This window comes from Longibacter sp. (genome assembly GCF_051155795.1).
GTDB lineage: Bacteria > Bacteroidota > Rhodothermia > Rhodothermales > Salinibacteraceae > Longibacter.
In genome coordinates this window covers 1-41,560 of sequence record NZ_DAXETW010000101.1, presented here as the reverse complement: position 1 = coordinate 41,560, position 41,560 = coordinate 1, and the positions used below count along the sequence as shown (strand labels likewise).

Here is a 41,560-nt window from a genome sequence, read left to right as displayed (position 1 = left end):
TCGCCGTCCGGGCGAATGTGGGTGATGATGAAAAAGCGATCGTGCTCGCGAATGAGCGGGAGAATTTCGTTGACCATGCGTCGCCTCCGACACACAAATGAATGGATTGGCAAAGGGGGCGTCCGAAGACACCGCACCATCGTCTGCACGGAGAACCCCGGCAGTGATAGCTTTTTCGTTACGCACCACCTTTGCAGTGGGTTCGCCGCCCTCAACGGACCCCACCGGGTTCAAGGAAACTTGTCCGGGAAAAGAAGTGCGTTCAAGGTTCAACGTTCAATGTTCAGGGAATATGCCTCTGGGTCATAGGTAACACATCACCTCGGCAACATGGCCGACACGCGAAACCGCTTTTGCTCTCCTCCCTGACGGCTTGCGAGCGCCCTGCCGTAAGGGTCCACCGAATCAACGACCCCACGAATCAACGTAAATCCCCAACCCTCACCCCCCATCAAGCCACTCTGCCTCCGCGATGCACTGTCGGATGAGGTCGGGCTGTTCGTTTCCTGGCGAGCCGGGCGTGGAGTAGGTGCCGAGTACCTTGTCCGGCGTCGGCGCCGCCGCGCCGGTCGCATCAACGGCAGCACGGCGGTAGGCGGACCGGAACGGGACCCCGTCCATCACCTGCTCCAGGGCGCGGGACGTGGCGAGCAGGTCGGCCGTGCAGGCGCTCTCGGCCCGCTCCCGAACGAATCGTAAGTCGGAGACGACCGCCGTCACGGCCGACAGCACGTCCTGCGTCCGTTGCAGGCTTTGCATCACCGCACCCTTCGTGCGCTGCAGGTCCCGGTGGTAGCCTCCTGGTAGGTTTGCGGGTTGTACCAAAAGACGCTGCAGTTCACCGACGAGGTCGGCGTACGCAGCCCGGGACAGCTCCAGTACATCCGGGTTCTTTTTCTGCGGCATAATGCTCGAGCCGGTACAGTGCGCCTCCGGCAGGTCCACGAAGCCGAACTCAGACGTCGCGTACAGGACCAGGTCAGAGGCCATCCGATTGACGGTGCTGACGGCCTGCGTAAGCGCATGGACCACGGCGATCTCGTGCTTGCCTCGGCTCAACTGGACGGCGGTCGCGTGCGTCTGCACATCCCGAAATCCGAGCCGATCGGCGACGGCCTCCCGCGGCACGTCCAGGTGCGGCACACCGTATCCCGCTGCGCTGCCGAGAGGCGACACGTTCACCCGCTCGCGGGCCTGTCGCAATCCATTCAGGTCGTCGACCAGCGCCTCCGCGTAGCCGAGTGCCCATAACGCCACGGTCGAGGGCATCGCCCGCTGCAGGTGGGTGTACCCGGGCAGGAGAACGCGGGGATGCCGATCGGCGACCCCACACAGAGCCTCGCAAAGGGCAGCGACCCGCTGCCCCGTGTCCAGCAGAGCATCCTGAAGATAGAGGCGGAGGGCCGCCAGCACCTGGTCGTTGCGCGATCGCCCCGCATGGATTTTCTTTCCGATGTCGCCGAGGCGGCGCGTCAGGGTATTCTCAATCACCGTGTGACTGTCCTCATCGGCCGGCGTAATCGTAAGGTCACCCCGAGCAAACGCTGCGAGCACGTAATCCAGGCCATTCATCACGTCGTCGTACTCGCCATCGGTCAGAATGCCGATCTTCTGGAGCCCCCATGCGTGAGCGCGCGTCGCCCGAACGTCGTATGGCAACAGGCGTCGATCCCAGAGGTGGTCATCGCCGACGGTGAAGCGCAGGACCCAGTCGTCCGTTGCCGGGGCATCATCTATCGTTTTCGTCCAGAGATTCGACATGGTCAGTCGATCGGGAAGGAGGCACCAGTGAAGTCGTTCGTCCCGGAGCGTTTATTCTCCGGTCGCAAAGTAGGTCTGCGCGAGGTCGGTGTAGACCTGCTGCGCCGCGTGGACCTGAGACGCGCGGATACGTTCTTCCGCGGTATGAGACCGCCGGCTCTCACCCGGCCCGAGCTTGACCGCCGGGCGGTCGTGCATGAAAATCCAGTCGGACGCAGTGGGCGAGCCCGTGGGCATCAGCGCCTTACCATGCACGTTCGAGCAGGCAGCGAGAGCCGCCGCCCGGATGGCGGATCCGTCCGGCGTAGCGCAGGGCACGAAGCGATTGCTGTAAACCTCGACCTCGACGCCTGCGAGCGGCGCGAGTACCTCCCGGACGTGCGCGATGATCTCCTCATGGGTGTACGCCGGCGTCGTCCGGATGTCGACCGCAAAGACGCAGTGATCGGGGACCGCATTGCGCGCGGTCCCGCCTTCGATCGTCGTCACCGTGACCGTCGGCGCCCCGAGGAACGGATCGGTGCGATCCAGAGTGAGTCGCTCGATCGCCTGGATTGCCGCGGACGCGCGGGAAATGGCGTTCACGCCAGACTTCGGCCGTCCTGCATGCGCCGCTGTGCCGTGTGCATGGATCTTTAGAATGAGCAGTCCCTTTTGCGCCACGCATGGGACGAGACCCGTCGGCTCTCCAATCACGACGGCGGACGGCTCGGGAAGCTTCGGGCGAATGCTCTCGAGCCCATTGTAGGCGCCTCCGCCCTCCTCGCACGCCGTCAGGGCGACCATCAGACGCCTCCCTGCAGGAATGGCGCCCGACTCCGACATCTGCAGGAATGCTGACACCATGGCCGCACCGCTTGCTTTGGCATCCACGCTGCCCCGTCCGTAGATCCAGCCGTCCTTCATGACGGGATCGAACGCGTCGTAAGGGTGGCCGGCCGAAGGAGGGACCACGTCGAGGTGCGAATTCCAAAGCAGCGTGTTCTCCCCGCTGCCGGCAGACAACACAACGTTATCGTCGTGCCGCCAGACATCGACGCCGGCCGCGCGTGCCTTTCCTTCGATATAATCCGCCGCGGGCCCCTCCTCCCCCGTAAGCGACGGAATGGCAATCAGGGAGCGGAGGAGCGAAACGGGGTCGGTCCGCGTGGCGGACGCTGCAGAAAGAACGGGAGATGGCATGATGGCGGTGACGTTACGGTCGATAACTATTGATCAACATGAATCCATGCAAAGGTACGGCGTGCTGCCTATCGGGTGACGCGTGTGGCGGACGATCGATTGAGGAGGTCATTCGCGGCACAGATGAATGCTTCTCCGACACCGTCGTCCAGCGCCGCGAGCGCGGTTTCCACCTTGACACGCATCCCGCCCTCGATCCAGCCGTCCTCGATCCCCTCCGCGACCGTCTCCCGGTCACACGTGTCGAGTCGCGTCCGCGCCGAGCCGGCCTCACGACGCACGCCCCCGGTTGCCGTGACGAGTAGAAGGTGCGACGCCCCGAGGGCGACGGCGACATTCTGGGCGACTGTGTCGGCGTTCACGTTGTAAACCTGCCCGTCGTCGTCAATGCCGAGCGGGGCAATGATCGGCACCCGTTCGGTAGACAGGAGGTGGAGCACCACATCGGGCTGCACGCCCGTCACATCGCCGACCCATCCGAAATCCACCGTTTCGCCGTCCACCGTCCATGCCGGCCGCTTCCGCACCTGAAGGAGTGCGTCATCGGCCCCGGACAGGCCGACGCCCCGCATCCCGTGACGCCGAGCCGCGGCGACCAGCTGCGTATTGATTTTTCCGCAGAGGGCCCACTGGACGATGTCGAGGTCGAGGTCCGTCGTCACGCGGCGCCCCTGGACGACCCGGGGCGTGTGTCCGAGGCGTTCGGCCAGCTCCGTGGCCTGTTGACCGCCCCCGTGAACCAGGACCACCGGACCCTCCGAGGCGAGGTTCGCGACGGACTGCCAGAAGGCGCGCATGTCATCGGCCCGGCCGAGCAACGTGCCGCTCACTTTCACGACGGTGATTCCGTCAGGCGGAGGGGCCGCAACAGATTGATTGTTGGATACGGTCATGATGTCCTTTCACCATAAAATGAGGAGCACCGCGGGTCTGTGGGATCACGGGTACTTCAGCAGTCAAACACGTACTCCAGGAGGGCCTGCTGCGCATGCAGCCGGTATTCGGCCTGATCGAGGTGCATCGCCTGCGGACCGTCGAGCACTGCGTCGTCGACTACAACGTTTCGACGGACCGGCAGGCAGTGCATGAACCGACCGTTCCGGGTTGTCGACATCTGCTGCCGGGTCACGCGCCAGTCCGTTAGGGAGCCGCGTATTGCCTTCTCGCGCTCGGGAGCAGTGTACCGCATCGGCCCCCCCCAGGCCTTCGCGTACACGATGTCCGACCCGTCGATGGCCGCGTCCATGTCGGTGCTGGTCGACACGCTTCCGCCGTGGGCGCTGGCGATCTCGCCGGCCTCTTTCATGACGTCCGCCTCCAGCGCGTGGGAGGCCGGTCGGGCCACGGTCACATGCATTCCCGATCGCGCCGCCGCCAGGAGCGCGGAGTTGGGAACGGCCATGGGCAGGGCGCGGGGATGGTGCGTCCATGTCAGGACGAACCGCTTGCCGGCCGTCTCCCCGTCGAAGTGGTCCGAGAGAACCGCCGCGTCGGCCAGGGCCTGACACGGGTGGTGCCGGGCCGACTCCAGGTTAACGACCGGCACCGTTGCCGACGCAGCGATTTCGTTGATCATCGCATCAGCCGCATCCCGTTCGCGGTCCGTGCCGGAGGCGAACACGCGAACCCCGAGGGCGTCCACGTACCGGGACAGCACGCCGAAGGCATCCCGGACGTGCTCCGCCTCGGCGCCGTCCATGACCACACCGTCGCCGAAGGCAAGCGCCCAGGCATCCTGCCCGGGGCTGAGCGTCGTGACGTGGGCGCCGAGGCGCTGCGCGGCAAGCTCCATCGACGTTCGGGTCCGGAGCGACGGATTCAGAAACACGAGGCCGAGGCTCTTCCCCGTGGCGATCGGCTTGCTCGCCATCCCCGCCTTTTTATAGATGACGGCAGAATCGATGACGTGGCGCCACGTCGCGTCGTCGAGATCCGAGATGCGGAGAACGTGTCGCGGGCTCGGCGTCCCGTTCAGAGAATGGATCGTCGCCGATTCGTCGCGGGACGTAACAGTTGAAGCGGCAGATGCAGCACCGGGAAGGGTCATCGGTTCGTTCGGTTGAAGAAAAAACAGGAGCGTAGATAGAGGCTGGCGACGTGCATCAGCCCACGCCGGCCGTCTGGACGGCGTCGAGGGATGCCTCGAGTGCCAGCGCGAAGCTATCGATCTCCGCATCGGTGGTCGTCAGCGGCGGCATCAGGCGCATGACGTGTGGGTCGGCCGATCCACCGACGAGCACGCCTCGTTCGCGGAGCGCGTCGATCACCGGTGCGACGGGCCGATCCAGCGCGAGTCCGATCAGACACCCTTTGCCCCGGACCTCGGCAACCAGCGGGTTGACATGGTCGGCGAGGTGCGAATGGATCGCCTCCGCACGCGCCATCAACTGCTGATCGACGATCTGGTCGACCGTTGCTTTCACCGCTGCCATAGCGAGCATCCCCCCGCCGAACGTGGAGCCCTGGTCGCCGGACTCGACGGTCGCGGCGATGTCGTCATGAACAAGGACGGCGCTCACGGGCACGCCGGCGCCGAGGCTCTTTGCCATTGTGATCAGGTCCGGCGTGACGCCGTAGTGCTCGCTCATGGAGAACGTCCCGGTGCGCCCGACCCCGGTCTGCACCTCGTCTAAGATGAGAACGGTGCCATGTGTCGTGCAGAGATCACGCAACTGCCGGAGGTAGTCGACCGGTGCCATCCGCATGCCGGCGATGCTCTGAATCGCTTCGAGGATCACAGCCGCGACGTCACCCGAAGCAAGCAGATCGGCTACCTTCGTCAGGTCTCCGTGCGGGGCAAAGTGCGTCTGCGGCAACACGTCGAGGTACGGCTGCCGGTAGGCCGGTTTGTGCGTCGTGGCAAGCGCGCCCAGTGTCCGACCGTGAAAGCCACCGCTGAGAGCGACGACCTCCGAGCGACCGGTGTACGTGCGGGCGAGCTTGAGGGCGGTCTCATTCGCCTCCGAGCCCGAGTTCGCGAAGAACACGTTCCCGAGCGCGTCCGGGGCGAGGTTGACGACGGCCTGCGCGGCTGCCGCTCGAACGGGACTGTGCGCAACGTTCGAGTAGAACATCAACTCCCCGGCCTGACGCTGAACGGCGCGGACGACCTTCGGCGGGCAGTGACCGAGAATACACACGCAGTGGCCGCCGTAGAAGTCGAGATACGCGGCGCCGTCAGCGTCGTACACGTATCGCCCCTCGCCGCGGACAAGCGCCATCGGCATTTTGTTGTAGGTCGGAATCTCGAGGGCGTGCTCCAGTGCGATGGTTTCGTCGGTAGTCATCATGGGAGGTCGGAGTCGAAAGCGAGGAAGACGGGCACCAGCGAACGAGGTCAGGCGATCACCGCGGGGGACCGGCGGGAGGACGCGAGCAGGCCGGTGGTGTCGGGCAGCCCGAGCAGGAGGTTCAGGTTCTGCACGGCCTGGCTCGCCGCTCCCTTCATGAGATTGTCGAGCGCAAACCCGATCACGACGCGGCGCCCCGACACGTGCCAGCCGAGATCGACGAACGGGGTGTCGACCACCGGTCGGAGCTCCGGCAATGCACCGGGCGACAGCCGGACGAACGCAGATGTCTCGTAGGACGCAGTGAACCACTCCGTCAGATCTTCTTCCTTCAGACCGTTGGGCCACGTCATCTGCACCGTTCCCCAGATGCCCCGTGTCCACGGCCCGCTGACCGGCACGAACGAAAGGTCGATGTGCGTGCCGACGGTCTGCTGGACCTCGGCGGTGTGCCGATGCGAGAGCACCTGGTAGGCCCGAACATTGCCATCCCGGTCCGGAAAGTGCGTCGCGGCGGACGGGGAGGCGCCGGACCCGGACGCGCCGGTGCAAGCGGTAATGTGCGCCGACAACGGCACCTGCTGTGCGGCGACGGGCGCGAGGGCGAGAGACAGGCCCGTAGCGTAGCATCCGGGATTGGCGATCAGGCGCGCGTCCGGCGGGTACGGCGCGGAAAGCTCCGGCAGACCGTAGAGGGCGTCCGACAACACGTCCTGCGCAGAGTGGGATGCTCCGTACCAGTCCGCATACGTATCCGCATCGGACAGCCGAAAGTCTGCGCTCAGATCGACGATCGGCCCGGTGAAGCCCTGACGGCGAAGGGCCGGCACGACAATCATGCCGCGGCCGTGTTCAGCGGCCACAACGACGGCATCGATACCGGACAGGTCCAGATCGTCGGGCGCGATGAAATCAAGGCTCACCTGCGAGCGAAGTGCCGGGTGCGCTGCAGAGAGCGGCTCGCCGGCATACGTCCGGCTCGTTACCGCTTCGAGGGATACGTGCGGATGCCGGTGAAGAAGCTTGACGAGTTCGCCGCCGACGTAGCCGGCACCGTGAAGGAGTGCAATGGAGGACATCATGAATCGAGCGGGCGGGGAGAAAAAGAAACGGGGAGCGGGATGGGTCGTCACGCGGCACTGCCGGCCACCTCGGGCGCAGCATTCGGAGTGACCGACCCGGGCGACGGAACGGAGCCGGCCGCGTCTTCGCCGTGCACGGCCGCCTTTACGATGGCCGTCAGATGTTGTGACTGCTGCAGGGCATTCACCGCCGGGATACCAAGCTGTGTCCGGATGTATCGGCGGCCCACGGCGTTGTCCGTCACCGGTCCCGTGATCGCGGTGATGGCGGCGCGGTATCGTTCGAAAAAGACGCGCTCCGCCGCCCACGCGCCGGCGAGGTCGGTTGCTGCCACGACATGAGCCTGCGTTAGCTGCTGGAGCTCCCGGTCGACGAGCAGGTCGTCCACACCGTAGTAGCCGATGAACCCGTCCCCGAGCTCGAGCACGATGACGTCCGGTGCGGACGCGTTCAGATGGTCAATGATGCCTTTCGCGACGGGCGCCATGTCTCCCTGCGTGGAGCACACCACGCCGGCGTCGGTGAACGTGGACACGGCCCGGGCACCGTGCGACATCATTTTTCGCACATCGCGCTTGAGGGACGCACCGGTCAGCTTGGCTGCCGCCACATCGTATCCGGCGTCGGCGAGCCCCTTTACGAGCCCACAGGCAGCCATGGTTTTGCCGGTGTTCATCGCGGTTCCGCTCACCATGACCAGCGGCGCAGATGTCGACAGCGTGTCCTGCGGCTCGATCGCGCCGTCCTGTATCCGGGCGTGAACCGGCCGACCGTTCCGCTCGACCACGACGGAGCCAAGCACCTCGACCCGAAGCGCAGGGCCGAGATCGGGCAACGCCGACGCGCACCGCCCGATGATCCCGCCGAGGTTGAGCACGTGAAGCGTGTCCCCAACCTGAACCTGGCGCGGAACGGTGCCGCTATACCCCTTCAAGGCCTGCCGTTCCCCGAGGACGCCGACGATGACGTCGCCCTCCCGGATGGTCTGGAAGGTCCCGTCGAGGCATTCGATCTCGTTGTAGTGCGGCTTTTCCTCCAGGGCCCGCACGGCAACGGCGTAGCCTGCCTGCGCGACGATGTAGGACGACACCGCCACGTCCGGCGACAGACCACATCGGGCGGTCGTGGACGCGATCAGGTTGGCATGCACGGAGGTCGTGGACGTGTGCGCGGTACCGTTCATGGAATGGAGAGGCATGGCAGGGGCGGTGGTTCGACGGGCGGGACGGCGACGAGGCATCAAACGGACTCACGACTTACCCGGAGATCGGGGTCACGGAGGGACCGGAGATGGATGAGCGGTGCGTCGATGCGGGAGCGGCGCCCGTACTGGACTCTGCAGCGAGAAGTGACGGGATCCCGACGAGACGCGTGAAGCCTTCGGCGTCTCGCCCATTCCAGAGCGCATTTTCCTCCCCGTAGGTGGCAAGGTCGGCGTTGAACAGGGAGTTCGGGCTGTCGGCGCCGAGGACGGAGACGCCGCCCTTGTAAAGCTCGACGGTGACGGATCCGCTGACGGCGGACTGTGATGAGAGGAGATGCGCTTCAACGTCCCGCATCACCGGGTCGAAGTACTGCCCCTCGTGGAGAAGCATCCCGTAGAACTGGGCGGTTTCGTCTTTTTTGACCTGCTGCCACTTCGTGAGCACCAGTTTCTCAAGCTCCCGGTGCGCGGTCAGCAGGATCTCGGGTGCCGGGGCTTCGAATCCCACCCGCCCCTTGATGCCGAGGATCGTGTCACCGACGTGAATGTCACGCCCGATGCCATGGGCGCCACCGACGTCATTCAGCTGCTGGACGAGCACGACGCCGTCCATCCCCTGCCCGTCGAGGGCAACAGGCAGGCCCTCCTCGAACGTGAACTCCAGTTCAACCGCTTCGTCCGGTGCCTCTTTCGGGGAAACGGTATCCGGGTAGGCGTCCTCCGGCAGGGGCGTCTGGGTCGTGAGCGTTTCCTCCCCGCCGATGGTCGTCCCCCACAGGCCACGGTTGATCGAGTAGGCCGTCGTTTCTGAGGGAACGTCGAAGCCCCGCTCCAACAGGTAATCGGTGGATGCCGCACGGGTGAGCCCGAGCGAACGGATCGGTGCAACGACGTCGATCTCGTGACCGAGCATCGACCGGCTCAGAACCTGGATCGCGACGTCAAAACGAACCTGGTCGTTGCCCGCGCCCGTGGAGCCATGGGCAATCGCCGTACTCCCGTGCTCAGCCGCCGCCTGCACCATGGCCCGCGCCTGCACGATACGCTCCGGACCGACGCAGAGCGGGTAGACGCCGCCCCGCCGGATATTCCCGCGGATGAGATATGACAGGTGGTCGTCGTACAGGTCCTTCTTGCCGTCGACCAGCGTGTGACTGGCCGCCCCGAGATCGGCTGCCCGTTCGGCAATCGCCTCCGCATCTCCCGGGCGCAGTCCGCCCGTATCCACGGTGACGGTGTGAACGGGAATGTCGTACGTTTCCCGGAGGTAGGGGACGCAGAAGGACGTGTCAAGTCCTCCGCTGAACGCGAGAATGATAGACATGGGTGCGAGCGGTCGTGTGGCGAGCGGCGATTGCAATCCTTTCGGCGAAAACCTACAGGAGCCACACAAACGCAAAATGGCGTCGGCTCCTGTCGGAACCAACGCCTGTTTCGAAGAGGGAAGGGCCTTCCCCGGTCTGATTACGTCTTGATGACGTTAAGCCATGGTGCCCTCTGCGTCGATTCCGTCCATACGGGTGCGAGTACGTCGCTCGCGTCGAGCGCGTCGTCGGGCACGGGTGGTATGGACGGTCTGGGTCGTCATGGTGCTTCTAACGGTACGGAGAAGGCGGGCGGTTTGTCAAGTGCGGGCCTGATAAAACCGCCGAATTCGCTGTTTCGGCCGCGCAAGACCGCCGAAAGGACATTTTCTTCACTTAATCTATGCGAAGCTTCGTGGCGATCCATTGCCCGGTCATGCGAATGGAGTGGCTATCTTCCGGAACGCCCTCGCGCGATCCTTCCATCGTCAGATCGAGATTCCCGCCGATCTCACCCTCCCCGGTGTACGTCACACTGACGGTCCCGTCCCGGGCTTCAAATGCGGCATTGGGGGTTTCGATAAAAGCCATCGTGCCCGGCGCTCCTCCGGGACGTTCCACCTGCATCAACTCCCATTCGACGACCTGAAACGTCGTACGTTCGATTGGGCTGTGCTCGACGTCGATGGAAATACCGCTCGTGGAGTCGATCACGAGTTCAAAGCCGGCGAGTTGACCGTCGACGAGTCGGTAGCGCGCCTCTCCCGTATACGAGGCCTCCATCGCTCCTTCCACGCTCACGTCGAACCGTCCGACATCGACATTCGGCGGTGCGTCGCCCTCCTCCGAACATCCGGTGCCGGTGATTGACAGGAGGACGAGCGCGAGGCTCAAGTGCAAGAAGGAGAGACGGGCAGGCATCGGCGGCGCGAAACCGGCGGCGAAGGTGGCGGCGTTCTTTTATCACGAACCGACGCAGATGTCGATCCCTCCGCAGGCGGCGTTCGCGATTGCTTCTCCGGCAGCCGGAAGGTGCCGGCGCGTCAGGCAGTGACCTCTTTCAGTTGCTCTCGGATCTTCTGGTCGACCTCCTCCACCTCGAGGGGGATGTCGTCGTCGATGGGTACGATGTCCAATATGAGACGCGCCGAACGGCTGTAGGTGAAGTAGTTGTAGCCCCAGTTTACGAAGGCGCTCAACCGGTTTCGGAAGCCGACGATTTTCGCAATGTGGATAAAGACCCAGAGCACCCACGCGAAGAACCCCTTGAAGGCAATGCCTCCCGGCAGCTCGGCCACGGCGGCGTTGCGGCCAATCGTTGCCATCTGCCCGAGGTCCGTGTAGGAGAATCGGCCCGTCTCTCGCTCCCGCATGCGGTTCAGGATCTGCTTGGCCGCGTGCCGACCCGACTGCATGGCAACCTGCGCCAGTTGCGGGTGAAAGCCGTCGCCGTTTTCAACCCGCATCGCCGCCATGTCGCCCACGGCAAACACATTGGCGTGGTCGGCCACGCTCAGATCGTCGTTGACGACGAGCCGTCCGTCCCGGGCCTGCTCGGAATGTACGTAGTTTGCGACCGGACTTGCCTGTACACCGGCGGCCCAGATCAGCGTCTGCGTCGGGATCCGGGTGCCGTCTTTTAGCATCACGTCGCGCTCGCTGACGCGATCCACGACCGTGCCGGTCTGAACCTCGACCCCCCGCCGCTCGAGTACGTTCCGTGTGTACTTCTGAAGGGACGACCGATACGGCGGAAGCAGGTCTTCCTGCATTTCCAGAAGGATGCATCGGCCTACCTTACGCGTGTCGAACGCCTGGAAGTCCTCGTTCAGCGTATCGAACAGCTCCACGAGCGCTCCCGCCATCTCCACGCCGGTCGGGCCTCCACCGACGATCACGAAGTTGAGCGCGCCCATCTCGGCCCCGCCCGGGTTGCGGTCGTATCGCTCGAATTGCCGGAGGACGTGATTCCGAAGATTCACCGCATCCGGGACGTTCTTCAGCGGAAAGCCGTGCTCCTTGACGCCGGGAATACCGAAGTCGTTGCTGACAGCACCCGCGGCCATCACAAGGTAGTCATACGGGATCGGATCGGAGCCGCGCACTTCGACGCGTTGCGCATCCGTGTCGATACCCGAAACCGTGCCAAGCCGGAAGGTGACGTTCTCGCTGTCCTGAAAGATGTGTCGGACATTGTGAGCGATGTCGTCCGGCTCCAGTCCAGCCATCGCCACCTCATAGAGCAGCGGCTGAAACTTGTGGTAGTTGTTGCGATCAACCAGCGTCACGTCGCACTCCGTATCCGTCAGTTCTTTCGCGACGTCAAGGCCGGCGAACCCCGCCCCGATGACGACGACGTGCGGACGACCCGTCTCGCGAGTGTTCGGGCTCGTGTCGGACCGCAATCGGCCGTGGCGGGCCGGACGATCACCGTTGCTGGACTGGGTCATATCGGTAGTGCAAGTTCAGGAAATCGAGCATGGCAAACGAGCCGCAGTGGCATACACCACGACATCATCCAATGCAACCGCTGGCTGGGACAATTACCTCACCGCAAAGTGCACGGAATCGTAATGTTCGCCCGTCCGCGGCCGGCGATGCGTCATCTTCACATCTAACCCGCCGGAGACAAGACCTCCCTTGCTTGTACTGGCCGCTTTGGCTGCCGCGCTCCACTGTCCTCCTTTTGTGACGAGGCGCCCGTCGCCTTTCTACCGACACGATTTCTTCGTAGGTTTTTGCCGTTTCGGAATCATATCGACCCGACCCCGCGGCGCATGTCCAACTGGTGGAAGCACGGCATCGTATATCAGGTTTATCCGCGCAGCTTCCAGGATGCAGACGGGGACGGCGTCGGCGACCTGGCCGGTATCACCGATCGCCTCCCGTACCTCGCCGACCTCGGCGTGGATGCCGTGTGGATCTCTCCGATCTATCCGTCCCCGATGGCGGATTTCGGCTACGACGTGGCCGACTACACCGGCGTCCACGAGCTATTCGGCACGATGGACGACGCGGATCACCTGATCGAGTCGGCCCACGATCTGGGACTGAAGGTCATCCTGGATTATGTGGTCAATCACAGCTCGCATCAGCATCCGTGGTTCAAGGAGTCGAGAAGCTCGCGCGACAGCCCGAAGCGCGACTGGTATTTCTGGAAAGACCCCGGCGCGGACGGTGGCCCTCCGACCAACTGGGTCAGCCGCTTCGGAGGGGGCTCGGCGTGGGAGTTCGACGAGCAGACCGGACAGTACTACCTGCACACGTACCTGGCCGAGCAACCCGACCTGAACTGGGGCAATGCGGACCTGCGCCGCGCCATGCTGGACGTGCTCCGCTTCTGGATGGATCGCGGGGTCGACGGTTTCCGGGTGGACGTCGCCTACCGGGCGATGGTGGCCCCTCAGTGGCGCGATAATCCGCCGAACCCAGACTGGAAGGAGGGGATGGACCCGTACCGCAAACTCCAGGAAACGTATACGAAGAACCTGCCGGACGCGCACGTCGTCGGGCGGATGCTCCGCGACGTCGTGGATGAATACGACGACCGCGTTTTGATCGGTGAGGTGACCTTGCCCGTCGACCGGCTGATGGCCTTTTACGGGAAAAACGCCGACGAATACCACTTGCCCTTCAACTTCAACCTCATCCATTCAGACTGGACCGCGGAAAGCGTTCGCGCGCACGTCGACGCCTACGAACACCACGTGCCAACCACCGGCTGGCCGAACTACGTCCTCGGCAATCACGACCAGCACCGCTTCGCCTCACGCGTCGGACCGGCGCAGGCCCGCGTCGGACACATGCTTCTGCTCACCCTCCGGGGCACGCCGACGATCTACTACGGCGATGAACTCGGGATGCCGGATGGCCGCATCCCACCGGAGATGGTGCAGGACCCGTGGGAGCTCAAAACGCCTGGACTCGGCCTCGGGCGCGATCCGGCCCGCACTCCGATGCAGTGGTCGACGGCAACGCACGCCGGCTTCTGCCCACCCGACGCCGAGCCGTGGCTGCCCGTCGGTCCGGGTGCCGACGTGATCAACGTCGAAGTTCAGCAGCAAGAGACGTCGTCGATGCTTTCGCTGACGAAACGCCTGATCGCACTTCGACGAGAGAATCCCGCGCTTCACGCCGGTTCCTACCGATCCTTCGACACTCCAGAGGGTGTTTTTGCGTACGCCCGGCAATCGCCCGAGGACGCCACGGACCGCTTTCTTATCACGCTGAATTTCACGGCCGAGACGCAAACCTGGACGCTCCCGGACGGGCTGTACGGCACCGTTGAGGCAAGTGCTCGCTACGGCCGCCGCGACGATACGGTACAGGGCATTCTGGCGCTCCGTCCGAACGACGGCCTGCTGATCCGGATCGAACACTCGCCGTAACGCGCACCCTCGCCGTTCCTCTCTCCCGTGCCCGCCTGCACATGTACGCCGTTGTTGCCATTCCCCTCAACCGACCCGACGTTCGGGACTTCCTGAGCGCCGTGACGGAACGGACGGAGCCACAGGGTGCCCGCGTCGAAATCATCGGACAGCGGCCCACCCCGGAGGCCGTCGGAGCCTGGTGCCAGACCCTGGACGCCATCCCGCCGGGCGTCGACACTAACGACGTCGTTCAGCACCTCCTCGCGATCGACACGCCGCACGCCCACCTTCAACGCGTTGCCACGGATCGTCTCATCCCCGTACAGTTTCTGACGGACCCCGGCTTTCTAACCCGAACCATGGGCGGATGGGCACCCATCTACTTCGCCGTGATTGGGGTTGACGGGCCCGAGGCCGTCGGACGTGAAAGCGACGACGTGTTGCTCCGCCACGCGGAAACCCTCAGAATCTACGGCGACCGGATCGACACCCACGGTGCCGACCCGGAGCAGGTCGCCGAGCACCTGGAGAAGGAAATGGACGCGCCGGTGGACGAGGTGGTTCGCGGGATCGTGCGTCTCCAACGGCTGGACGAAGAAACCGACGGCGCCCCGGAGCAGCAGGTCCCCCTGCTCGTCGCAGCCATCGACGGGAGCCAGGCGCTGCAGACGTCCACCGGTCGCCCCGTCCCAACTCCGATCCTGTGCGATGCGCTGCTAGACCGGCTCGTTCGGTTCGAGCGCACACGACGCATTGCCGATGCTCGAGGGGACGCCGACGCCGTCGCCCGTCACGCCTTTCATCAGCGCACATGGGCCGAAGACCTCAACGTTCAGCTCATCCTGAAAGGGGAATACATCGCCGGACGACATCGACGCAGCACCATCTGCCTTGCCCCTTCTCTGGGCCTCGTGATCAAGCAGCCCGGCCCCGAACCCTTCCATGACATCGAACTCAGCGCCCGGTCGTACGACGGGAATACGGAGAACTGGCCGGTGCTCGAGAACAACGGTGCCGTCGTAACGTCACGCGGCCGCGTTCGCATCGTACTCGAAGAAAACGTCGTACCTCCCCTCCACGCCGCCTTCGAGCACGGCGTTAGCTTCTCCCCCCTGCTCGGCCTCATCATAGAGGACCACGTGCCGGGACCCACGCTGCAGTCCTTTGTCGCGGACGACCCGCGCCGGCTGACGGCCGACGTATACGCCCAGGTGCTGATCACGCAACAGGTCTGTGAAGCCCTCGGCGTAAATAATCCGGACTGGCATTCGGCCAACTTCATCGTCGAGGATGAAACGGATGATCTGATCCACATCGACTGGGGGGCGGCGCGGCCCCTGACGGCCGACGAGCAAACGCCCGACGGACGCCGAGGCCGCATCGAGCAGGTCCGCAATTTCGCCTACTCGTTCCAGGACGACGACATCGCCGAACGGGCAGGACGCCTGCACGACCAGATCACGGGCAACCCCGATCAGATGGCCTCCATCCGGGACACCGCACGCCATCTCGCCAACACATCCTGAATCCACCCCTCCCCAATTGACGCTTCCCCCTTCCCCATTCCACATTCACCATTCCACATCCCCTCATTCTCCCTTCGCGCCTTTGAGCCCGGACAGGCTGCGTTCCGCGAGCAGATTGACATCGTAGGTTCGCACCCGGCCGTTTTTCTTTCGATGTCGGCGCCGGGCGATTTCGATCATCCGGTGCATGAGTTCATCGAACGGCACGTCGGACGGCTCCCACAGGTAGAAGGAAAACGACCCGGGGATGGTATTGATTTCGTTGAAGAACAGGTCGCCAGTGGCTTCATCGATCATGAAATCAATCCGTGCCACGCCGGCGCACTCGAAGAGCCGGAAGATGTGAATCGCCAGGTCCTGAATCTCGTCGGTGCGCTCATCGGACAGGTTCGCCGGGATAACGCGATCGAGCGACGCCATCCCCTCCGGTCCCGGATCGTGCGTCTTGGCCCCGTTTTCGGCCGACCCTCCGTTCTCGTCGCGCATATACTTGTCCTGAAACGTGAGGACGTCATCATCCTCCGAGGCCACCGGCTCCTCGAGCACACTCGCTTCGACGTCGGTTTCATCCCCGAGCAGGGAGCAATTGATTTCCCGTAACTCCTGCACGGCCCGCTCGACCACGACCTTGTCGTCATATCGAAAGGCATCCTCGATTGCTGCATCGAGTTCCCCGCGATCCTCCGCCCGCATGATGCCGATCGAGGACCCGCCGCGGGCGGGCTTCACGATCAGCGGATACCCGATTCGATCCTCGCACCGATCGAGTCCGTCCTCTTCGCGTCCCGCCCACTCGCTTTCGGTGAACGCGACGAAGTCGACCACCGGGATGCCGGCCTCCCGGCACAGGTGCTTCGACAGCACCTTGTCCATTCCGATGGCCGAGCCGAAGATGGAGCTGCCGGTATAGGGAACGTTGAACGCCTCGCAGAGGCCCTGGACCCCGCCGTTTTCCCCCGGTCCGCCGTGGAGTCCGGGCAGGACGACGTCGATCGAAAAGCGGCGCGGGGGGCGAGTCAAGTGTGACAGCGCCCCACCCTCGCGGACCTCTACGCACTCGAGCGTACCGTAAGCGCCGGGAAACAGGGCCAGTCGCGCGGCCGACTCCCGGAGGGCGTCAATGTCGCGATACGCCTCGACCTCGAGCAGGTGCTCGCCGGTGTACCATGTGCCGTCCTTGGCGATGTACAGCGGGACCGGGCGGTAGCGGGATCGATCCAGTGCGGCTGCAGCCTGCAGTGCGGAGATGATGGACACCTCGTGCTCGGGCGCGACGCCGCCGAGAACGACGCCGACCGTGAGGGGAGAATCGGACATACGAAAAGCAAAGGGGGTCGATACAGCGATGAGATCGGGCAGACGGCGGTCCGTGCCGGAGGAAAACTCGCGATTCGCGCTCCAGCCGGTCGGCTACCGTCTGCCGCACAGTATACATCAGGGGATCGAGAAAACGCGAACGTGCAGCGCGCGACCCTTCAGGCGCGGGAGCCCCTTCGTCGCGCAATCCCCTTGAATCCTGCGCATCACAGGGCCAGACGCTGGTTTTCGCGGGTGAACTCCTGTAGATTGCGCGCACGTGCCCACTGTTCGACCCTTCCGCCTCTCCGCCCCTGCCTGTGCGCCTCGCCATCATTTCCGACATCCATTCGAACCTGGAAGCCCTGCAGACCGCGCTTCGCGCGATCGAGCGGGTCGGGGTCGATCGGATGTATTGTCTCGGGGACGTGGTCGGCTACAACGCCAATCCCGTCGAATGCATGCACCTCGTCCAGAAGCACTGTGACGGCGTCGTGGTCGGGAATCACGACCTGGCGGTCGCGACCGGCGACGGGCTCGGACAGTTACCCCCCGATGCGCAGAAAGCAGCCCTCCACAATCGGAAGCTTCTGAACGAGTCGCTGCGAAAGGAAATCATCTCCTGGCCCGAGCGCATCGATGCGCATGACTGCACATTCGTCCACGCGACGCCGGATGCTCCGCTCGCCTGGAAACGCATCAACTCGTTCCCGGCCGCAAAAGAGCAGTTCGACTACTTCGACACATCCGTCTGCTTCGTCGGCCATACGCACGTCCCGAGCGTCGTGTCCGATCGCCTCGGCGTCCTGAAGGTGCGCCCGGGCCATCGGTTCATGATCAATCCCGGCAGCATCGGCCAGCCGCGCGACAACAACCCGAAGCTCAGCTTCGCGCTCTACGACAGCAACTCGATGCAATACCGCAACGTGCGGCTGGACTACGACACGGAGACGACCGCCCGCAAGCTGAAGGCCGCCGGCCTCCCGGACCGTCTCGCCAAGCGCCTGCTGGAAGGGGCGTGACGGCCCGCTACCGCCTTACGCGGTGTGGTCAACCCATTGCCCTTTGCTGTACACGCCGTGCGCGCGTCCGACCATTTCCTCACCGACGAACGGTGTGTTGCGGCTCTTGGACCGGATGTCCGACGCCTCAAAGGTCCACCGGGTCGTGGCGTCGAACACCGTCAGTTCAGCAACGGCCCCTTCCTGGATGGCCGGAACAGGCAGGTTTAGAATGCGACGGGGCGCAACCGTCAGTTTGCGGACCACCTCGTCCACGGACAGGTGCCCGGGCTCGACCAACTCGCGAACCGACAGCCCCCAGGCCGTTTCGAGGCCCAGAATGCCGAACGGCGCCGCGTTGAACTCGACGTCTTTCTCGTGCGGTGCGTGAGGGGCGTGATCAGTGCAGATGGCATCGATCGTTCCGTCGATGAGCCCTTCGATGACGGCTTCGACGTCGGCCGCCGAACGGAGCGGCGGGTGCATTTTCGTGTGCGTCGAAAAACCGGTGGTCTCGACCGCCTCGTCCGTCATGGTGAAATGATGCGGGCATACCTCGGCGGTGACGTTCACGCCTCGCGCTTTCGCTTCTCGAACAAGCGCCACACCCCGCGCAGTGGAGATATGCGCAACGTGCACGTGTCCACCCGTCACGGCGGCGATTTCTACGTCCCGCGCAATCATCACGTCCTCGCTCAGTGCCGGGATCCCGCCGACGCCGAGCCGGGCCGACACGTCTCCCTCGTGCATGTGTCCGTGGGGGTTCAGTGTCAGATCTTCCATGTGGTTGATGATGGGCGCATCCAGCATCGAGCTGTACTCGAGTGCGCGGCGCATCAGCCCTGCATGCTGAACCGGCGACCCGTCGTCGCTAAACGCCACGGCGCCCCCCTCCTGCAAATCTGCCATTTCTGCAAGCTCGACGCCTTCCCGTTCCTTGGACACCGTGGCGATCGGGTGCACGTGGACAGGCGTTTCCTCCGCTCGCTCGAGGATGAACTCCACGACATCGCGTGTGTGGATGGGCGGATTCGTGTTCGGCATGCACGCGACCGACGTGAACCCGCCGGCGACCGCCGCCCGAGCGCCTGTCGCAATCGTCTCTTTGTGCTCGTATCCCGGTTCGCGGAAGTGTACGTGCATGTCCATCCAGCCGGGCGAGATCATTTTCCCGGACACATCCACTTCGGGAACGCCCCCGTCCACGTCGATCTCCGGAGCGACCTGTGCGATGCGACCGTCTCGAATAAGCAGATCCGCCTCACGCGTGTCCCGCGTCTCCGGGTTCAGGATCGTACCGTGGCGTATCAGGAGGTCGTCGGGCATGCTCGGATCGGGAGCCGGTGAGCGGGGTGTCGAAGGGGAATCGCGGGGAGTAACGTAGAGAGTTTCCGGCGGACGGTCAATGCTCGCATCCACGAAGACCTGTCGGATTCCTTCCATGCACGGGATGGCGTAACGCCGGCGACGTGGATCCCACACAGCCATCGCGCGGGGCGGACACCGCCTCGTTGTTGATTTCTTCTCCTATCGTATTCTTCTCCTACGCACACGACCAAGCATTCCATGAGCACGACAACGGACGCTGCACCCATCGACGCTTCGACGGTGCGGGAAACGGCCCGTGAGACCTTCGGCATGGTGCCCAATCTGATTACAGAAATCAGCGAGCACAGTCCGGCGGTTGCGAAGGCGTATCTCGATGCCGGCGCCACCCTCGGTGAAGGCGTACTGTCTGACGCCGAAGAGCAGGTTGTCATTCTGGCGATCTCGTCGTACAACGATTGCCACTACTGCACGAAAGCGCATGCCGCGGCCGGACGCGCCGCCGGTCTTACCGGAGATGTCGTCGAGACGATCGTCGCCGGCGGCCTGCCGGACGATCCCCGCTATCGTCGGCTCGTTCAGGCCACGCGGCGCATTCTTGGTAAACGCGGGTGGCTCTCGACGGTAGATCAAGAGGCACTTGCGGACGAGGGACTCGAGCGGGACGTCTTGTACGAGATCGTCGGGTTAATCGGTGTCAAGACGATCAGCAATTACATAAACCACATCGCCGGTACAGAGGTCGACGACGCGTTTCTCGGGTGACTCGCGGATTCGGCAATATCCGTTCAGCCAATGACGAAACGGCTCCGCCCTGGTCAAGAGGACGGAGCCGTTCGTTTTGGCCCGGGGTGGAAAGGCGAAACGACCGAACTTGCCGTGTCAGTCCGTTGCACCAATCATGGGTTCTTCCTCGACCAGGCTTTCCTCGATGAAGTCAGTCAGCATCGTGAACAGGTGCAGCCGGGTGTTTCCACCGTAAATGCCGTGGTTTCGTCCCGGGTACATCATGAACTTGAACTGCTTGTTCTCCTCCTGAAGCGCGTCCACCATCTGAACACTGTTCTGGAAATGGACGTTGTCGTCGTAGTCGCCGTGCACGATGATGAGGTCCTGCGTGTCGGTCATCTGGTCGGCGTAATTCAGCGGCGCGCCGCGCTCGTAACCCGCCTCGTTGTTCTGCGGCGTGGACATGTATCGCTCCGTGTAGATGGTGTCGTAGAAGCGCCAGTCTGTGACCGGCGCGACGGAGAGCCCCGATGTGAACGTAGACGGCCCGTCGCCGGTCAGCATGGACATGAGCGTCATGTAGCCCCCGTAGCTCCAACCCCAGATGCCGATACGGTCGGCGTCGACCCAGGAAGAGTCGGCCAGGCTCTGTGCCGCAGCGATCTGGTCGGCCGCCTCGGGCGTTCCAAGATCGCGGTAGGGAATGTCTTGGAAGGCTTTGCCCCGCCCGCCGGTACCGCGATTGTCGACGCTCACGACGACCACATTGTACGTTTCGGCCAGGTACTGGAACCAGAGCATCCGGCGCCCGCCCCACTGGTCGGTGACCGTCTGCGAGCCGGGCCCACCGTATACGTACATGAGCACGGCGTGGGGCCGGTCGGCGTCGAAGTCGTTGGGCTTCACCGTATACGTATTAAGGGGAGTGTCGTCCGCCCCCGGCATCGTTGTGAAGGATGGTGCGGGCAAATCCAGCGCATCGATCGTATTTCGAAGCGAGTCATTATTCTGCAGCGTCGTCACCAGCGTGCCGTCCGCTTGGTGGAGCGTCCACGACGGAGGCGTCGTAGCGTTCGAGTACTGGTCGATGTAATATTGAAGGTCGTTGGACATGTTGACCGAGTGCCAGCCCGGCTCTTGGCTCACGCGCTCCGGCTCCATCGCGGCCTCGTGCTTGCCCATGGACACACCCACCCGGTAGAGTTGCCGCTCAATCGAGCTCGCCTTCGTGGACGTGAAGTATGCCTGCAGGCTCTCTTCGTCGATCCCGTGGAAGCTCGTCACCTCCCACTCCCCATCCGTCACCGGGCCGATGTAGGTGCCGTCATTCCGGTAAAGATGGATGTGGTTGTGGCCGGTCCGCTCGGACAGGTAGACGAAGTGCTCGCCGTCGTTCAGGAACTGCAGCTTGCCGTCCTCGACGTCGATGTAGGTGTCGAGGTTTTCCTGGAGGATCGTCTGGGTCGAAGCGTCCGACGGATTCCCGTAAAGAACATCCAGCCGGTTCTGCCCGCGGTTCATCCGAAACATCCAGACGTGGTGGCGCCCGTCGATCTTGGGCGTCCAGCCCATGCGAGAGATGTATTCCGTCGGATCGGAGGCTTCCGTCTCTTTGTCCAGCTCCGGATCCCAGGTCTCCGTTTCAAAATATTGAATGGCCTCCGGCTGCCCGGCGCTCGTTGTGTCTACGGCCGACATGTCCACCACGCCGACCTTGATTTCGCTATTCACTTCGCCTGCCTTCGGATAGCGGAACCGCTCGTATTCTGGATACCGCGTACGGAAATTCGTCATCGCAAACTCGCGCGTGTCCGTTTCATCCAGCTTGTAGAAAGCGATGTGCGCCCCGTCCGGGCTCCAGGAGAACCCGTCACGGAGACCAAACTCCTCCTCGTAGACCCAGTCAAACGTGCCGTTGATGATGGAGCCGTCCGTTCCGTCCGTCGTTAAGGCCGTCTCATTGCCCGTTTCGAGGTCGACCACGTAAAGGTCTCGGTCTCGCACGAATGCCACCTTTGTGGCATCCGGGTTGAACTTGGCGAACATCTGGTACCCGTCGTCGCGGTCCGCGATCGGGCTGAGCGCTTGCGTCTCCGTATCGTAGACGTAGTAAAAGCCCTTCGTATTGCGCCGCCAGACCCGCTTCGAGTCGGTGTACAGCAAGACCTTTGAGCCGTCGCGGCTGTACTCGTACCCCTCGATCTGAATCAGGCGGTCGACGTCGTCTGCCCGGAGCGTTGTGCCGTCGATGATCTGTGTGCGTTCGTCCGTTTCGAGGTTGAACCGCATGAGGTGCGTGGCATCGCTACCGGAGACCGGCTCGATGTAGGTTACCACCGGCCCTTCATCCGTCCACCGTCCGCCCTCGAAGGTCTTCGGAGACAACTCGTTGCCGGCGTGGATCGTGCGGAGCGTGAGGTCGGGCGGGGACTCGGCAGCCTGCTGCGCCGGACTGACGGACGGACCCGCCGCCCAGAGACATAGCAACGCGAGGGTGGCGAGGAAGCGAGATCGTAGCATAGAAGGGACGGGGGAGAGCGGAACGATGAACAGGGTGCGGGTACGGACTCCTCTCGAGAATGTATCCCCCATATGCTCTTTTCTCAAGAACACAGCCATGCACGCCGTAGGCCGAAGGTAGCGAGAGGCCTGACCCGCGCCAAGCGGCATTTAAATGAAATTGATGTTCAGGGTGTCCGGTAACGTCGGGCTTTCTCGGTTAGGTAAATGAAGCAGGTTCCGACTTTCGAGTCGAACCTCCTTCCCTCCTCGGCCGGGACGCCGACGAGGTCATTTCTTTCCGATGAACGCACTTCTTTTCATCGACCCTGTGGGGAAGAGCGCCCGGCGGAGAAATCCGTCCGGGCGCTCTGACTTTTTGCCCCCTGTGCTCCCCGACCGCATGTAAACGTGTGGTTGGATTCGTGTGCAGTTTGCGTTTCCATCTTCACAGAGTCTCGCCTCAGCGGCCAGGATCGGGCGGAACCATCGGCGGATGGTATTCCTATACGGAGTCTGCAACCGCAAAATGAAAGTCTCGCATTCGTTATCTCCGCCTCACCGCCCCACATCGATCCACAAGCCGGACCCTCGTCTGCCGGGGCTGCACCGCGTACGTCGAATAAGGACGAAAGCGGTTGCTCCGTCTACGCGGAGGTTGACCTGTCCGCTATTCGCCACAACGTGTTGGCCCTGCAGAAACGCGTGGCTCCGGCCGGGCTGATGGCCGTCGTCAAAGCGGATGCATACGGCCACGGCGCTGCACGCGTGGCTCCAGTTCTGCAAGACGAAGGGATAGAGGCGTTTGCCGTCGCGCGGCCGAGGGAGGGTGTCGAATTGCGAGAGGCCGGCATCACCGGGCGGATCCTGGTGCTGGGAGCGCCCCTCCCCGGCGACCTCTCTATCTGCGACTCCTACGACCTGGACATTACGGTGTCCTCTGCGGACGTCGCCAGCCGGATCGCTGATTCCGCTCGCGGTGCGCGCCTGCACGTCCATCTAAAGGTAGACACCGGCATGAGCCGCCTTGGGCTCGCCCCGGGCGAGGTGGCGGAGGCGGTCGACCGGCTTCGCAGGGCGCCCGGCGTCACGATCGAGGGCCTCTGGACCCATTTCGCGACGGCAGACGAACCTGGTCATGCGCTCACCGAAACGCAGCGTACGCGATTCGAGGCTCTTCGCCGAGACCTCGGCCTGTCGCTGTCGTTTCACACCGACAATACGGGCGCCCTACTCACGGACAGTGGGACGCTCGCACACCGTGCTGCGTCCGACGCCCCTGCATACATACGTACCGGCATTGCCCTGTACGGCCTCGCGCCGACCCATGCATTGAGCGAGGCCGATGCCTCCATGACGCTCCGTCCCGCCCTCGCGTTGCACGCCCGCGTGACCCACGTCCGCACGGTCGATGCCGGTACCTCAGTTTCGTACGGTGCAACCTGGACTGCCGACCGCCCGACCCGGCTGGCCACGCTCGGCGCCGGGTACGGGGATGGGTACCCGCGGCTTGTCAGCGGTCGCGCGCACGTTCGAATCGGCGGCGAGCTCCGCCCCGTCGTCGGCACCATTTGCATGGACATGTGCATGGTCGACCTCGGCCCGCCGGATGGCCCTCTGGCGCGGCGGATCGAGGTCGGTGATGCAGCCACCCTCTTCGGCCCCGGCGGCCCGACAGCATACGACATCGCCCGTTGGGCAGACACGATCCCGTACGAGATTTGCTGTAACCTCTCGCGGCGGGTCCCACGAGCGTATGTCGATGCCGAGACACCCAACGAGACCGCTATGGGCCGATCGTGAAGCCCGCGCTGCACCCGATCCCACGCACTCCGCATTATCGCTCTGAAAACGACAACGTAACGCATATCAGGTCCGCGGCCGAGGCCGTCATGGACCTCTGCGCAATGAATCCAGTGTAACGACAAGATGAATCCTCGCGGGGTCTTCCGGCCCGTGCGTTGCCCCCAGGCGATCGTCCCCGTGTCCGGCGCCGTCGACGTCCGACGTCCGATGCGCCCCGGGCCGTGCCCGACCGCCCGTCTTGCCTCGTCAACACGATTCGGTATCTCCCACCACTGAATCCGTATCCACCCATGCCGATTACTGCAGATCCCGCCGATATCAATATCCTCGTCGTCGACGATGAAAAGGACGTCGTCGAAGTCGTGGGCCACTTCCTTCAGGAAGAGGGCTACAACGTCGAGACCGCCTTCGACGGTGAGGAAGCGCTTGAGAAAGCCGACAGCGACATCAACCTCATCGTTCTCGACATCATGCTGCCGGGGCTGGATGGGTACGAAGTCTGCCGTCGCCTCCGCTCGCGCGTCGAGACGGAAATGATTCCGATCGTCTTCCTCAGTGCAAAGACAGAGGAAGAAGACCAGATCGAAGGTCTCATGCTCGGCGGTGACGACTACCTCACCAAGCCGGTCTCCCCGCAGGTCCTGGTGGCTCACGTGAAAGCCGTGCTTCGCCGCTCCGGCGTCGAGGAAAGCAACATTCTCGAGGTCGACAACCTCACGATCTACGAGGACGAGTACCGCGCCGAACTGAACGGCGAGGACCTCGGACTGACGCTCACCGAGTTTGAGCTTCTCCGCTACCTCGTGCGTCACCCGCGCAAGGCCTTCACGCGCCAGCAGCTTCTGGAGACGATCTGGAAGGACGCGATGATGGTGACCGAGCGAACGGTCGATGCCCACATCAAGAACCTTCGGGAGAAGCTCGGCGAGTTCGCCAAGCACATCCAGACGGTGCGCGGCGTCGGGTACCGCTTCGTTCGCGAGGAAGAATCCGCCGAAGCGTAGTGCTCGGACTGGAAGGGCCGTTCTCCCGGCGGGCCGACGACGCCTCCGGGAGGCGCGTATGCCTTCTGATTTCCCGATCCCTCGTCCGTAGATTGGGTCACGCACCCGCAGATATCCGGGTGCGAGTGACATCGTCTACGTGCGAAGACACACGGCCCGTAGCCCCTTGATTGGCGCTACGGGCTTTCGTTTGTATCATGCGCATGCTCATCGTTTCGAACGCCCTCCCGCCCCCAGTTTATGCCGTCCCCTTTCAATCGACTCGGCGAGTGGTTCCTGCCGGATCGCGCCTCCACGCAGACCTGGATGGTGCTCACGTTCGCCCTGTTCGTTGGTACCGCCGTCGTCGTGGTTGCCCTCTACGTGGTCCTCGTGTTGACGGCGGAGATGCGCTCGGCCATGGAGCAAACTCTCCGTGATCAGGCCGAACGGGTTGCCGTCCAGATTGAGAACGAACCGGACCCGCAGGCGCGCCTGAGAATCGTCCAAGAGCTCAGCCGACTGACCGACCTTCACATCTCCGTCGCTACGCCCGACACGGTCTACTACGATCCGAACGGCGAACAGCAGGCCTCCGACTCTACGCTCATCGACCCCGACCGCCTCGCGGCGATCGACGCCCCGGAATCGCGCTACACCGAGCACATCGGCCCGGACGGCGAAACCGTATTCTACGCTGCGCTCTACCGGCCCGCGGCGAATCTAATCATCCAGGTCGGCCAGCCCACGCCTCCGCTGTACGAGCTCGCGCAGCGGACGCAGATCGTTCTGATCCTTGGAATGGTTCTCGCCCTCATTCTCTCCATCATCGGAAGCTGGATCGCTGCCTATCAGGTCACCACGCCTTTGAAACGAATCCGCGATACAGCGAGCGAGGTCGCAGAAGGACGCATCACGGGCCGGATTCGCATCGACTCCCGTGCGGCTGAATTCCAGGATGTGGCAGAAAGCCTGAACCGGGCCTCCGATGCCTTCCGGGAGAAGATCGAGGAACTGGAACGCCTTACCGCCCTCCAGAAAGAGTTCATCGGGAACGTCTCGCACGAGGTCCGCAACCCGATTTTTGCCATCAGCGGGTACCTCGAAGCGCTCGGCACTCCGCGCCTGTCGGACGACATGCGAAAACGATACGCCGAAAAGGCCCTGACGAATCTGGAACGTCTGCAGAACCTGTTCAACGACCTGATCGAGATTGCCCGGCTCGAGTATCGGGAGGATCTGATCAATCGCAGCGAGTTCGACCTCAAAGACCTCGTCAATGAGGTCAGCGAGATGCTCCGACCGAAAGCCGAGAAGAAAGGGCTGGACTTGAACGTCGACATTCCACGGTACCTGGTCAGCGCGGACCGTAATCGCATCCGGCAGGTGCTGGTCAACTTCATCGACAACGCGATCGCCTACACCGATGACGGGTCGGTTCGCTGCCGGGTGCAGCGACGCCTCGACAAGGTCCGCATCGAGGTCATCGATACCGGCAAGGGAATCGACGAGGAGCACCTGTCCCGGATCTTCGACCGCTTCTACCGCGTCGACCCCGACCGTTCCCGCGACAGCGGCGGCACAGGCCTCGGCCTCAGCATCGTCAAGCAGATCCTTCAGGCCCACGGAGAGAACCCACACGTCGAAAGCACCAAAGGCCGCGGCACACGCTTCTGGTTCGAACTCCCTTACGCCGGCGTGCCGGATGAGGTGGGGGTTGAGGATTGAGGATTGGGGGTTCTGGGGTGTGGGGTCTGTGGTGTGGGTCGTGGGGTACCGTCCTGAAGTAGGTTTCAAGAACCGAGACCTTGAACCCTGAACCTTGAACATACAGCCAGTCCCCCCTCCCGTGAAAACTCCGCGTGACCGCGGGGGCTGCCTTTTTCTTCCGGACGTCCACCTCTATATTTGATCTTGGTTTCGGGTCGTATACCGACCTGGCACCGATGCGCATGCTGCGTATCTGACGCACTGGATGGAAGCGCTTCGCCCCCGAAGACGCCTCCTTTCGCCCCGGTCCGTGCGCCGTCGATGCCGTCCGAGTTCCGGACGGATCCGGCCCCGTGTCGTCGACCGCGTCGTGCCGCTGGCCGCCCCCGGTGGCTGCGGGTCGATCGATCGCGCCGGACTCGGGATCCCGCTCTGTATGGACGCAATTTGGCCCGATAGGTATGGAGATGATGAGCAATTCGCCGGAGTCGAAGCCGGAGTCGCCCGACGTGCACGAAGAGACGCCGAGCACCGCGGAAGCCAACTCGGGCTCTGCGCCCGACGGTCTCGCCGCGCCGGATGCACACGCCGAGGGCGAGGCCCCGAACGATGCGTCGAACGGCCACGCCTTCCCGGCGGCGCCTACATACGAAGGCGATCTGGAGGTCCAAACCCTCACGCCGGACGACTTCGACGCCGACGATCTTCGTGCCCGCCTGCGGACGATGATGCTGTCGCGCCGGCTCGACGAGAAGATGATGACGCTCCTCAAACAGGGCAAAGGCCACTTCCACATCGGCTGCGCCGGACACGAGGCAGCACAATCCGCCATCGGCATGCACTCTCGGCCGGGACAAGGGGCCGGACACGACTGGTTCTGCTTCTACTACCGGGACCTGTGCATGGCCCTCACCCTCGGCATGAGCCCCGAAGATGCCCTTCTGGCTCACCTCGCCAAGGCAGACGACCCGAACTCCGGCGGCCGCCAGATGCCGGAGCACTTCGGCCTGAAAGACCTGAACGTCATGACAACCTCGTCATCGGTCGGTGCTCAGTTCCTGCCGGCCCTCGGGTTCGCTATGGGGATTCAGCAGCGCGGCGAAGACAACTATGTATACGCCTCCTGCGGTGACGGCGCAACGTCGCAAGGCGACTTCCACGAAGCCCTCAACTGGGCCACCCGGCGGCAGGCACCGGTCCTCTTCTTCGTGCAGGACAACAAGTATGCTATTAGCGTCCCGGTCGAAGACCAGACGGCCGGCGGCACCGCCTACAAGCTGGCCCGTGGCTACGACGGCCTAACGCGAATGCGCGTCGACGGCACCGACTTCTTCGCTGCAGCCTCCGCGGCCGAAGCGGCGATGAACCACATCCGCAGCGGCAAGGGCCCTGTCTGCCTCGTCGCGGACGTGGTGCGCCTGTACCCGCACTCGTCCTCCGACGATCACTCGAAGTACCGCACCCCGGACGAACTCGAGGCCGATCGGGACATCGACCCGATCGATCGCCTGCAGCATACCCTCACCGACGCCGGTCTCCTGACCGACGGCGAAGCCGACGAGATGCGAGACGACGTCCGCAAACAGGTCGACGAAGCGGCCGACTGGGCGAAGCAACAGGCCGACCCGTCGCCCGACACAGCCACGAAGTACGTCTACTTCGAAGACGACGACGATATCGAGTACAGCTCGGAGGCAGACCTCGACCCCGACGCCGATCCGATGGTTCTGGTGGACGCGGTCAACCGCACGCTGAAGGAAGAGATGGCGCGCGATGAGAGCATCCTGGTCTACGGCGAAGACGTTGCCGGCGAAAAGGGCGGTGTGTTCACGGCGACGAAAGACCTCACGGCCATGTTCGGCGAGGATCGCTGCTTCAACTCTCCCCTCGCCGAGGCGTCCATCATCGGCACAGCGGTTGGACTCGCAGCCAGCGGCTTCAAGCCGGTCGTGGAGATTCAGTTTGCGGATTACATCTGGCCGGCTATGCAGCAGATTCGCAACCAGGTCGCTCCGTTCCGCTACCGATCGAATGACGACTGGGCTTGTCCGATGGTCATTCGCGTCCCCTGCGGCGGCTACATTCACGGCGGACTCTGCCACTCGCAGAACGTGGAGTCCATCTTTGGCCACATGCCGGGGCTCAAGGTGGTGATGCCGGCAACCGCGGCTGACGCCAAGGGCCTTCTCACAACGGCCATCCGCTCCCAGGATCCCGTGCTCTTCCTCGAGCACAAAGCACTTTACCGGGACGCAGCCGCTCGCACCCCCACGCCACCCGAGAACTATGCCTTGCCCTTCGGGAAAGCTCGAACTGTGCGCGAAGGCGAGGACATGACGATCATCACATACGGCAAAATGGTCCCCTTCTCGGAGAAGGCTGCGAAGGAGCTTGAGAAAGACGGCTTCGACGTTGAAATCATCGACCTTCGGAGCATCACACCGCTCGACTCAGACGCTGTCATCGAGTCGGTGAAAAAGACGAACCGTGCACTCGTCGTGTACGAGGATCACGAGTTTATCGGCTTCGGCGCAGAAATCAGCGCGCAGATCGCGGACATCGCGTTCACGTATCTCGACGCACCGGTTCGCCGCGTCGCCGGCGACTTCTCCCCGATTCCGTTTGCACATTCCCTCGAACGAGAGGTCCTGCCAAGCGATAGCAGCATCCTTGAAGCCGCGCGCGACCTGCTGGCATTCTAACCAGCACCTGCATACGGAAACCCACCGCTCGGAAGCCATGGCATCAAGCGGCGTCGTTTTCATACGGCGCCGCTTTTTTGCATGCGCATCCTGCGCGGAATGAATCCCTTGCCCCGAACCGAAGTTAGGTATACACCCGGTCCGGTCGATCGATGCACCTGGTCCCCGGCTTTCCGAGGCCTCTTAACCGGCATTGCCTCTCCCCCGGCGCTTCCGTCATGTTTTTTCTCCCCACCCGCATTCCGATCCCGCCGGCATTTTATTCAACGGAGACGGACGCGCCCATCGAAACGTGTCTCGTCTGCGACCGGTCTCTTCTGGATAGGAACACGGAATACCTCGTCGAAAAGGCAGTACGGCAACACCCGGAGTACGACGTACGTGAGGTGATTTTCGAGTACGCACTCTGCCTCCGCTGCCATGCCGATCTCCAGGACGAGATCTCCGACGCGTCGAAGCGGGCTCTGGAGACGTATTTCCTGGAAAGAGCCAACCTCTACCAGCGGGCGGCGCTTCTGATGTCGGAAAACGCTCCGGGACCGTTTCCCGAGACCGGCGCAAACGGCGGCGCGGGCACCAGCGGTCCGGACCCCGAACGCTGGATGGACCGCTGCATCGTGAGCGGCACGCCCATTGAGGCCCTCGAAGAATACCAGTTGATCGGCCACTGCGTCGGGCGCGAAATGCTCATGACGCATCTCCCGCTCGTGATCGGCCATGAGGCGATGAACGAAATCATGCAGCGACTGTCGAGGGAGACGCGGGACCGGCTCGGCGGCTTTCAGGAGGAGCACTTCGGCCCACCCGAGATGCCCCACGAGCTCCCGGTCCCAATTTTCGCCTGAACCCGCACGTGGCGTAGCGTTTGAACGGGTACGGTCTGCGCAGGTACCGTCTGCGCACGTCAGGGCCGCAACATCCCCTCCTGGTTCAGGTAAAGGATTCCTGTTACAGGCGTCGTGCAACGCCTCTTTTTTCACAGAACGTCCCTCACCTCCGCCCACCATGACGAAGGTACGACTTCTCGCCCTCCTGCTCATTATCGCCGTGTTGTCAGGATGTAGCTCCTCGCAACCGGCTGCATCCGGTCAGCAGGCCGGCGACGCCCCGGCCTCGTCGCCGGACACTGAGCAGCCGTCGGACGCTGCGGCCGCACGGACGGAAGCATCCAAAGCCGATACGTCGCAGACGGACGCCTCCCGTCGGGCGACATCGGAGTCGGCCAGCGATCGCGGGACGTCAGAGCAGCCGCCCCCGGACACGCCGAATGAGACGGAGCCGACCCTCGCAGACGTGGCGGAGTCTGCGCCGGAAGACTGGCAGCACCGCAGCCCGGGCGAGAGCACGTCCCCCGGCATCGGCACGGACGAGGCGTATGCGACCGTCCTAGAGGGGCGCGAACCAAAGCAAACCGTCATCGTCGCGGTCATCGATTCCGGCATCGACATCCATCACGAGGATCTCGACGGCAACATTTGGACGAACGAAGACGAGATTCCCGGCAACAACGTGGATGACGATAACAACGGCTACGTCGACGACATCCACGGCTGGAATTTCCTCGGCGGGCCCGACGGCGAGAACGTAGACCACGCGCCGATGGAGCTCACGCGCATCGTCCGAGATCTGAGTAAAACGTTCGCCGATGTTGATTCGGCTTCCGTTCGACCCGAGTACCGGGCGGACTACGAGCGCTACCAGCGCCTAAAGGCCAAGCTTGACGAGATGCGTGCGAGCAAGCGGCAGGAATACAATAACGTGCGCAATGCATATGAGGCCATGCAGTACGCGACGCAGATGCTGAAGCAGGCCCTCGGGAGCGACTCGCTCTCCCTGTCCGCTGTGCGCGGCCTCTCCTCTCCCCGTCGCGACCTGCAGCAGGCCCGCGACATCTTCGTCCATTTCGCGCAGAACGACCTCCGCCTGGAGGACATCAAGGAATACAAGACGGACATTGAAGAACAGCTGCGCTACGGGTACGATCTCGAATTCGACCCGCGACCAATCGTAGGTGACAACCCCGACGACCTGACGGAGCGGTTCTACGGCAACAACGACGTGACCGGGCCGGATGCGTCGCACGGAACCCACGTTGCCGGCATCATTGCTGCGGAGCGCAACAACGGGACCGGCATCGACGGCATCGCCGAGAGCACCCGGATCATGGCCGTTCGTGCCGTCCCGAATGGAGATGAACGCGATAAAGACGTCGCCAACGCGATCCGGTACGCCGCCGACAACGGAGCCGACATCATTAACATGAGCTTTGGCAAGGACTACTCTCCGGAGAAGCAGGTCGTGGATGCTGCCGTTCGGTATGCGGATTCGCTGGGTGTTCTGATGATTCACGCGGCGGGGAATGACGGAGCCAACGTGGACTCAACGGACAACTTCCCCTCCGAGGTGTACCTGGACGGGACGTCGCCGGAGGGATGGATCACGGTCGGGGCGTCGTCCTGGAAGGGAGAAACGTCGCTTGCAGCCTCCTTTAGCAATTATGGACCGGCGCGGGTGGACGTGTTCGCGCCCGGGGTCGACATTTACTCGACCACGCCAGATAATCAGTACGAGCGGTATCCCGGGACCAGCATGGCGGCTCCGATGGTCTCCGGTGTGGCTGCTCTGCTCATGGCGCATTACCCTGCGCTTTCGGCCACGGAGGTTCGTCGCATCGTGCTCGAGTCGACGACCCAGTTTCCGGATCAGATGGTCGTGACGCCGGGGGGTGACCGTCAGGTGCCGTTTGCCTCTTTGTCTTCCAGCGGCGGCATCGTCAACGTCGTTCAGGCACTCCGTGCGGCGGAAGCCCGAACCGCCGCCGCAACGCCGTGATGGGTGCCTCCCCCGTCCCGGCTGCTTGCAGATAATAAAACGAGCCGCAGGCCCCTGATTCCCCCGCCGACTTCCACGCCGACTGCTGTCCTGGCCGCTATGCCTTCGCCTGACTTTTCCGAATCCCTCGTCGACCTTGCAGACCGCGCTAAGGTACTGTCCCACCCGGCGCGTCTGGCGATCATTCGCCACCTCGCCCAGCACGACGAGTGCATCTGCGGGGACATCGTCGCCTCCCTTCCCCTCGCCCAGTCCACTGTCTCCCGGCACCTCCGGGTGCTGCAGGACGCGGGCGTGGTCCGGGTGACGCCAGACGGTCCGCGGTCCTGCTACTGCCTTGACCGTGGCACCCTGCGCGACATGCGCGTATCCTTCGATGCTTTTCTGACGGAGCCGAAAGAAAGCATCACGACGGACGCGTAAGCGACGTGCCTTCAGGCCGGGAAACGCAGCCCGACCCACGTGCCGGCGTCACTCGACGATCGTGCACGTGCCGGTTTCGTACGCCTCGCGAAGTGCCTCCGTCGCGTCCGCGCGGAGCGACGCCGGCGTTTCGTGCCGGTGCCGCCTGAAAGCAACGCCGATGCTTGCCCCTCCCTCCAGTTCGCCCGTGGCAGCATCCATCTGCTGCTGCAGGTTTACCGCCCAGGGCTCGACCTCGTGGAGACCGCCGTGGTAAAAGACGCCGTACGTAAGCTCTCCGAAACGAACCACCCGTTGCTCGGGCGACGCCTCCTTTAGCCGCGAGCGAAGCGTCTCCTCTGCCGAGACTACCGCCTCGTGTCCGGCACGTGCGATGGCCTCAGCCCGGTTAAGATGCACGAGAACGAGCGCCAGCTGTGAGCCGACTCGGTCGGCAGCCTCCATTTCTTCGGCGATGATTTCTCCGCGCGGCCGGGGCTTCCCGTCGTCCGGCTGCGTCTCCCCATGGTCAACCGGTTCGGCTTCGGGCTCGTCCTCCGCCATTTCAGGCGTCGGCGATCCGGCCGGCCGCTCGTCATCATGCCGCCCGTCCGCTGGTTCACCCGCATGCCGATCGTCGTCTCGGGACGGCGACGGGGTCGCGTCGGCGGTGTCGTCTGCCTGGGGACCGTCGCCGGAGATTTCCGCAGCGCCGGAGAATAGATCCGGATGCTCATCGGCGTCGTCCGGAACGGGGTCCGATTCGCGGACGCGTGGCGTGCCCGTACGCGACGGGGAGCTGTCCCCGTGGACCGGTGCCTGTTCCTCCTCCGAGCGGGTTGATGCCGACGCCTTCGACTGCAGGACGAGCGCGACGGTTTCGGCGTACTGCTCGATGATCGCGCGGGCGTTGGGAGCGCCAAGATCGCTTTCTTCCGTCGCATCAACGAGCATGAACGTGGTGGTCGCCGTGTCACGGAGCTGGACCGGCGCCAGTGCGATGTGGTCGATGGACGGGGGCTCATCGTAGTAACGCAGGTACCCCGCCACCACATCGCGTCCACCCTCGATCCGGCGCACGCTGATCGGTTGTCGCGACATGGACGCCGTCAGAAGCGGGTCATTCGTGGAAAAGACGCCGTCCCGCTTGACGTCAGCCGAACGGCTCGCGATCGCGCGGATGTGATATTCAAGAACGACGTCTTCTTGCACGAGGAGGCACACCGAGTGCGCATCGACGGCGGCGCGGAGCGACTCGACAAGCGGGACCAGCACCGGCTCTCGGCTCGGGTCGGTGGTCGTGATGGCTGCCGTACTCGTAGAGGCTCCGGTCTCCGCGTCGGTGTCGGCATCGTCGGCCTCGTCAGCCTCCTCCGCGGCTACTGGCGCCGATGGGTCCGACACCTGCGTGGATGCCGTCGCCGTACCAGCGGAGGCGGCGACGTTTCCACGCCCACCTGCTTCACGCCCTGGGACCGATGGCGACGCCCCCGCAGGCTGTCGTTCCGGCGTGCCATCTCGATTCGCCGCGTGGCTTCCATGGCGGGAAGTCGGTGCGCTCCCCGACGTCTGGGTATGTGCCTCAGCACCGCTGCCGCCGGAGGCACGGGGCGGCTGGTTTTGTTGCGGGCGGATCGACACAATGCCGAAATCCTGAAGCCGATGCTCACGGTCCGGGGTCTCGCGTGCGGCTTTCCGCTGGCGGCGATGGTATTCCCGCCACCCGTACACGGCCGCCCATCCCAGTGCCGCCAGGAGCGACAGGCCGGACAAGGCATAGACCCACGTATGATCCAGCCAGAACGCCAGGACGGCGATCAGAACAACAAGGACGACAAGCAAGGCACGGATCATGCGAGCGGGGGGTGGCAAGACCTGCCATCGGAAGAGAAGGAGATCAAGCGTTAAATCTATTTCGATCGGCGGGGAATGTCAACCAGGGATACGGGGACACACGGGATCGAAACAGGCTACGGGAAAGCGTGACAATGGACCGGGGAAACGTCTCAATCCGTATCGATCGTGTCTGCGTCGGTCGGAAGCTCAATCTCCGGTAGCCGGAACGGAACCTCTACGTCGTCGGGAATCGGATTTGGCTCAGCCCACAAACGACCGTCGTACGTTTCCATCACGACGCGATTGCCGGCACGCCCCTGCACGTAGCTTCGGTGCAGCGGCACTTTCCCGTGTGGGGTGTCAAGCACGTAATCCGGGATGGCGAAGCCCGTCGTCCGGCCCCGGAGCTCCCGCATGATGTGCATTCCGGTTTCGATCGGGGTGCGGAGATGGGCCGTCCCACCGATCAGCTGCGCCTGGTACAGATAATAGGGTCGAACACGCATCCGGACCAGCCCCTGGTTCAGCGCCTTCATCGTCGCCACGTCGTCGTTGATGCCACGAAGGAGCACGGTCTGATTTCCCACCGGAACGCCGGCGGAGGCGAGACGGGCGATGGCCGCGGCGGCGTCTTCGGTCAACTCCTTCGGGTGGTTGAAGTGTGTGTTGATCCAGATCGGGTGGAACTGCGCGAGCAAATCGCACAGCTCGCCCGTAATGCGGTACGGCAACTTGACCGGCATCCGCGACCCAAAACGGATAATCTCAACATGGTCGATGGCGCGAAGCCGAGACAATAGCCACTCCAGGTGCGCTTCATTGAATGTGAGCGGGTCGCCTCCGGTGAGCAGGACGTCGCGGATCTCTTGATGCGCGTCGATGTAGTCGATCGCCTCCTGCAGCTCGCCGGTACGCATAAAAAAGTCGGCGTCTCCCACCATCCGCTTGCGCAGGCAGTACCGACAGTAGATCGCGCACTCAGCCGTCACGCAGAACGCCACGCGATCGTGGTAATTGTGAATCAGGTTCTTAACCGGCGAATGCGCGACCTCTGTCAGCGGGTCTTCCACCCCGACGAGGTCCGGCTCCAGCTCCTGAACCGTCGGCACAACCTGGCGGCGAATGGGACACGACGGGTCGTCGCGGTCCATCAGCTGCGCGTAGTACGGCGTGATATTCCACCGGAACACGCCCTCTGTTTGCTCGATCCCTTTCACCTCTGCGTCGGTCGGATCGATGTACGCCCGTAGCGCCTCCAGGCTGTGGATTCGATTGCGCATCTGCCAGCGCCAGTCGGTCCATTCGTCGCGATCCACGGCGGGTGGACAGATGACGGCGTCGGGCATCGCAGGGTCGGGGTGGGTGGACGGGTTCAATGCGAGTGAATCTACGCGCCGGCATTGCCGAACGTTGCCGAACAGGGAGAGGAATTCAGGAGATTGCCGTGCTTTCCACACAGCCCTGACCGGGTCGGCGCGGGTTTAAACGGGCGCCGAGATAACGCCGGGAATCTGACGCCGACATTCCCGCGCCGGGAGCGATCTATGCGGGTCGCTCAGCCGATCTGCAATCGCCGAAGGGCTCGGTCGAAGACATCCGCAAGGAAATCGTCGTACGGCGTATTCATCAGCTCGGCCGCAATGGCGAACGTACCGTCCGGGGCGAACGTGGGTAGGGGGTTAATCTCCAGAAACCAGGGCTGACCGGCCGTATCCACTCGAACGTCCGCGCGTGCGAAATCAAGGCAATCCAGCGCGTCGAAGGTCCGGAGCGTGAGGTTCTGAAGCGACGACTCAAGCTCCGGCGTTAGATCGCCCGCGAGCTCGTACTGCCATTCCTCGGTCGGCTCGACGGCCCCTCGATGCTCAAGTGCGTGCAGACCGATGCCCGTGGTCGTCTCCACCGCCCGTTGTAGCACGGGCAACGCTTCCGGCGGGTCGTGGCCGATCACGCCCACCGTGTACTCACCGCCGCCCCGAACGAAGGATTCCACGATCACATCCTGCCCGTAGGTACCGGTCTGGCGTCCGACCTCGGCTCGGAGCTCTTGAAGAGTGTCGACGCGACTGGACGGCTGGATGCCTTTCGATGAGCCCTCATACCGTGGTTTGACGAAGAGCGGAAAGGGCGGCACGTCGTCCGGGTCGATATCGGGAACGCCTCCATACACGCGGTGCACCGGTGCCGGGACCCCGGCGGCACGCACGATATCCTTCGTCCATGCCTTGTCCAGCGTCACAGACAGCGTCAATGCATCCGAACCGAGGCAGGGGATGTCTGCCATTTCGAGGAGGATGGGAGCGTACGCCTCCCGATTTCGGCTCCGCGCGCCCTCCGAGATGTTGATGGCCGCGTCGATGTCCAGGCCCTCTTGCAGTCTGGCATGGAGGTCGAAGGCGGTCCCGACCCGAACCGGCCGGTGTCCCAGCGCTTCCACCGCTCCCGCGAGCGCGTCGACCGTATCGACCGGCTCGTACTCCGCATCCGCATCCGACGGCTCCCCGTCACGCCACGGGTAGTCCTCGAAGACATCGTAAATCAGACCGATGCGCATGGGCGAAGAGGTTCAAGGTTCAGGATTCTGGGTTACGGGTACCGAGTTATGGGTTCCGGGGTGTGCCTTGGGTTCATAGGTAACAGATCACCTCGGCAACTTGGGTGACACTCGAACCAGCTTGTGCGCTCGTCTCCGGCACGTTCCGCGAGCCCTGCTGGGCACGATCGTGAATAAACCGGACTTCTGGCCGTTGGATGCCCGCATCATGCGATGCATTGAATCTCGCCCGAAGCGACAGATCGTGGCCCTCTTGTACGGTCAATTCTCACCTCGATGCATGCACTTGGCATCTCTGTCCGTCGCTGCGACCCCTTGACCGACATGGAAACGTGTTACCGATGTTGCCGAGGCAAAGTGTTACCGATGTTGATGGTATCGCAGCGTCCGATTTCGTCAATCATCGTGCTCTCGAATCCCAACTAACGACACCCAACTCGAAGCCGATAAGTCGTAACGAGCCAACCGAAAACGGCCGAACGAACAAACGGTCAACGGTCAACGGTCAACGGTCAAACGAGTCAACGAGCCAACGAATTCCGAAATCCACCATTCACCATTCTCAATTCACCATTCGCCATTCAACATTCACCATTCAACATTCGCCCTCATATCCCATCCCCTTCAACGACCTCGTCGATTTCGTCGACGACCTCATCGACGACCTCTTCGGCCTCCCCCTCCTCGATGTCCACGGCCTCTGCTGCGATCTCGGGCTCGACGTCCGGGCGGTCGCGGTGCTCCAGGATCACGAGGGCTGCAACCACGGGTTCATCCGTTGCACCGCCGGCTCCGCCCATGGATGCCACATCGACCACAACCCACCCGCGCTCCAGTTCGATATTCAATTCCTCCAGACCGTCATTGCCGTTTGGACCGGTTTTGACGATCATGGCCTTCTGCGTCATGCTCATAACCCTGAGTATCCGGTGAGAGGTCGGTGCAGCCGGTCCGTCCAATCATACGATGAAGCAGATGGTCGGACCGGAATGGATCACGCCCTGCTACGGACCGGGGGTGAACATTGTTGACCGGGTCACTCGTCGCGGCGCCCGACCGGACCCGGGCATCCGTTGTCAAACAGCACCCCACGCACGGCACGACCCTGGCCACTGCCGCGGAGCACGAAGAATTGCAGGATGCATCCTCCGAACGGACATTCTGGTTGCAATTCGTTAACACCGTTAATTACTTGCGGATCGCTCATCCCCTCCTTCGGAACGACCGCTTTCGATCCGCCGCCCGGGTCCGGTACATCCCTACCCGCGCGGATGATCTTCGATCGCGAATCGGTGCGTTCCCGCCGGCTTCCGGCACCCTATGGCGTCGACTTCGACGTTCTTCGCTCCTCACCATTCTCCCCTCTGTCTCATGCCGTCTCCAACCTTCGGGGCTTCCAGCCCCTTGGCCACGGCATGCGTGCCGCCTCCAGGGCGCGCTACGCGTGCATGCCTCGGACTTCTGTTCGCTCTCTTGATCTGGCTTGCTGCACCGGCCGCCTCGGTCCAGGCTCAGGGCTTCGGTGTTTTCGAACAGGGCGCCTGTGCCATGGCACGAGCCGGTGCGACCGTCGCCGACGGATGTGGCGACGGATCGTCCATTTACTTCAATCCAGCCAACATCGTCGATAACGACGGACTGGTCTTCTCTGCTGGCGCCACCATGGTGGCTGCTCAGGGCGACTACACGAGTGGGCTCACCGGCGAGGTGAGTGACCTGCAAAACAGCCCTATCCTCGTCCCCCACGCCTACCTCACCTACAAAGTAAACCCGTCCCTTGCTACAGGTCTCGGCATTTTCGTTCCGTACGGGCTGTCAACCGAGTGGAAGCCCACATTCGACGGTGCCTTCGAAGGCTATGACAGTGGCGTCCAGGCCATCTACGTGCAGCCGACGATCTCCTATCGCATCAACGAACGGCTTCGCGTCGGCGGCGGCCCGATCGTCGCGATCGCCGGCGTAGAGCTGAACCAGCGCCAGGACCTGTCCCGGCAGGAAGCTCCTACCGGCACGCCGTTCGCCCAACTCGGTGTCCCGCACCACACGGCGTTCGTCGACGTCAAGCTGGAGGGACATAACGAAATCGGATTCGGCGCCAATGTCGGCGCCACGTTCGACGCGACCGATCGGCTCTCGCTCGCGGCGCGATTTACCACGCCGATCAAAGTAACCTTCGATGGCGACGCGACCTTCAACCAGATTCCGACAGGCATCATCCTGCCCGATGGAACCGGGATCGACGCCGTGCTCGCTCAGACGCAGTTTTCTGAAGGCACCGGAACGCTCGTTGACCAGGGGATCGAGACCGAGATCACCTTTCCGGCCCAGCTCGTTGTCGGCGTCAGCTTCGACGCAACGACGGATCTGAGCGTTATGGCCGACTACCAGTGGACGAGCTGGTCGGATCTTGGCGCCATCCCGCTGGATTTCGAGGACATAAACCTCGAACCGGGAGAACCGTCCGCACTGGACACCGAGCGTGAGCTCAATTACGAGAACACGCACGGCGTCCGCCTCGGTGCCCAGTACAATGTACTGGACAACCTCGATGCCCGTGCTGGCTTCATCTTTAATACGGCTGCCGCCCCCGCGGCAACGGTGACGCCGCTTCTACCTGAAAACGACCGCACGCACTATACCGTCGGCCTCGGGTACCGCCCGGTCGATGCGTTTGAAGTAAACGCCGCCTACCAGTACCTCGGGCAGGCGGACCGTGCCGGCCGCGTCCGGGATGTCCGTCCCGGCGAATCCGTCAACTCCCTCAGCGAACTCAACGAAGGGCTGTACTCCTTCGACGCGCACCTCGTCGGCCTGACGCTCACCGTCCATCTGTAAACCACCCATGCGAACCGATATGTCTTTCTTCAACCGCTCCGCTGCCTGGGGCCTGCTGCTGATTGCGTTCGCGCTGCCTTTCGTGGCCGGGTGCGATAGCGACAGCCTCTCCGACACCGATCCCCGACAGTCATCCGTCGATCCGATTTTCGATCGCTACGTGTCGATCGGCAATAGCATCACCGCCGGATTCCAGTCCGATGGCATTAGCACGACCACGCAGAATGAGTCCTATGCCGTACTGCTGGCGGACCAGATGGGGACGCCGTTTGATATCCCCGCAATCCGCGAACCCGGTTGTCCCGCACCATTCACAGATATTCTTACCCAGGAGCGCGTCGGCGGCACAAGTCGCAGTGACTGCTCATTACGGTCCCTTCCCTCCACGCTCGTACTGAATAACGTCGCGGTCCCGGGCGCGGCCACCGTGGACGTCCTAAGCAACGATCCCAACGTCGCAAACCCCTCCGCGCTCACGCGCCTGATCCTGGGGAACCGGACGCAGGCGGAGACGGCCCTCGTCGCCAGCCCGACGTTTGCCAGCATCTGGATCGGCAACAACGACGTCCTCGGCGCCGCCCTCAGCGGCAATCCGGATCGCATGACGCCCGTGGATGACTTTGAGTCGCAGTACGGCGATATTCTGGACAACCTCACGGACGGCGACGTCGAACGCGGCGTCCTGATCTCCGTTGCGAACGTGGCATTTATCCCAAATCTGTCGCCCGGTCCTGCATATGCAGCGGCCGAAACCCAGCTGAATCAGATTGGGCAACAGATCGCGGCGAATGATACGTCGAAAACCTGGGGAAGCTACACGGTCGACGCGTCGTGCGACGCAGGCGGTAGCGGCGCTGCATCCCGCGTGCCCTTTTCTTACGGGTTTGGGAATTTGTTCAACGAACGGGCTCTCCAGGGGGAAGACGTAACGCTCGTGTGCGACCCGGCCTCCGCACCGGAGATCATCCTGACGGGCGCGGAAGCGCAGCAGATTGTTGCACGGCTGACCGCATTCAACGCGTTCATTCAGGACCAGGCCGACCAGCGCGGATGGGGGTACGTGGACGTCAACCCGGCGCTCCAGGCGCTGTACGCGGCAGGCTCGAATACGCCTGCGGATCCTTCGGACGATCTCGTGCCGAAATTCCCGAACACGGACGGCCCGACGTTCGGGCAGTTCTTCAGCGAAGACGGCGTGCATCCGAGTGCTGGCACGCATCAGGTCGTCACGAACCTCTTGGTCGAAGAGATCAACGAGACGTACGGCACGTCTCTCCAGACGATCAACGCGCCGGATATTCCGTCGCCGCAGCAGTAGAACCGGAGGCA

Annotated in this window: 30 protein-coding genes; 13 read left to right on the top strand and 17 right to left on the bottom strand. The window is 63.4% G+C overall.

Translation table 11 applies throughout. The features are described from left to right. Window positions 1-441 precede the first annotated feature (441 nt). From argH to ACFCU0_RS10815, 10 genes are all read right to left on the bottom strand, one after another. The gene (argH, locus tag ACFCU0_RS10860) at window positions 442-1,761 is read right to left on the bottom strand and encodes an argininosuccinate lyase (protein WP_434973694.1); all 1,320 of its coding nucleotides are present in this window, start codon (window positions 1,759-1,761) and stop codon (window positions 442-444) included. Window positions 1,762-1,812: 51 nt separating this feature from the next. Next, window positions 1,813-2,943 carry a M20/M25/M40 family metallo-hydrolase gene (locus ACFCU0_RS10855; RefSeq protein ID WP_434973693.1) on the bottom strand — a complete coding sequence of 377 codons (1,131 nt, stop codon included), beginning with the start codon at window positions 2,941-2,943 and terminating at the stop codon, window positions 1,813-1,815. 68 nt (window positions 2,944-3,011) lie between these two features. Continuing rightward, a complete protein-coding gene (gene argB, locus ACFCU0_RS10850) occupies window positions 3,012-3,836 on the bottom strand; it encodes an acetylglutamate kinase (protein ID WP_434973692.1) in 825 nt (274 codons plus the stop codon). Window positions 3,837-3,892: 56 nt separating this feature from the next. Then, window positions 3,893-4,990 carry an N-acetylornithine carbamoyltransferase gene (locus tag ACFCU0_RS10845; RefSeq protein ID WP_434973691.1) on the bottom strand — a complete coding sequence of 366 codons (1,098 nt, stop codon included), beginning with the start codon at window positions 4,988-4,990 and terminating at the stop codon, window positions 3,893-3,895. A gap of 55 nt (window positions 4,991-5,045) precedes the next feature. Beyond that, complete coding sequence (locus ACFCU0_RS10840) at window positions 5,046-6,233, bottom strand: aspartate aminotransferase family protein (protein WP_434973690.1); 1,188 nt, start codon at window positions 6,231-6,233, stop codon at window positions 5,046-5,048. A gap of 47 nt (window positions 6,234-6,280) precedes the next feature. Next, entirely contained in the window at window positions 6,281-7,315 is a 1,035-nt protein-coding gene (gene argC / locus ACFCU0_RS10835) for an N-acetyl-gamma-glutamyl-phosphate reductase (RefSeq protein WP_434973689.1), read from the bottom strand. A 47-nt stretch (window positions 7,316-7,362) separates the two neighbouring features. Beyond that, window positions 7,363-8,514, bottom strand: coding sequence for a hypothetical protein (locus ACFCU0_RS10830; protein ID WP_434973688.1), 1,152 nt, complete (start codon window positions 8,512-8,514; stop codon window positions 7,363-7,365). Between the two features lie 58 nt (window positions 8,515-8,572). After that, window positions 8,573-9,844 carry an argininosuccinate synthase gene (argG, locus tag ACFCU0_RS10825; RefSeq protein WP_434973687.1) on the bottom strand — a complete coding sequence of 424 codons (1,272 nt, stop codon included), beginning with the start codon at window positions 9,842-9,844 and terminating at the stop codon, window positions 8,573-8,575. Window positions 9,845-10,220: 376 nt separating this feature from the next. After that, complete coding sequence (locus tag ACFCU0_RS10820) at window positions 10,221-10,745, bottom strand: hypothetical protein (protein WP_434973686.1); 525 nt, start codon at window positions 10,743-10,745, stop codon at window positions 10,221-10,223. A 122-nt stretch (window positions 10,746-10,867) separates the two neighbouring features. Next, complete coding sequence (locus ACFCU0_RS10815; protein ID WP_434973685.1) at window positions 10,868-12,274, bottom strand: NAD(P)/FAD-dependent oxidoreductase; 1,407 nt, start codon at window positions 12,272-12,274, stop codon at window positions 10,868-10,870. 327 nt (window positions 12,275-12,601) lie between these two features. Here ACFCU0_RS10815 and ACFCU0_RS10810 point away from each other — a divergent pair, with 327 nt between their 5' ends. Next, a complete protein-coding gene (locus tag ACFCU0_RS10810) occupies window positions 12,602-14,212 on the top strand; it encodes an alpha-amylase family glycosyl hydrolase (protein ID WP_434973684.1) in 1,611 nt (536 codons plus the stop codon). A gap of 41 nt (window positions 14,213-14,253) precedes the next feature. Then, entirely contained in the window at window positions 14,254-15,720 is a 1,467-nt protein-coding gene (locus ACFCU0_RS10805; protein ID WP_434973683.1) for a hypothetical protein, read from the top strand. 63 nt (window positions 15,721-15,783) lie between these two features. Here ACFCU0_RS10805 and ACFCU0_RS10800 read toward each other — a convergent pair whose 3' ends face one another. Beyond that, window positions 15,784-17,037, bottom strand: a complete 1,254-nt coding sequence (locus ACFCU0_RS10800; RefSeq protein ID WP_434973682.1) for a D-alanine--D-alanine ligase family protein — start codon at window positions 17,035-17,037, stop codon at window positions 15,784-15,786. A gap of 299 nt (window positions 17,038-17,336) precedes the next feature. Here ACFCU0_RS10800 and ACFCU0_RS10795 point away from each other — a divergent pair, with 299 nt between their 5' ends. Beyond that, on the top strand, window positions 17,337-18,038 hold the full coding sequence (locus tag ACFCU0_RS10795) for a metallophosphoesterase family protein (RefSeq protein WP_434973681.1): 702 nt from the start codon (window positions 17,337-17,339) through the stop codon (window positions 18,036-18,038). A gap of 15 nt (window positions 18,039-18,053) precedes the next feature. Here ACFCU0_RS10795 and ACFCU0_RS10790 read toward each other — a convergent pair whose 3' ends face one another. Next, on the bottom strand, window positions 18,054-19,343 hold the full coding sequence (locus ACFCU0_RS10790) for a dihydroorotase (protein WP_434973680.1): 1,290 nt from the start codon (window positions 19,341-19,343) through the stop codon (window positions 18,054-18,056). A gap of 240 nt (window positions 19,344-19,583) precedes the next feature. Here ACFCU0_RS10790 and ACFCU0_RS10785 point away from each other — a divergent pair, with 240 nt between their 5' ends. Next, entirely contained in the window at window positions 19,584-20,108 is a 525-nt protein-coding gene (locus tag ACFCU0_RS10785) for a carboxymuconolactone decarboxylase family protein (RefSeq protein WP_434973679.1), read from the top strand. A 117-nt stretch (window positions 20,109-20,225) separates the two neighbouring features. Here ACFCU0_RS10785 and ACFCU0_RS10780 read toward each other — a convergent pair whose 3' ends face one another. Then, entirely contained in the window at window positions 20,226-22,592 is a 2,367-nt protein-coding gene (locus ACFCU0_RS10780; RefSeq protein WP_434973678.1) for a DPP IV N-terminal domain-containing protein, read from the bottom strand. Between the two features lie 390 nt (window positions 22,593-22,982). Here ACFCU0_RS10780 and alr point away from each other — a divergent pair, with 390 nt between their 5' ends. The 7 genes from alr to ACFCU0_RS10745 all read left to right on the top strand — a co-directional run bounded on the left by alr (window position 22,983) and on the right by ACFCU0_RS10745 (window position 33,027). Then, window positions 22,983-24,374 (top strand): alanine racemase, encoded by a 1,392-nt coding sequence (gene alr / locus ACFCU0_RS10775; protein WP_434973677.1) that lies wholly within the window; start codon window positions 22,983-22,985, stop codon window positions 24,372-24,374. Window positions 24,375-24,667: 293 nt separating this feature from the next. Beyond that, window positions 24,668-25,381, top strand: coding sequence for a response regulator transcription factor (locus ACFCU0_RS10770; RefSeq protein WP_434973676.1), 714 nt, complete (start codon window positions 24,668-24,670; stop codon window positions 25,379-25,381). Window positions 25,382-25,621: 240 nt separating this feature from the next. Further along, window positions 25,622-27,088 (top strand): ATP-binding protein, encoded by a 1,467-nt coding sequence (locus ACFCU0_RS10765; RefSeq protein ID WP_434973675.1) that lies wholly within the window; start codon window positions 25,622-25,624, stop codon window positions 27,086-27,088. Between the two features lie 449 nt (window positions 27,089-27,537). Then, window positions 27,538-29,772, top strand: a complete 2,235-nt coding sequence (locus tag ACFCU0_RS10760) for an alpha-ketoacid dehydrogenase subunit alpha/beta (RefSeq protein ID WP_434973674.1) — start codon at window positions 27,538-27,540, stop codon at window positions 29,770-29,772. Between the two features lie 218 nt (window positions 29,773-29,990). Continuing rightward, window positions 29,991-30,617: a hypothetical protein gene (locus tag ACFCU0_RS10755; RefSeq protein WP_434973673.1), complete on the top strand. Its 627-nt coding sequence runs from the start codon at window positions 29,991-29,993 to the stop codon at window positions 30,615-30,617. A gap of 160 nt (window positions 30,618-30,777) precedes the next feature. Continuing rightward, on the top strand, window positions 30,778-32,604 hold the full coding sequence (locus tag ACFCU0_RS10750) for a S8 family serine peptidase (RefSeq protein ID WP_434973672.1): 1,827 nt from the start codon (window positions 30,778-30,780) through the stop codon (window positions 32,602-32,604). A 99-nt stretch (window positions 32,605-32,703) separates the two neighbouring features. Beyond that, window positions 32,704-33,027: an ArsR/SmtB family transcription factor gene (locus ACFCU0_RS10745; protein ID WP_434973671.1), complete on the top strand. Its 324-nt coding sequence runs from the start codon at window positions 32,704-32,706 to the stop codon at window positions 33,025-33,027. 48 nt (window positions 33,028-33,075) lie between these two features. Here the strand turns inward: ACFCU0_RS10745 and ACFCU0_RS10740 are convergent, their stop codons facing one another. From ACFCU0_RS10740 to ACFCU0_RS10725, 4 genes are all read right to left on the bottom strand, one after another. After that, window positions 33,076-34,860, bottom strand: a complete 1,785-nt coding sequence (locus ACFCU0_RS10740) for a hypothetical protein (protein WP_434973670.1) — start codon at window positions 34,858-34,860, stop codon at window positions 33,076-33,078. A gap of 152 nt (window positions 34,861-35,012) precedes the next feature. Then, window positions 35,013-36,188 (bottom strand): KamA family radical SAM protein, encoded by a 1,176-nt coding sequence (locus ACFCU0_RS10735; protein WP_434973669.1) that lies wholly within the window; start codon window positions 36,186-36,188, stop codon window positions 35,013-35,015. Window positions 36,189-36,397: 209 nt separating this feature from the next. Next, entirely contained in the window at window positions 36,398-37,396 is a 999-nt protein-coding gene (locus tag ACFCU0_RS10730; RefSeq protein ID WP_434973668.1) for a D-alanine--D-alanine ligase family protein, read from the bottom strand. A gap of 608 nt (window positions 37,397-38,004) precedes the next feature. Further along, complete coding sequence (locus ACFCU0_RS10725; RefSeq protein ID WP_434973667.1) at window positions 38,005-38,310, bottom strand: hypothetical protein; 306 nt, start codon at window positions 38,308-38,310, stop codon at window positions 38,005-38,007. A gap of 457 nt (window positions 38,311-38,767) precedes the next feature. On the opposite strand from ACFCU0_RS10725, the gene ACFCU0_RS10720 reads away from it, so the two are divergent. Then, window positions 38,768-40,231, top strand: a complete 1,464-nt coding sequence (locus tag ACFCU0_RS10720) for an OmpP1/FadL family transporter (RefSeq protein WP_434973666.1) — start codon at window positions 38,768-38,770, stop codon at window positions 40,229-40,231. Window positions 40,232-40,250: 19 nt separating this feature from the next. Beyond that, entirely contained in the window at window positions 40,251-41,549 is a 1,299-nt protein-coding gene (locus ACFCU0_RS10715) for an SGNH/GDSL hydrolase family protein (RefSeq protein ID WP_434973665.1), read from the top strand. Window positions 41,550-41,560: the final 11 nt, after the last annotated feature.

What these genes read in the sequence shown, in the direction of transcription:
- argH (WP_434973694.1), bottom strand. Translation starts at nt 1,761, where the DNA reads ATGTCGAATCTCTGGACGAAAACGATAGATGATGCCCCGGCAACGGAC.
- ACFCU0_RS10855 (WP_434973693.1), bottom strand. Translation starts at nt 2,943, where the DNA reads ATGCCATCTCCCGTTCTTTCTGCAGCGTCCGCCACGCGGACCGACCCC.
- argB (WP_434973692.1), bottom strand. Translation starts at nt 3,836, where the DNA reads ATGACCGTATCCAACAATCAATCTGTTGCGGCCCCTCCGCCTGACGGA.
- ACFCU0_RS10845 (WP_434973691.1), bottom strand. Translation starts at nt 4,990, where the DNA reads ATGACCCTTCCCGGTGCTGCATCTGCCGCTTCAACTGTTACGTCCCGC.
- ACFCU0_RS10840 (WP_434973690.1), bottom strand. Translation starts at nt 6,233, where the DNA reads ATGATGACTACCGACGAAACCATCGCACTGGAGCACGCCCTCGAGATT.
- argC (WP_434973689.1), bottom strand. Translation starts at nt 7,315, where the DNA reads ATGATGTCCTCCATTGCACTCCTTCACGGTGCCGGCTACGTCGGCGGC.
- ACFCU0_RS10830 (WP_434973688.1), bottom strand. Translation starts at nt 8,514, where the DNA reads ATGCCTCTCCATTCCATGAACGGTACCGCGCACACGTCCACGACCTCC.
- argG (WP_434973687.1), bottom strand. Translation starts at nt 9,844, where the DNA reads ATGTCTATCATTCTCGCGTTCAGCGGAGGACTTGACACGTCCTTCTGC.
- ACFCU0_RS10820 (WP_434973686.1), bottom strand. Translation starts at nt 10,745, where the DNA reads ATGCCTGCCCGTCTCTCCTTCTTGCACTTGAGCCTCGCGCTCGTCCTC.
- ACFCU0_RS10815 (WP_434973685.1), bottom strand. Translation starts at nt 12,274, where the DNA reads ATGACCCAGTCCAGCAACGGTGATCGTCCGGCCCGCCACGGCCGATTG.
- ACFCU0_RS10810 (WP_434973684.1), top strand. Translation starts at nt 12,602, where the DNA reads ATGTCCAACTGGTGGAAGCACGGCATCGTATATCAGGTTTATCCGCGC.
- ACFCU0_RS10805 (WP_434973683.1), top strand. Translation starts at nt 14,254, where the DNA reads ATGTACGCCGTTGTTGCCATTCCCCTCAACCGACCCGACGTTCGGGAC.
- ACFCU0_RS10800 (WP_434973682.1), bottom strand. Translation starts at nt 17,037, where the DNA reads ATGTCCGATTCTCCCCTCACGGTCGGCGTCGTTCTCGGCGGCGTCGCG.
- ACFCU0_RS10790 (WP_434973680.1), bottom strand. Translation starts at nt 19,343, where the DNA reads ATGCCCGACGACCTCCTGATACGCCACGGTACGATCCTGAACCCGGAG.
- ACFCU0_RS10785 (WP_434973679.1), top strand. Translation starts at nt 19,584, where the DNA reads ATGAGCACGACAACGGACGCTGCACCCATCGACGCTTCGACGGTGCGG.
- ACFCU0_RS10780 (WP_434973678.1), bottom strand. Translation starts at nt 22,592, where the DNA reads ATGCTACGATCTCGCTTCCTCGCCACCCTCGCGTTGCTATGTCTCTGG.
- ACFCU0_RS10770 (WP_434973676.1), top strand. Translation starts at nt 24,668, where the DNA reads ATGCCGATTACTGCAGATCCCGCCGATATCAATATCCTCGTCGTCGAC.
- ACFCU0_RS10765 (WP_434973675.1), top strand. Translation starts at nt 25,622, where the DNA reads ATGCCGTCCCCTTTCAATCGACTCGGCGAGTGGTTCCTGCCGGATCGC.
- ACFCU0_RS10760 (WP_434973674.1), top strand. Translation starts at nt 27,538, where the DNA reads ATGATGAGCAATTCGCCGGAGTCGAAGCCGGAGTCGCCCGACGTGCAC.
- ACFCU0_RS10755 (WP_434973673.1), top strand. Translation starts at nt 29,991, where the DNA reads ATGTTTTTTCTCCCCACCCGCATTCCGATCCCGCCGGCATTTTATTCA.
- ACFCU0_RS10750 (WP_434973672.1), top strand. Translation starts at nt 30,778, where the DNA reads ATGACGAAGGTACGACTTCTCGCCCTCCTGCTCATTATCGCCGTGTTG.
- ACFCU0_RS10745 (WP_434973671.1), top strand. Translation starts at nt 32,704, where the DNA reads ATGCCTTCGCCTGACTTTTCCGAATCCCTCGTCGACCTTGCAGACCGC.
- ACFCU0_RS10740 (WP_434973670.1), bottom strand. Translation starts at nt 34,860, where the DNA reads ATGATCCGTGCCTTGCTTGTCGTCCTTGTTGTTCTGATCGCCGTCCTG.
- ACFCU0_RS10735 (WP_434973669.1), bottom strand. Translation starts at nt 36,188, where the DNA reads ATGCCCGACGCCGTCATCTGTCCACCCGCCGTGGATCGCGACGAATGG.
- ACFCU0_RS10730 (WP_434973668.1), bottom strand. Translation starts at nt 37,396, where the DNA reads ATGCGCATCGGTCTGATTTACGATGTCTTCGAGGACTACCCGTGGCGT.
- ACFCU0_RS10725 (WP_434973667.1), bottom strand. Translation starts at nt 38,310, where the DNA reads ATGAGCATGACGCAGAAGGCCATGATCGTCAAAACCGGTCCAAACGGC.
- ACFCU0_RS10720 (WP_434973666.1), top strand. Translation starts at nt 38,768, where the DNA reads ATGCCGTCTCCAACCTTCGGGGCTTCCAGCCCCTTGGCCACGGCATGC.
- ACFCU0_RS10715 (WP_434973665.1), top strand. Translation starts at nt 40,251, where the DNA reads ATGTCTTTCTTCAACCGCTCCGCTGCCTGGGGCCTGCTGCTGATTGCG.